Annotated in this window: 54 protein-coding genes (2 of these 54 running past the window's edge); 21 read left to right on the top strand and 33 right to left on the bottom strand. The window is 53.0% G+C overall.

Going from position 1 to position 57671, the window contains the following annotated elements:
- Positions 1-7, bottom strand: the 5' end (the start) of a protein-coding gene (locus tag QRN24_RS18330; RefSeq protein ID WP_032679672.1) for a sensor domain-containing diguanylate cyclase. Its footprint begins 1466 nt before the window's first position; the window shows 7 of its 1473 coding nt (coding positions 1-7); the start codon lies at positions 5-7; its stop codon lies off the left edge, out of view.
- Positions 8-187: 180 nt separating this feature from the next.
- A complete protein-coding gene (gene pdeG, locus QRN24_RS18325) occupies positions 188-1708 on the bottom strand; it encodes a cyclic di-3',5'-guanosine monophosphate phosphodiesterase PdeG (protein WP_193161911.1) in 1521 nt (506 codons plus the stop codon).
- A 237-nt stretch (positions 1709-1945) separates the two neighbouring features.
- On the opposite strand from pdeG, the gene QRN24_RS18320 reads away from it, so the two are divergent.
- Entirely contained in the window at positions 1946-3472 is a 1527-nt protein-coding gene (locus tag QRN24_RS18320) for an EAL domain-containing protein (RefSeq protein WP_193161909.1), read from the top strand.
- Here QRN24_RS18320 and QRN24_RS18315 read toward each other — a convergent pair.
- The 5 genes from QRN24_RS18315 to icd form a co-directional block, all read right to left on the bottom strand.
- The gene (locus QRN24_RS18315; protein WP_284942950.1) at positions 3455-4150 is read right to left on the bottom strand and encodes a hypothetical protein; all 696 of its coding nucleotides are present in this window, start codon (positions 4148-4150) and stop codon (positions 3455-3457) included. The two genes, QRN24_RS18320 and QRN24_RS18315, sit on opposite strands and share 18 nt — an antisense overlap.
- Positions 4151-4393: 243 nt before the next feature.
- Positions 4394-4639: a DUF2543 family protein gene (locus QRN24_RS18310; protein WP_284942949.1), complete on the bottom strand. Its 246-nt coding sequence runs from the start codon at positions 4637-4639 to the stop codon at positions 4394-4396.
- 76 nt (positions 4640-4715) lie between these two features.
- Complete coding sequence (locus QRN24_RS18305; RefSeq protein ID WP_020884453.1) at positions 4716-5066, bottom strand: DUF1304 domain-containing protein; 351 nt, start codon at positions 5064-5066, stop codon at positions 4716-4718.
- Between the two features lie 199 nt (positions 5067-5265).
- Positions 5266-6312, bottom strand: coding sequence for a glycosyl hydrolase (locus QRN24_RS18300; protein ID WP_219372897.1), 1047 nt, complete (start codon positions 6310-6312; stop codon positions 5266-5268).
- A 590-nt stretch (positions 6313-6902) separates the two neighbouring features.
- The gene (gene icd / locus QRN24_RS18295; protein ID WP_014169617.1) at positions 6903-8153 is read right to left on the bottom strand and encodes an NADP-dependent isocitrate dehydrogenase; all 1251 of its coding nucleotides are present in this window, start codon (positions 8151-8153) and stop codon (positions 6903-6905) included.
- A gap of 117 nt (positions 8154-8270) precedes the next feature.
- Between icd and rluE the strand changes: the two genes are divergently transcribed.
- The 10 genes from rluE (at position 8271) to QRN24_RS18245 (ending at position 18405) form a co-directional block, all read left to right on the top strand.
- Positions 8271-8924, top strand: coding sequence for a 23S rRNA pseudouridine(2457) synthase RluE (gene rluE / locus QRN24_RS18290; RefSeq protein WP_047955426.1), 654 nt, complete (start codon positions 8271-8273; stop codon positions 8922-8924).
- Between the two features lie 9 nt (positions 8925-8933).
- A complete protein-coding gene (locus QRN24_RS18285; protein ID WP_020884456.1) occupies positions 8934-9407 on the top strand; it encodes an NUDIX hydrolase in 474 nt (157 codons plus the stop codon).
- 40 nt (positions 9408-9447) lie between these two features.
- A complete protein-coding gene (gene mnmA, locus QRN24_RS18280; RefSeq protein ID WP_032670452.1) occupies positions 9448-10560 on the top strand; it encodes a tRNA 2-thiouridine(34) synthase MnmA in 1113 nt (370 codons plus the stop codon).
- Between the two features lie 27 nt (positions 10561-10587).
- On the top strand, positions 10588-11217 hold the full coding sequence (gene hflD / locus QRN24_RS18275) for a high frequency lysogenization protein HflD (protein ID WP_014169611.1): 630 nt from the start codon (positions 10588-10590) through the stop codon (positions 11215-11217).
- 19 nt (positions 11218-11236) lie between these two features.
- Complete coding sequence (gene purB, locus QRN24_RS18270) at positions 11237-12607, top strand: adenylosuccinate lyase (RefSeq protein ID WP_284942948.1); 1371 nt, start codon at positions 11237-11239, stop codon at positions 12605-12607.
- Between the two features lie 331 nt (positions 12608-12938).
- Entirely contained in the window at positions 12939-13202 is a 264-nt protein-coding gene (locus QRN24_RS18265) for an XRE family transcriptional regulator (protein ID WP_284942947.1), read from the top strand.
- A gap of 28 nt (positions 13203-13230) precedes the next feature.
- Positions 13231-13986 (top strand): glycosyltransferase family 25 protein, encoded by a 756-nt coding sequence (locus QRN24_RS18260; protein ID WP_032681236.1) that lies wholly within the window; start codon positions 13231-13233, stop codon positions 13984-13986.
- A 1070-nt stretch (positions 13987-15056) separates the two neighbouring features.
- Positions 15057-15728 carry a two-component system response regulator PhoP gene (phoP, locus tag QRN24_RS18255; RefSeq protein ID WP_032670531.1) on the top strand — a complete coding sequence of 224 codons (672 nt, stop codon included), beginning with the start codon at positions 15057-15059 and terminating at the stop codon, positions 15726-15728.
- Positions 15729-17192, top strand: coding sequence for a two-component system sensor histidine kinase PhoQ (phoQ, locus tag QRN24_RS18250; protein WP_284942946.1), 1464 nt, complete (start codon positions 15729-15731; stop codon positions 17190-17192).
- A gap of 91 nt (positions 17193-17283) precedes the next feature.
- Positions 17284-18405, top strand: a complete 1122-nt coding sequence (locus QRN24_RS18245) for a ribosomal protein uL16 3-hydroxylase (protein ID WP_032677894.1) — start codon at positions 17284-17286, stop codon at positions 18403-18405.
- Between the two features lie 57 nt (positions 18406-18462).
- On the opposite strand, the gene pepT is transcribed toward QRN24_RS18245, so the two are convergent.
- Positions 18463-19686: a peptidase T gene (pepT, locus tag QRN24_RS18240; protein WP_032681239.1), complete on the bottom strand. Its 1224-nt coding sequence runs from the start codon at positions 19684-19686 to the stop codon at positions 18463-18465.
- Between the two features lie 233 nt (positions 19687-19919).
- Between pepT and potA the strand changes: the two genes are divergently transcribed.
- The 4 genes from potA to potD are packed head-to-tail and all read left to right on the top strand — an operon-like array spanning position 19920 to position 23731.
- Positions 19920-21071: a spermidine/putrescine ABC transporter ATP-binding protein PotA gene (gene potA, locus QRN24_RS18235; protein WP_171032980.1), complete on the top strand. Its 1152-nt coding sequence runs from the start codon at positions 19920-19922 to the stop codon at positions 21069-21071.
- Entirely contained in the window at positions 21055-21912 is an 858-nt protein-coding gene (gene potB, locus QRN24_RS18230; RefSeq protein WP_020884651.1) for a spermidine/putrescine ABC transporter permease PotB, read from the top strand. The genes potA and potB overlap by 17 nt, the downstream gene beginning before the upstream one ends.
- Entirely contained in the window at positions 21909-22700 is a 792-nt protein-coding gene (potC, locus tag QRN24_RS18225) for a spermidine/putrescine ABC transporter permease PotC (RefSeq protein WP_284942945.1), read from the top strand. The genes potB and potC overlap by 4 nt, the downstream gene beginning before the upstream one ends.
- Positions 22697-23731 carry a spermidine/putrescine ABC transporter substrate-binding protein PotD gene (gene potD / locus QRN24_RS18220; protein WP_014169602.1) on the top strand — a complete coding sequence of 345 codons (1035 nt, stop codon included), beginning with the start codon at positions 22697-22699 and terminating at the stop codon, positions 23729-23731. The genes potC and potD overlap by 4 nt, the downstream gene beginning before the upstream one ends.
- 47 nt (positions 23732-23778) lie before the next feature.
- Here the strand turns inward: potD and QRN24_RS18215 are convergent, their stop codons facing one another.
- Complete coding sequence (locus tag QRN24_RS18215; protein ID WP_284942944.1) at positions 23779-25008, bottom strand: EAL and HDOD domain-containing protein; 1230 nt, start codon at positions 25006-25008, stop codon at positions 23779-23781.
- A 237-nt stretch (positions 25009-25245) separates the two neighbouring features.
- On the opposite strand from QRN24_RS18215, the gene QRN24_RS18210 reads away from it, so the two are divergent.
- Positions 25246-27177: a methyl-accepting chemotaxis protein gene (locus tag QRN24_RS18210; protein ID WP_284942943.1), complete on the top strand. Its 1932-nt coding sequence runs from the start codon at positions 25246-25248 to the stop codon at positions 27175-27177.
- Between the two features lie 46 nt (positions 27178-27223).
- Here QRN24_RS18210 and cobB read toward each other — a convergent pair whose 3' ends face one another.
- Genes cobB through lolC form a run of 5 tightly spaced genes read right to left on the bottom strand, consistent with a single transcriptional unit; the run spans position 27224 to position 32163 of the window.
- Complete coding sequence (gene cobB / locus QRN24_RS18205) at positions 27224-28045, bottom strand: Sir2 family NAD+-dependent deacetylase (protein ID WP_014169599.1); 822 nt, start codon at positions 28043-28045, stop codon at positions 27224-27226.
- 14 nt (positions 28046-28059) lie between these two features.
- On the bottom strand, positions 28060-28971 hold the full coding sequence (nagK, locus tag QRN24_RS18200; RefSeq protein WP_284942952.1) for an N-acetylglucosamine kinase: 912 nt from the start codon (positions 28969-28971) through the stop codon (positions 28060-28062).
- A 54-nt stretch (positions 28972-29025) separates the two neighbouring features.
- Positions 29026-30270, bottom strand: a complete 1245-nt coding sequence (gene lolE / locus QRN24_RS18195; protein WP_284942942.1) for a lipoprotein-releasing ABC transporter permease subunit LolE — start codon at positions 30268-30270, stop codon at positions 29026-29028.
- Positions 30270-30971 (bottom strand): lipoprotein-releasing ABC transporter ATP-binding protein LolD, encoded by a 702-nt coding sequence (lolD, locus tag QRN24_RS18190; protein WP_284942941.1) that lies wholly within the window; start codon positions 30969-30971, stop codon positions 30270-30272. Before lolD ends, lolE begins: the two co-directional genes overlap by 1 nt.
- Positions 30964-32163: a lipoprotein-releasing ABC transporter permease subunit LolC gene (gene lolC, locus QRN24_RS18185; RefSeq protein ID WP_025204446.1), complete on the bottom strand. Its 1200-nt coding sequence runs from the start codon at positions 32161-32163 to the stop codon at positions 30964-30966. The genes lolD and lolC overlap by 8 nt, the downstream gene beginning before the upstream one ends.
- A 256-nt stretch (positions 32164-32419) precedes the next feature.
- Between lolC and QRN24_RS18180 the strand changes: the two genes are divergently transcribed.
- The 3 genes from QRN24_RS18180 to ldtC all read left to right on the top strand — a co-directional run bounded on the left by QRN24_RS18180 (position 32420) and on the right by ldtC (position 38203).
- A complete protein-coding gene (locus QRN24_RS18180; protein WP_014169594.1) occupies positions 32420-33493 on the top strand; it encodes an acyltransferase family protein in 1074 nt (357 codons plus the stop codon).
- Positions 33494-33641: 148 nt separating this feature from the next.
- Complete coding sequence (mfd, locus tag QRN24_RS18175) at positions 33642-37088, top strand: transcription-repair coupling factor (RefSeq protein WP_025204447.1); 3447 nt, start codon at positions 33642-33644, stop codon at positions 37086-37088.
- 149 nt (positions 37089-37237) lie between these two features.
- On the top strand, positions 37238-38203 hold the full coding sequence (ldtC, locus tag QRN24_RS18170) for a L,D-transpeptidase LdtC (RefSeq protein ID WP_032681246.1): 966 nt from the start codon (positions 37238-37240) through the stop codon (positions 38201-38203).
- 79 nt (positions 38204-38282) lie between these two features.
- Here ldtC and bhsA read toward each other — a convergent pair whose 3' ends face one another.
- Positions 38283-38540: a multiple stress resistance protein BhsA gene (gene bhsA / locus QRN24_RS18165; RefSeq protein WP_013097102.1), complete on the bottom strand. Its 258-nt coding sequence runs from the start codon at positions 38538-38540 to the stop codon at positions 38283-38285.
- 244 nt (positions 38541-38784) lie between these two features.
- On the opposite strand from bhsA, the gene comR reads away from it, so the two are divergent.
- Positions 38785-39420, top strand: coding sequence for a TetR family copper-responsive transcriptional repressor ComR (comR, locus tag QRN24_RS18160; protein WP_014169591.1), 636 nt, complete (start codon positions 38785-38787; stop codon positions 39418-39420).
- 59 nt (positions 39421-39479) lie between these two features.
- Here the strand turns inward: comR and QRN24_RS18155 are convergent, their stop codons facing one another.
- From QRN24_RS18155 to hinT, 8 genes are all read right to left on the bottom strand, one after another.
- Positions 39480-40019: a glycine zipper 2TM domain-containing protein gene (locus QRN24_RS18155; RefSeq protein ID WP_008500779.1), complete on the bottom strand. Its 540-nt coding sequence runs from the start codon at positions 40017-40019 to the stop codon at positions 39480-39482.
- 192 nt (positions 40020-40211) lie between these two features.
- Entirely contained in the window at positions 40212-41516 is a 1305-nt protein-coding gene (locus QRN24_RS18150; RefSeq protein WP_014169589.1) for an NAD(P)/FAD-dependent oxidoreductase, read from the bottom strand.
- 236 nt (positions 41517-41752) lie between these two features.
- The gene (gene ycfP, locus QRN24_RS18145; RefSeq protein WP_013097106.1) at positions 41753-42295 is read right to left on the bottom strand and encodes an alpha/beta hydrolase YcfP; all 543 of its coding nucleotides are present in this window, start codon (positions 42293-42295) and stop codon (positions 41753-41755) included.
- 34 nt (positions 42296-42329) lie between these two features.
- A complete protein-coding gene (gene nagZ, locus QRN24_RS18140; protein ID WP_020884661.1) occupies positions 42330-43355 on the bottom strand; it encodes a beta-N-acetylhexosaminidase in 1026 nt (341 codons plus the stop codon).
- An 11-nt stretch (positions 43356-43366) separates the two neighbouring features.
- Entirely contained in the window at positions 43367-44191 is an 825-nt protein-coding gene (thiK, locus tag QRN24_RS18135; protein WP_284942940.1) for a thiamine kinase, read from the bottom strand.
- On the bottom strand, positions 44172-44819 hold the full coding sequence (lpoB, locus tag QRN24_RS18130; RefSeq protein WP_014169586.1) for a penicillin-binding protein activator LpoB: 648 nt from the start codon (positions 44817-44819) through the stop codon (positions 44172-44174). Before lpoB ends, thiK begins: the two co-directional genes overlap by 20 nt.
- Before the next feature lie 10 nt (positions 44820-44829).
- Complete coding sequence (locus QRN24_RS18125; protein ID WP_014169585.1) at positions 44830-45204, bottom strand: YcfL family putative periplasmic lipoprotein; 375 nt, start codon at positions 45202-45204, stop codon at positions 44830-44832.
- A gap of 1 nt (position 45205) precedes the next feature.
- The gene (hinT, locus tag QRN24_RS18120; RefSeq protein WP_014169584.1) at positions 45206-45565 is read right to left on the bottom strand and encodes a purine nucleoside phosphoramidase; all 360 of its coding nucleotides are present in this window, start codon (positions 45563-45565) and stop codon (positions 45206-45208) included.
- 350 nt (positions 45566-45915) lie between these two features.
- Here hinT and fhuE point away from each other — a divergent pair, with 350 nt between their 5' ends.
- Positions 45916-48105: a ferric-rhodotorulic acid/ferric-coprogen receptor FhuE gene (fhuE, locus tag QRN24_RS18115; protein ID WP_063925088.1), complete on the top strand. Its 2190-nt coding sequence runs from the start codon at positions 45916-45918 to the stop codon at positions 48103-48105.
- A 57-nt stretch (positions 48106-48162) separates the two neighbouring features.
- On the opposite strand, the gene ptsG is transcribed toward fhuE, so the two are convergent.
- The 10 genes from ptsG to fabD form a co-directional block, all read right to left on the bottom strand.
- Positions 48163-49596 carry a PTS glucose transporter subunit IIBC gene (ptsG, locus tag QRN24_RS18110; RefSeq protein ID WP_014169582.1) on the bottom strand — a complete coding sequence of 478 codons (1434 nt, stop codon included), beginning with the start codon at positions 49594-49596 and terminating at the stop codon, positions 48163-48165.
- Between the two features lie 297 nt (positions 49597-49893).
- Positions 49894-50688 carry a metal-dependent hydrolase gene (locus QRN24_RS18105; protein WP_014169581.1) on the bottom strand — a complete coding sequence of 265 codons (795 nt, stop codon included), beginning with the start codon at positions 50686-50688 and terminating at the stop codon, positions 49894-49896.
- A 10-nt stretch (positions 50689-50698) separates the two neighbouring features.
- Positions 50699-51703 (bottom strand): DNA polymerase III subunit delta', encoded by a 1005-nt coding sequence (gene holB / locus QRN24_RS18100; RefSeq protein WP_047744340.1) that lies wholly within the window; start codon positions 51701-51703, stop codon positions 50699-50701.
- On the bottom strand, positions 51700-52341 hold the full coding sequence (gene tmk, locus QRN24_RS18095; RefSeq protein WP_279256829.1) for a dTMP kinase: 642 nt from the start codon (positions 52339-52341) through the stop codon (positions 51700-51702). The genes holB and tmk overlap by 4 nt, the downstream gene beginning before the upstream one ends.
- A complete protein-coding gene (yceG, locus tag QRN24_RS18090) occupies positions 52331-53353 on the bottom strand; it encodes a cell division protein YceG (RefSeq protein WP_014169578.1) in 1023 nt (340 codons plus the stop codon). Before yceG ends, tmk begins: the two co-directional genes overlap by 11 nt.
- 2 nt (positions 53354-53355) lie before the next feature.
- The gene (gene pabC, locus QRN24_RS18085) at positions 53356-54165 is read right to left on the bottom strand and encodes an aminodeoxychorismate lyase (RefSeq protein WP_032677881.1); all 810 of its coding nucleotides are present in this window, start codon (positions 54163-54165) and stop codon (positions 53356-53358) included.
- 121 nt (positions 54166-54286) lie between these two features.
- Positions 54287-55528: a beta-ketoacyl-ACP synthase II gene (fabF, locus tag QRN24_RS18080; RefSeq protein WP_014169576.1), complete on the bottom strand. Its 1242-nt coding sequence runs from the start codon at positions 55526-55528 to the stop codon at positions 54287-54289.
- Positions 55529-55617: 89 nt separating this feature from the next.
- A complete protein-coding gene (gene acpP / locus QRN24_RS18075) occupies positions 55618-55854 on the bottom strand; it encodes an acyl carrier protein (RefSeq protein ID WP_003857954.1) in 237 nt (78 codons plus the stop codon).
- A 154-nt stretch (positions 55855-56008) separates the two neighbouring features.
- Positions 56009-56743, bottom strand: a complete 735-nt coding sequence (fabG, locus tag QRN24_RS18070) for a 3-oxoacyl-ACP reductase FabG (protein WP_014169575.1) — start codon at positions 56741-56743, stop codon at positions 56009-56011.
- A 12-nt stretch (positions 56744-56755) separates the two neighbouring features.
- A protein-coding gene (fabD, locus tag QRN24_RS18065; RefSeq protein WP_014169574.1) for an ACP S-malonyltransferase crosses the window boundary here: on the bottom strand, positions 56756-57671 show its 3' portion. Its footprint extends 14 nt past the window's final position; 916 of the gene's 930 nt are visible here — the last part of the coding sequence; the start codon falls outside the window, past its right edge; the stop codon is at positions 56756-56758.

Here is a 57671-nt window from a genome sequence, read left to right as displayed (position 1 = left end):
CATGCACGAGCTCTTCCACCTTATCACGCCTGACATCCCTGGCTGACAACTAGAGTCACTGTAACAAAGCTCAGGATAAGAGGAAAATGAATTGCACTTAAGCATACAACAGAAATCTGATGATATTTCGCTTTTCGCAAACGGGCATCAGATATTATTACTGGGCCCCTTTCACAGAAAAAATCTCTTACAGACTGACCTTCTCCAGGGGCTTAGATAAGATGACTTTAATAAATTCTTTATACGAGACCGGTTTACCAAAATAGTATCCCTGCAACAGGGTAATCTGATTACGGTTGAGATAGTCCAGTTGCTCCTTCGTTTCTACCCCTTCAGCCACGATATGCAGTGAGAGTTTTTTCGCCAGGTCAATCACACAGTCCAGCAGGATCGTAGAGTCTTTCGCCTCTGATACCCGGTTCACGAAACTTTTATCGATTTTAATATAATCAATCGCCAGCGCGTGCAGACAGGAGAGTCCGGAATACCCGGTCCCAAAGTCATCAAGCGCAATGACGAAACCGGCGTTATGTAACGCATTGAGATTTTCCACCAGATGAGGATTATCGATCAGCGGTTCACGCTCGGTCACTTCGAGAACCAGTTTGACCTCTTTACCATAAAAGCCTTTTCCAAAGACCCGGCAGTCAGCGATAAAAGAAGGCGCATTGATGTGTCTGGCGCTGATGTTCACCCCGATGTGAAATCCGTCCGGCAACTTAGGCAAAAGCGGCTTAAGCTCGGTCACCACTTTCGCCATTAAATTTTTGGTCAGCGGAATTATCAGACCGCTGCGCTCGGCAATCGGAATAAAAACATCCGGTGGGATAAAGCCTGATTTTGGGTGCTTCCACCTTGCCAGCACTTCCACGCCATACAAACCGCCGGTATCGCCATTCACGATCGGCTGATAGTACGGAACGATCTCGCCGTGGATGATGGCTTTACGCAGATCGTCTTCAAACGAGCTGCTTTTCCCCCTGTAGCGACGGATAAGAATGCCAACAGCTACAGATAACGCAAGGATAAGCAGTATGAGGCTCCATCCCTGATGCAGTAAACGCGTCAGGCTGAAAAAGGCGGGAGGCTGCCAGGCCATGCCAAACGGAAAATGTGCCGATGCTGTTAAGGAACCCGCCCACTTCACGGGGGGCCAACTGATCACATCGCCCGCGCCGGCTATTGCTTTATCGCCAACAACCAGCCTCAGTCCCGTGTTGTTTGCTGCACTCGCAATAACATCCCGCAAATGCGCGTCGCTAACGCTTACGATAACGCGTCCTTTCGCGACGGGCATCTGAAAAAGTAACACCGGAATGCCGTTCACCAGGCGATTACCGGGGAGCAGCATCAATCCTTTGTTGGGCAGCGTCTGCGGGCGAAGAATCAATACGCCGTTTCCGGGAAGGGAGGTACAGACGATCCTACCCTGCTGCTCAATCATAATGGCGCGAAGATGCGGTTTCAGCGCAGCTTCCGAACCCAGTTCACGCTGTCCGGTGTCGGTACACCCTGCAGCGGCGACCCGTTTTGCTGTATCTGCAGCACTGACAGCCTCAGCAAGAATGGCCTCAATTTTACGCGTGCTTGCGGCGGCGGTTTCGGCATAATTTGACCGGGCCATATGCCACAACTGCCAGTTAATGATCAGCATGCCACTCAGAAACACAAATAAGGCACACAGAATGGGGAGCATAACGTTGCGCACGATTTTTTCCTTAAGAGAAAAACGCTCATTTATGACCTGTATAAGGCGATCGCCTGGCAAACTCTGCGCTGCTTAAAGCAATGTGAAAAGTTTAGTTAAGATTTATCTTAAAAAACTGGTACTTCCGCATGAGTTACTCTGACTGAATAAGATAAACCTCCGTTATTATCAGGCTTGTGCCTTGCCCTGGCTGTGTTAAGATTTGTGCAATCAGGGAGCGAACGGGACCACTGGAAAATGAAAAAGATCATTGCCGTTGCTATCATTTCAACGTTGCTGGTCGCCCTCTCTCTCTACGCGGTTAATGCGGTTATCGTGGCCCAGCAAAAGAGCAAACAGCTCGAGGTTTCCCATTCCCTTTTGCAATATTCAGAAGTCCTCTCTCAAAGTGTGGCGCAGGCGCTCAAAAGCATTACTACACAGGGTTGTGATAAAACCAGTCTCGATAGTTACAGGCAGATAAAGTTAGATAGCCTCTATTTCGGGGATATCGGTTTTATTGAAAAGGGGAAAATAGCCTGTACTGCTTTTTGGGGTAAACTCGCCACTCCCGTTGCCCTTCCTGCAGAGCTGCATAAAACGCCACGGGGTTTTCTTCTGGCACAGTTTTCCAGAAAAGATTTTTTTACAGGCAATGCGGCAATTTATAATAACGTGATTATATTCACCTCCCGCTATGCTTACGATAAGTTCACGCCGATTACGGCGAACTATTCACTGAGTACGACGACCAAAGATTTCGGCAGAACATTTTTCTCAGCCTCCCCGGTGATAAAAGAACAGAGCTGGCTGCATTCGAATCTGTTTACCTTAACCCTGACGCAGTGCAGCGCCGTATGGGATTTGTGTGTGATCGTGAAGCATCACAACGCAGGGCTGGCTTCGTTGTCGCTGGTGGTGTTTACCCTTCTCACGGCAATTTCGGCTTTCATCTGGATAGCGATCACGCTGTTTTTCTTCCGCATCTATGAAGATCGGTTCTCACTGGAGCGCACGCTGGTTAACGCGGTAAAAGCCAATACCATCAGCGTTAACTACCAACCCATTATTCGAATCCAGGATAAAAAAATGGTGGGCGTTGAAGTTCTGTCGAGATGGCGCGATAACAATCATGGAGAGGTCTCGCCTGAGCTCTTTATTCCCTTAATTAAGAAAATTGGCCTGTATCAAAAGTATTATATCAATATCATCGAAAAATCCCTGGCAGAAATCGCCTCGCTGGCGATTAAACATCAGCTGGTGATTTCATTAAACATTGGTCGAACCGAGATTGAAGACGGGCAATTCATTAAGATTCTGTGTCGTGAGTGTTTAGTGAATAGCATTCCACTCTCCTTGATAAAAGTCGAACTCTCTGAAAAGGCGGTCTCCACTGCGGATGTTCTCGAAGGGTTTTGTCAGGCGTTAAAATCACTGGGTGTGAGAATATCAATTGACGATTTTGGAGTGCAAAACTCTAACCTCGCCCGCATATCGCTTCTGGAATACGATGAGATCAAAATAGATAAATCGCTGGTAGATGGTATTAATGAGCATTATAAACAGAATATATTCGTCATCTTTAGTGACGCCCTCGCCAGACTGAATAAAACGCTCGTCTTTGAAGGTGTGGAAAGCGAAACGCAATATCGCTTTATTGCTGACCGGTATCCTGATGCCCTGATTCAGGGATGGTATTTCTCTAAATCACTGACCATTGGTGAACTGACGCAGCAACTTAACAACGATAAGCAAAAAACCAGCGCGTTAGCATGTCAACATTGACGACGTGACGGCTCTGCATAGCGACCAGTTATAATTCACGACGTTGAGTTTTAGCTCTCCGCAAACCTCACCGTAACGCTGCATGCGGCGCTCACGGAAAAACGCCCTCAGTGATTCAGGCAGACAGTCTGCCTGGTAGCGCAACAGCGTAGTGTGCCAGAACGGCGCTGGCAAAGGGGTATTGCCATGGCGTAAGCGCAACGCCTCTTGCCAGTCCGTGGTTAAGAGACGTTCACAAAACGCCTGCCGCTGCCTCAAGGCAAGTGTATCGGGTATGCCTGCAAGCAAGAGCTGGTTGGGCAATGCCACCAGCCTGAGTTCCCGAACCGTGATGCCCAGACCGGCAAAAGGGGTCCATGCGTCGATAAGCTGATGCGTCTTCGCCGGTAACGGTGCATTCTCGTCGTAGAGAGGGAGCGTTATGGGTACGAAGGTGAAATGGAAGCCGGATGGCGGCTGGAGGTCTACTAACGAGTCGTGGCGGGTCAACGCCCGCAGTTCCCGAAACAACATGTCGACAGACGCGGCCATTTCCGGCTGGAAACCTGTCGCCAGTGCGAGCTTTTGCGTAGCATAAAACGGCTCCCTTACCGCTCCGATACCGTCCTGCTTTTCCCAGAGTGCCAGCGTCTTCGCGTTGGTGTCGTGGTAATGTTTTTCCAGATCAGACGTTTCCATTTCTTTCCTAAAAACATATAGTCGTCACATTCAGACCGTAGATTACCCTGAAGCACACTCTCATTTGGTTAAAACGTGAAAAATTCTCTGTTGTTTCCGCTGGTACTCTTTTTCCTGATCGTTATTTTCGCCCTGCTCATCGGTAAACCCTCAACACACATCCCGGATAAAAAATGCATGTGGTCCGATAGCGTGATGCTGAGCTGTTTAGCAAAGCATCAGCACAACGGTTTTTGAGGCGGACTATTCATTTCCCCACTGATTGAGGAAGTTCGCAATATCATCAATGCGCGCGCTACGGATGCCGGCTTCACTGGCCATCTCTTGCTGGGCTTCCTCGCTGATCTCTTCATTGTTCGATAAACGGGTGAGCAGCAACTGGAAATAACAGGCAAGAGGATCGCGCTCTGCCTCACTTACCGACTCCGCGGCTTCCGACGCGTATTCATCGACGATGTCATAATATTTAAGTGGAATTTCATTGTGCATAAACAGTCTCTTCTCTGACCTTTAAGGGTAATGCCTGAGTATATCGGACGGCACTCTTAGACCAAAGCCTTGTTAATCAACGCAACCACAGTGCAATCAATGCAGCCAGCGCCGGTAAAGCCTGAACATAGAGTATTTTTCGGCTGGCGGTCATGGCACCGTAAATGCCCGCAATCAACACGCAGGTCAAAAAGAAGAAGACCACAGGAACACCGCTTTCACCAAGCCATAGTCCCCAGAGCAGTCCCGCTGCCAGAAAACCGTTATACAACCCCTGATTTGCGGCCAGCACACGGGTGTCGCGTGCAAAATCAGGGCTGAGATTAAATGCCTTGTGGCCTGTTTTTGTGTTCCACAGGAACATTTCCAGCACAAGTATGTAGAGATGAATTAATGCAACAATAGCGACAAGGATCGTAGCTAACATCTTGCAGTCTCCCGCAGGCAGAGGAAAAAAACGGGGACCTTCAGGCCCCCGTTCACGTTTAACCCAGAATCTGGATGACATATTCGCGATGATCGCGTCGCCAGACTCTGAACATTTTAGCATCTTCTATAGCGTTAACGATCGGGCCAGCGACTTCAACCATTTTATATGGTGCATCAACGTGACACCGGAACGTACATTAACTCAGAACGCTGCCGTTCCATACCTCTCCGAGATTTATTACCCGGTCATTATTGTATGCACCAGAGGCATTCAGGTTTTTCAGCGGGCTCCAGTCATTGTTCCAGGGGATAAACATGGTTGCTTTAGGGTATTTCTGAAGAATAACACTCACTAAATTTGCATAATCAAACTGGCCGTTAATTGTTGATGGCCCCACCTCAGCAAAGGCAAACGGCTTATTCAATGCCACCATTTCATCGTAACCGTTTACAGTGGCAGGATTGTCTGTATACAAGTCCAGGCCAGTAATATCAACATACTCTGCGCCAGGGTAATAAGATGTCTTATAATCCCGGTTTGCATCAGGAGAGAAGACCCAGAGTAAATTGTTTAACCCTTTCGTTTTAACGAAATAATTAAAGATATCCTGATACAGGCGTCGATACAGATCCATACGTACAGTATCGTTTGTATTCTCACCGGTTGCCCCCCACCAGAACCACTCGCCATTCATCTCATGCAAGGGTCGATAAAAGACGGTGACACCTTTCTCATTCAGTTGCTGTAGGCCCTGAGCGACCTTATCAAGCATTGCCAACCAGCGTCCACGCGACGGTGTTCCAGACTGTAAGATTGCAGAAAATTCATCATTACTCACAGGATGCTTGAGAGCCCCCTTTCCATCACCAGGATTATTACCCGCAAAACAAGGGTTTGGTAAATGGTGGCTGATCGCGACCAGTCCGCCTTTTTTCCAGTGGTCGATCAGATCGGCATTACAACCAAAATCGATCAAACTGGCTTCCTCTCCAGGGGTACAGGCATCCCAGCCACGGGCATAGTCAGCGCTATAAATAGCCGGGAATTTCCCGGTCAGGGCCTGCAGGTCTTTTCCTTGTTGCAGGGAAAAAGCATCGACGCCGCCGATATTGCTATAGCCACCAAAAATACCTGAAATGAGCTTTTTACCCTGTCGATCAGACAGACCACTCAACCACTGATAAATCATTTTCGCATTATTATCTGCAGACTGATTTGCGGGTACTACAGCAAAAGTACTCATTTATAGAATATCCTTACGTCTCGATTGGAAAATACATGGCAATGAATAACCATGCGTATTTGCTACGTACACAATAAAACCGATATTGCCCGGCTTTATTTTTTCGTACAGTTTGTCTGGCTTTTCCCACTACCGCGGACAGTGCCAGCACAGCAATACCGTTTGATTAAATAACTTGCTGCGACAGGGATATTTATATCAGCCGCCTGCTTAAAATGATGCTAATTCACGTTGTGCTATCTCCCGTAATACGAGTGATATTCCGCACACCAGAAAGTTATGCTGACAACAGAATTAATGAGGGTTTCACCGTAATCGCGTCGTACCCGATAAGTCAGATCAGGTATTCATGAGCGCGGCACCGGGTGAGGCCGGACACCATAACAATGAATTTAGTGAGACGTGGAATTAAGATACTCAAGAAATTTTGGGGTATACATCGCCGAATCAAACGGCGAAAGCGCATGATGGCCCGGTAAAGCGTGGACGGTAAATGCTATTGAAGGGAGGGGTTTTGATAACCGTAAGAAATCGAATAATAAAAAACGGGAACCCATCGGCTCCCGTTCTTGTTTAACCCAGACTCTGGATTACATGTTCGCGATAATCGCGTCGCCAAACTCTGAACATTTCAGCAGCTTAGCGCCTTCCATCAGACGTTCGAAATCGTACGTTACGGTTTTCGCGTTAATCGCGCCTTCCATACCTTTAACGATCAGGTCTGCGGCTTCGAACCATTCCATATGACGCAGCATCATTTCTGCAGACAGGATGATAGAACCTGGGTTCACTTTATCCTGGCCGGCATATTTTGGTGCCGTACCGTGGGTCGCTTCGAACAGTGCGCACTCGTCACCGATGTTCGCACCAGGGGCGATACCAATACCGCCAACCTGCGCCGCCAGGGCGTCAGAGATGTAGTCACCGTTCAGGTTCATACAGGCGATAACGTCATATTCAGCAGGACGCAGCAGGATCTGCTGCAGGAACGCATCGGCGATCACATCTTTAATGATGATCTCTTTGCCGGTGTTCGGGTTCTTGATCTTCTGCCATGGACCACCGTCAATCAGCTCACCACCGAACTCTTCCATCGCCAGCTGGTAGCCCCAGTCTTTGAATGCGCCTTCGGTGAACTTCATGATGTTGCCTTTGTGAACCAGCGTCACAGAGTCACGGTCGTTGGTGATCGCGTATTCAATAGCCGCACGCACCAGACGTTTAGTCCCTTCTTCGGAGCAAGGCTTGATACCGATACCGCAATGTTCAGGGAAGCGAATTTTCTTCACGCCCATCTCTTCGCGCAGGAATTTAATCACTTTCTCTGCGTCAGCAGAGTCCGCTTTCCACTCGATGCCCGCGTAGATGTCTTCTGAGTTTTCGCGGAAGATAACCATGTCGGTCAGTTCAGGGTGCTTAACCGGGCTTGGGGTGCCCTGATAGTAACGAACCGGACGCAGACACACGTACAGGTCCAGCTCCTGACGCAGCGCAACGTTCAGGGAACGAATACCGCCACCGACTGGAGTTGTCAGAGGGCCTTTAATAGCAACGCGGTAGTCGCGGATCAGGTCCAGCGTTTCAGCTGGCAGCCAAACGTCCTGGCCATAAACTTGAGTAGATTTTTCACCGGTGTAAATTTCCATCCAGGAAATTTTACGCTCGCCTTTGTAGGCTTTCTCAACAGCGGCATCAACCACTTTCAGCATTGCCGGGGTAACGTCTACACCGATACCGTCACCTTCGATGAACGGGATAATCGGATTGTGAGGAACGTTAATCTTGCCGTTTTGCAGGGTGATCTTTTTACCTTCCGCCGGAACAACTACTTTGCTTTCCATTAACCTCTCCTTCGAGCGCTTCTGGTTGTTACTGATCTTATGTTAATAAATTGTAATGAGCCCTTCGATAGTACCTGATTGTCCGACGCCATGAAAGGTCTTCGTTAATAGGCTATAATGCGGCAATTGATAACGTCTGAAAATACCATGAAGAAAACTTCTTTTACAAAACACCGGGTTGAGCGATTCAGCTCACGACAAGCCGCCAGAAGACCACAAGAATCCCAGCCAAAGCGGGTGATTTTGTTCAATAAACCCTACGATGTTTTGCCGCAGTTTACTGACGAAGCCGGACGCAGCACGCTGAAGGATTACATTCCTGTTCAGGGCGTCTACGCCGCCGGCCGGCTGGACCGGGATAGCGAAGGACTTCTGGTCTTAACCAACGATGGTGCCTTACAGGCCAGGCTCACTCAGCCGGGCAAACGCACGGGAAAGATTTACTTCGTCCAGGTTGAAGGTGAACCGGATGAAGAGACGCTGGCGACATTACGCCGCGGCGTGACGTTAAACGATGGTCCTACCTTGCCTGCAGGTATTGAGCTCGTCAGCGAGCCGGAATGGCTGTGGCCACGCACGCCGCCTATCCGCGAGCGCAAATCCATCCCGACGAGCTGGCTCAAGATCACCCTTTATGAAGGCCGTAATCGCCAGGTTCGCCGGATGACCGCACACGTGGGCTTCCCTACCCTGCGACTTATTCGCTACGCCATGGGCAACTTCACCCTGGATTCACTGGCAAACGGTGAATGGCGGGACGTTACCCCTTAAGGAGTCACTATGTTTAAACCGCATGTCACGGTCGCCTGCGTGGTTCACGCGCAGGGTAAGTTTCTGGTCGTAGAAGAGAGTATTAACGGCAAGGCGCTGTGGAACCAGCCTGCCGGGCACCTAGAAGCCAATGAAACCTTACTGCAGGCCGCTAAACGCGAACTGTGGGAAGAGACCGGTATCCACGCGGAGCCGCAGCACTTCATCCGTATGCACCAGTGGATTGCCCCTGATCACACCCCGTTCCTGCGCTTTTTATTTGCCGTCGAGCTTAGCGAAACGTGCGCCACAGAGCCGCAGGACGATGATATCGATCGCTGCCTGTGGGTCACTGCCGAAGAGATCCTAAATGCGCCAAACCTGCGCTCGCCGCTGGTTGCCGAGAGTATCCGCTGCTGGCAGTCTGCTGGTCGCCTGCCGCTTGAGGTGATTGGAGAATTTAACTGGCCGTTTACAGAGGGTGCCAATGGTGGGGGGGCGTGATAGAATACGCCGCCTTGAAGTTCAATGTCGTGAGTATTCCATGTCAGATAACAGCCAGAAAAAAGTGATCGTCGGCATGTCCGGCGGTGTCGATTCCTCCGTTTCCGCCTACCTGTTGCAACAACAGGGCTATAAGGTGGAGGGCCTGTTCATGAAGAACTGGGAGGAAGATGATGGCGAGGAATATTGCACTGCTGCTGCGGATCTCGCCGATGCGCAGGCGGTGTGCGATAAGCTGGGCATTGAACTGCACACCGTTAACTTTGCCGCAGAATACTGGGACAACGTCTTCGAGCTTTTCCTGGAAGAGTACAAAGCCGGTCGTACCCCGAACCCGGACATTCTGTGCAACAAAGAAATCAAATTTAAAGCCTTCCTGGAATTCGCCGCAGAAGATCTGGGCGCAGACTATATTGCGACCGGGCACTACGTGCGTCGTGCCGATGTGAATGGCAAAAGTCAGCTGCTGCGCGGTCTGGATGGCAACAAAGATCAAAGCTACTTCCTTTATACACTCAGCCACGAACAGATTGCGCAAAGCCTGTTCCCGGTAGGCGAGCTTGAAAAGCCGCAGGTGCGTAAAATCGCCGAAGAGCTGGATCTGATCACTGCTAAGAAAAAAGACTCTACCGGTATCTGTTTTATCGGCGAGCGTAAATTCCGCGACTTCCTTGGTCGTTACCTGCCGGCACAGCCGGGCAAAATCGTTACCGTCGACGGTGATGAGATTGGTCAACATCAGGGGCTGATGTACCACACGCTGGGCCAGCGTAAAGGGCTGGGTATTGGCGGCACCAAAGAAGGCAGCGAAGATCCGTGGTACGTCGTAGATAAAGATGTCGAAAACAATATTCTGGTTGTTGCTCAGGGCCACGACCATCCGCGTCTGATGTCCGTCGGCCTCATCGCACAACAGCTGCACTGGGTCGATCGTGAGCCGCTGAAGGGTACGCTGCGCTGCACGGTAAAAACACGCTATCGCCAGACCGATATCCCTTGTACCGTCACCGCGCTGGATGATGAACGCATTGATGTGCGTTTCGACGAGCCGGTTGCGGCGGTCACCCCAGGCCAGTCCGCCGTATTCTACAGCGGCGAAATCTGTCTGGGCGGCGGGATCATTGAACAGCGCCTGCCGCTGCCGGCCGTTTAACACGATTGCACACATAAAGGAGAACGTGTGGCGAAGAACTATTATGACATCACCCTGGCACTGGCTGGAATTTGCCAGTCTGCCCGTCTGGTGCAACAGCTGGCGCATCAGGGTCATTGCGATGCTGACGCGCTGCACGTTTCACTCAACAGCGTTATCGACCTCAACCCCGGTTCGACTCTGGGTGTCTTCGGTGGGAGTGAAACCAATCTTCGTCTCGGTCTTGAAACTTTGCTTGGCGTGCTCAACGCCAGTAGCCGCCAGGGGTTGAACGCGGAGCTGACCCGCTATACGTTAAGCCTGATGGTGCTGGAGCGTAAGCTCAGTGCGGCCAAAGGCGCGCTTGATACGCTCGGTGACCGCATTGCCGGGCTGCAGCGCCAGCTCGACCATTTTGATCTGCAGTCCGAAACGCTGCTCAGTGCCATGGCCGGCATTTATGTTGACGTCATCAGCCCGCTGGGCCCACGTATTCAGGTCACCGGCTCTCCTGCCGTGCTGCAAAGCCCGCAGGTTCAGGCAAAAGTCCGCGCCTCCCTGCTGGCGGGTATTCGTGCCGCCGTGCTGTGGCATCAGGTTGGCGGTGGCCGCCTGCAGTTAATGTTTTCTCGTAATCGCCTGACGACTCAGGCAAAACAAATTCTTGCTCATTGTTAACCTCCCGGAGTTGCGAATTATGGAATTATCCTCACTGACCGCCGTATCCCCTGTAGATGGACGCTACGGCGATAAAGTCAGCGCGCTGCGCGGGATCTTCAGCGAATATGGTTTGCTGAAGTTCCGTGTTCAGGTTGAAGTACGCTGGCTGCAAAAGCTGGCCGCCCAGGCAGCAATCAAGGAAGTTCCTGCTTTTGACGCCCAGGCAAACGATTACCTCGATAAAATCGTTGCTGACTTCAACGAAGAAGATGCTGCGCGCATTAAAACTATTGAGCGCACCACCAACCATGACGTAAAAGCGGTTGAGTATTTCCTGAAAGAGAAAGCGGCAAGCGTGCCTGCGCTGCATGCCGTGTCTGAATTCATTCACTTCGCCTGCACCTCAGAAGACATTAACAACCTGTCTCATGCGCTGATGCTCTCCACCGCGCGCAAAGACGTGGTGCTGCCTTACTGGCGTAAAATCATCGACGCGGTAAAAGCACTGTCTGTCGAATATCGTGATATTCCGCTGCTGTCCCGTACCCACGGTCAGCCGGCCACTCCCTCCACGATGGGTAAAGAGATGGCAAACGTGGCGTACCGTATGGAACGTCAGTATCGTCAGCTGGAGCAGGTCGAAATTCTGGGTAAAATCAACGGTGCGGTAGGTAACTACAACGCCCACATCGCCGCCTACCCGGAAGTGGACTGGCATCAGTTCAGCGAAGCGTTCGTGACCTCTCTGGGTATTCAGTGGAACCCGTACACCACCCAGATTGAGCCGCACGACTATATCGCGGAACTGTTTGACTGCATCGCTCGCTTCAACACCATTCTGATCGATTTCGATCGTGACGTGTGGGGTTACATCGCGCTGAACCACTTCAAACAGAAGACCATTGCCGGTGAAATTGGCTCCTCAACCATGCCGCACAAAGTCAACCCAATCGACTTCGAAAACTCCGAAGGCAACCTGGGTCTGGCGAATGCGGTGCTGCAGCACATGGCGAGCAAACTGCCGGTTTCCCGCTGGCAGCGCGACCTGACTGACTCCACCGTGCTGCGTAACCTGGGCGTGGGTATCGGCTACGCGCTGATCGCGTATCAGTCCACCCTGAAAGGTGTAAGCAAACTGGAAGTGAACCGCGACCGTCTGCTGGACGAGCTGGATCACAACTGGGAAGTGCTGGCAGAGCCCATTCAGACCGTCATGCGTCGTTATGGCATTGAAAAACCGTACGAGAAACTGAAAGAGCTGACGCGCGGCAAACGCGTAGACGCCGAAGGCATGAAACAGTTTATCGACAGTCTGGAACTGCCAGAAGACGAGAAAACCCGCCTGAAAGCGATGACCCCGGCAAACTATATCGGCCGTGCCATCACCATGGTTGACGAGCTGAAGTAACCTCCCTTCCCCCTTTCCGCCTGGAAAGGGGGCTGCTTTTCCCCGGTTTACTTAATGTTTATCCCCACAACAACATAATCAGCGTGACCGTGGAAAAGAGAACACAGAAATAGCAATAGAGCGCTCACCCGCCTCACCATATAGTTATCTAGATTGACAACAAGCCCTAAAGGGGCTATCCTTCATCTTTATGGCCCCGAATCGCTTGCGCGCATCATCCCGTAAGTGAGAACAATGAATGCTATACCTTTTGATGCCAGAGTAGTCATTATATCTGTGTATATTAAATTCTTTTAACAAATAAGCCTCGCGGGGCTCTTACCGGTGCATTATGTCGCTGATCGATAATTACACACCACCTACAACAGAAGACCTTGCGCACCTTAAAGAAGAACTTGGTCTCACAGGCCTCCAAATGGCAAATTTAGCTGGTCTTGCCGGCAGCAATCACTGGAGGAAATATACTGGTGGCGAAACGCCAAGAATTATGGGAATACATATGCTCTTTTTCATGGCCGCACAGTTAGCATTGAATGATAAAGAGTTGAAGAAAGTACTCGAAAAAATGCGTGAGATAGGGGCAAGCATCTCCTGAGGGATTCGCTATTTAACATGGAACTACAATGAAAATTTTTATCGTAAATCTAAAAAAATCAGTTGAACGTCGTAAAAAAATGGAAGCGCAACTGAATGCCTTAGGTCTTTCAGCTGAGTTTATCGAAGCAGTAGATGGCAGACTCATGTCTGAAGAAGAAAGGAAGGGAGTTACTGCCAACGTTAATTATGCATTCCTTCCTGGTGAGATCGGCTGTGCATTAAGTCATCAAAAAATTTATAAAAAAATGATTGATGAGAAGATCGGCGAAGCCCTTATTCTTGAGGATGACGTTGTTTTAAATGATGATTTTAAAAACGTTTTGGAACACATTACTGTCCCAGAGGTTCGTCCTTCTGTCATTTTACTAAGCCGTACAAATAAGTTTTTCCAAAAAAAAATAAAAAATATTTCCACCGGCTATTCTTTGCATAAGACCTTACATGCCACTACCACGCACAGTTATATTATCAACAACAAGGCTGCGTGCTCTTTACTCAAAGGGCTTAATCCTGTTTGGATCGTGGCTGATAAATGGGGACTATTCGAAGATATGTCATTAGTTGAAGTATATTCGGTAGTGCCTCATCCAGTTCATCTCTCTGAAGAAGCCCAAAATTCTACTATCAACATTCCGGAAGACTCACAAACCATCCATTTAAGAAAAAAGGAATTATGGAATCTTCTTATGTCACGTAGAACATTTAAAACGAAAATCAAACACAAATACAGAAGAGCGATTCTTCCACTTTTCAATAAGGTCATAAATCAAGGTAAAGGTTAAAACAGTAAATTCATAAGGAGGCTTGACTGGCCGTTCAATATAGGAGGGTTCTCTAATATCGATACAATTGAGAACCCCTCCGGAATTTTGCCATTCCATAAAACATTCAGTTTTTTAATCTATTGCCAAAGACTACTGAGTCGCATTCAGTAAAGAGTGTGTTTGCTAAACCGCAGTGAAATACATTGTGACTCTTCTTTCTGCTTCTGTGTAATTCACACCATTATACCCGTACTAAATACATATAGTTTTCGTAAAATTTCATAACGGAAAATCATGATCGCGTTTCACTTATCGCGGTATTTGCTGGCACGAGATTCTCCCTGACTGGATTGCAAATAGCAGTTATATCAAAAAAGCTGGAAATCCTGGCATTGTCATCGCAAGTGAAATCCAGTTCGGTCAGTTATTGATCATGGAGATATGCTGAAGTGCAGCAAAGAACTGCCGACCGGCAGGTCTTAAACTCTTCAGTCCCTGACAGGGTCAAAAAGGACCATGCGCCTTCAACAATTAATAAACAAATGGCTGTTTTATAGGAAATGCTGCAGCATGCAAATCGAAGTCGGTTTATATTATACGCTCCTTATGAGGATGTATCGTGGCTTAGGCTATCTAAGGCAGATCCCGATCCACTTTTACTTCATGAGAACCTGGCGCTGATTGCAGCCCTCCCCCGAAAATTGGCGTTGATCATCATAGTACTCCTACACTCGGGAATGAGGCCTGGCAAGATTTGAGCCCTGGCATGGGATGATGTTGATCTGGAAAAACCGAGCCGCAAAATCTACGTTTCGTTTTCCACCAGAGAAAAAATCACGAGCAAATGAGATCTATTTTTCAAAAAATTCGATTTCTTGGGATTGGCGACGAGGTTTATTCCAGGTTGATAGGAGATATGCGCCAGGATCAGGTCAACATGCTGAACAATCAGATGCCGACAGCGATGCCCCCAGGACGCCCCAAACAGTACGGGAGCATGAAAAAAGTCATTTAATTTCATGACGCTGGTTTCAAACTCCATAATCAGCGTTAAACTATTCATACCATTCATATAGGGAGAAAAGATGATGCGCGTACTGGTTGTTGAGGATAACGCATTGCTACGCCATCACCTGAAGGTTCAGCTTCAGGAGATGGGACATCAGGTGGACGATGCCGAAGATGCAAAAGAAGCCGATTATTATCTCAATGAGCACCTGCCGGACATCGCCATCGTCGATCTCGGATTGCCTGATGAAGACGGTTTGTCGTTGATTCGTCGCTGGCGCAGCCATGATGTCTCCCTTCCGGTTCTGGTATTGACCGCACGTGAAGGCTGGCAGGACAAGGTTGAAGTGCTCAGCGCGGGCGCGGATGATTACGTCACCAAGCCTTTTCACATCGAAGAAGTGGCGGCACGCATGCAGGCACTGCTACGCCGCAACAGCGGCCTGGCCTCCCAGGTGATTTCGATTCCCCCTTTCCAGGTTGATCTCTCCCGTCGTGAATTCTCGATCAATAATGAAGTCATTAAGCTGACCGCGTTTGAATACACCATCATGGAAACGTTAATCCGCAACAGCGGCAAAGTGGTGAGCAAAGACTCCTTAATGCTTCAGCTTTATCCGGATGCCGAGCTGCGTGAGAGCCACACGATTGATGTGTTGATGGGACGTCTGCGCAAGAAAATTCAGGCGGAGTACCCGCAGGACGTGATCACAACCGTCCGTGGTCAGGGTTATCTGTTCGAAATACGCTAAATGAAAGGGATCTTGCGTCATATTCTGCCCCTCTCGCTGCGGGTTCGCTTTTTACTGGCAACGGCCGCCGTCGTGCTGGTGTTATCCCTCTCCTACGGCATGGTGGCTCTGGTGGGCTACAGCGTCAGTTTTGATAAAACAACTTTTCGACTGTTGCGTGGTGAAAGCAACCTGTTTTATACCCTGGCGAAATGGGAAAACAACACGATCACCGTCGAAATGCCGGAAACCCTTAACCAGCAAAGCCCGACGCTGGCCCTGATTTATAACGAAAAGGGAAAACTACTTTGGGCACAACGCGATATCCCATGGCTGGTTAAAAGTATTCGTCCGGAATGGCTTAAGACCAATGGTTTCCACGAACTTGAAGCCGATCTGAACACCACCAGCTCGCTACTGCGCGAGGACCGCTCCCTGCAGCAAAAGCTGAATGAGATCCGCGCAGACGATGCCGAAACAGAAATGACGCACTCCGTGGCGATTAACCTCTACCCGGCCACGATGAACATGCCGCAGTTAACCATCGTGGTGGTCGATACCATCCCGGTCGAACTTAAACGTTCTTATATGGTATGGAACTGGTTCGTCTATGTTCTGGCCGCGAATCTGCTGCTGGTAATCCCGCTGCTGTGGCTCGCTGCGTGGTGGAGTTTACGCCCCATCGAATCGCTGGCGAGAGAGGTGCGCGAGCTGGAAGAACATCATCGTGAGAAGCTCAACCCGGAGACTACCCGCGAGCTGACAAGCCTGGTGCGTAACCTCAACCGTCTGCTGAAAAGCGAACGTGAGCGCTATGATAAATACCGCACCACCCTCACTGACCTCACGCATAGCCTGAAAACGCCGCTGGCGGTGATGCAAAGTACCCTGCGTTCGATGCGCAGCTCAAAGCTGAGCGTTGATAACGCCGAGCCGGTGATGCTGGAACAGATCAGCCGTATTTCTCAGCAAATTGGTTACTATCTGCACCGTGCCAGCATGCGTTCCGGCAGCGCGTTATTGAGCCGCGAACTGCATCCTGTGGCACCGCTTCTGGATAATCTCACCTCCGCGCTCAACAAGGTTTACCAGCGCAAAGGGGTCAATATCAGCCTCGATATCTCTCCCGAAATCAGCTTTGTTGGTGAAAAAAATGATTTCATGGAAGTGATGGGCAATCTGCTGGATAACGCCTGTAAATATTGCCTGGAATTCGTGGAAGTTTCCGCGCGTCAGACGGATAACGAATTGCATATTATCGTTGAGGATGATGGCCCGGGGATCCCGCGCAATAAACGTGATGTGGTATTCGACCGCGGTCAGCGTGCGGATACGTTGCGCCCCGGCCAGGGGGTTGGGTTAGCGGTGGCACGCGAAATCGTCGACCAGTACGACGGAAAAATTGAAACCGAAGACAGTTTACTCGGAGGTGCCAGAATGGAGGTCATTTTCGGTCGCCAGCAGCCCACATCGAACGATAGTTAACCCGTTATGTGAAAAATGCGAGGATCTCGCACCCAGGCTCCTGTGCTTCCGTTATAATCCGAGTCAGTAAGAGCCTGCGGAATAAAAAAATATGGATTATCACTTAACACTTAACTGGCCCGAATTTATTGAACGTTACTGGCAGAAACGCCCGGTCGTTCTTAAACGCGGGTTCAGCAATTTTGTCGATCCCCTCTCCCCTGACGAACTGGCCGGCCTGGCCATGGAGAGCGAAGTCGACAGCCGCCTGGTAAGCCACCAGGACGGGAAATGGCAGGTCAGCCACGGTCCTTTCGAAAGCTACGATCACCTCGGTGAAAACAACTGGTCATTACTGGTTCAGGCGGTTAACCACTGGCATGAACCGACTGCGGCGTTAATGCGTCCGTTCCGCGCCCTGCCCGACTGGCGAATGGACGATCTGATGATCTCCTTCTCCGTGCCAGGAGGGGGCGTTGGTCCGCATCTGGACCAGTACGACGTGTTCATCATTCAGGGTACAGGCCGCCGCCGCTGGCGCGTGGGCGACAAAGTGCCGATGAAACAGCACTGCCCGCATCCGGACCTGCTTCAGGTCGATCCGTTTGAAGGGATTATCGATGAAGAGCTGGAGCCGGGTGATATTCTCTATATCCCACCAGGGTTCCCGCACGAAGGGTATTCGCTGGAAAACTCGCTGAACTACTCCGTCGGATTCCGCGCACCAAGCGGTCGCGAAATGATCAGCGGCTTTGCTGACTACGTGCTGCAACGTGAACTGGGCAGCCATCGTTACAGCGATCCGGATGTGCCTGCACGCGAGCACCCGGCTGATATTGTGCCAGCCGAACTGGACAAGCTTCGCGGCATGATGCTGGATTTGATCAATGAACCGGCGCATTTCAGCCAGTGGTTTGGTGAGTTTATCAGCCAGTCACGCCATGAGTTGGATGTGGCACCGCCAGAGCCGCCATACCAGGCCGACGAGATTTATGACGCACTGCAGCAGGGCGACAAACTGGTTCGTCTGGGCGGGTTGCGCGTACTGCGCATCGGTGAAGATGTTTTCGTTAACGGCGAGAAGCTAGACTCCCCTCACCGTCCGGCGCTGGAGGCTATTGCCAGCCACCTGACCTTAACGGCTGATACCTTTGGCGATGCGCTGGAAGATCCCTCTTTCCTCGCGATGCTCGCCGCGCTGGTGAACAGCGGGTACTGGTTCTTTGAGGACTAAACCGTAAAGAAAAGCGTGCCGGGTGGCGGCTTCGCCTGACCCGGCTTTTTTTCGTCATTACCGTGCCGCGGTCAGCTCCGCAATTCGCACAATCACCTTCACCGCTTTTTCCATACCTTCCAGCGTCACGAACTCGTGCTTGCCGTGATAGTTGTAGCCACCGGTAAACAGATTCGGGCAAGGCAGCCCCATAAACGACAGCTGCGAACCGTCTGTGCCGCCACGAATCGGTTTTAACAGCGGTTCAATATCACAGTCACGCATTGCCTGCTGCGCGATATCGAGGATATGCGGATGCGCCATCACTTTCTCGCGCATATTGTAGTAGCTGTCTTCAATAATCAGCTCGATATAGCAATCCGGATGCAGGCCCTTACCGACCTTTTTGGCTATCTCCATCATCTTACGTTTACGCGCTTCAAATGCTTTACGGTCAAAGTCGCGAATGATGTAGTGCATCTGCGCACTGTCTACGGTGCCCTTAATGCTGGTCAGGTGATAAAAACCTTCATAACCGTCGGTCTGTTCCGGGCTCTCTTCTGGCGGAACTTCCGCATGAATACGCGCCGCCAGCGACAACGCGTTCACCATGACCCCTTTGGCGGAGCCAGGATGAACGTTGTTTCCGACGATTTTGATTGTCACGGACGCGGCGTTGAAATTCTCGAACTCCAGTTCCCCTACGCCGCCACCGTCGACGGTATAGGCCCACTTCGCGTTAAAGGCCTCTACGTCGAAGTGTTTTGCCCCCTTGCCGACCTCTTCATCCGGCGTAAAGGCGACACGGATATCCCCGTGCGGGATATTTTTCTCTTTCAGCACCGCCAGCGCCGTCATGATCTCGGCAATCCCCGCTTTGTCATCGGCACCCAGCAGCGTTTTGCCGTCGGTGGTGATGAGCGTTTGACCGAGCAGCTGGTGCAGCACCGGGAACATCACCGGCGACAGTACTTCGTCACCAATCCCCAGCGCAATGTCGCCGCCGCGGTAGTTTTCAACAATCTGCGGGTTCACATGTTTACCGCTAAAATCCGGAGAGGTGTCGACATGGGAGATAAAGCCAATCGCCGGGATATCACCGGAGACATTCGCAGGCAGCGTTCCCATCACAGTGCCTTTCTCGCTTAACGTGACGTTAACCAGCCCCATGGCGTCGAGCTGCTCTTTGAGCAGGTTTAATAACTTCCACTGGCCTTCGGTGCTTGGCACCTGGCGGACACCCGGTTTAGATTGGGTATCCAGCGAAACGTACTGTAAAAAACGCTCAAGTAATTTATCCATGCAGTCACCCTCACTTTTTGTGACAACATTATCAATAAGCATCAAAAGGCAAATATTGCGTCAGGTCACTTTTATCCCGCAAACGAGAATATTTTCCGTTTATATCGTATCCGTTAGTAAATGTAGCTTATGAATCAGTGACAAGGATTGGCGATTACAGTGGTTTGCCGTAGAATGTCCGCCCTCATTACGAGTCACCAAGGTGGTTACACACAAACCCCGCTTCGGTCTGCATCCCGGAGCGTCTATATGGGACAGCGCAAAAATTGAATACACAATCCCGTTCACGTTCACCGCTGGTGCAACTGGAACGAATTCGTAAAAGTTTTGATGGTAAAGATGTTATTTCCGGGCTCAACCTGACCATCAATGACGGTGAGTTCCTCACGCTGCTTGGCCCCTCTGGCTGCGGCAAGACAACCGTACTGCGCCTTATCGCCGGACTGGAAAACGTCGATAGCGGTCACATCCACCTTGAAAACCAGGATATCACCCAGGTCCCCGCCGAAGAGCGGCACGTGAATACCGTCTTTCAGAGCTATGCCTTGTTTCCGCACATGACCGTGTTCGAGAACGTCGCATTTGGCTTGCGGATGCAAAAAACACCGGCCAGCGAGATCCCTGCTCGCGTTACCGACGCGCTGCGCATGGTGCAACTGGAAGAATTTGCCCAGCGTAAGCCACACCAGCTTTCCGGCGGCCAGCAGCAGCGCGTTGCTATCGCCCGCGCTGTGGTCAATAAACCGCGTCTTCTCCTGCTGGATGAGTCACTTTCCGCGCTGGACTACAAACTGCGCAAGCAGATGCAGAACGAGCTTAAAGCCCTGCAGCGCAAGCTCGGCATTACCTTTGTCTTTGTTACCCACGATCAGGAAGAGGCACTCACCATGTCGGACCGTATCGTGGTGATGCGTGACGGCAAAATCGAGCAGGACGGCACGCCACGTGAAATCTACGAAGAGCCGAAAAACCTGTTCGTGGCCAGCTTCATTGGGGAAATCAACATTTTCAACGCCACGGTGATTGAACGCCTGGACGAACAGCGCGTGCGGGCCAACGTAGAAGGCCGCGAGTGCAATATCACCGTGAATTTCGCCGTCGAAAAAGGGCAAAAGCTCAACGTCCTGCTGCGACCGGAGGATCTGCGCGTTGAAGAGATCCACGGCAATACTGATGCCGAGGGCCTGATTGGCTATATCCGGGAGCGCAACTATAAAGGGATGACGCTGGAGTCTGTCGTCGAACTGGAAAACGGTAAGATGGTGATGGTCAGCGAGTTCTTTAATGAGGACGACCCTGATTTCGACCACTCCCTCGACCAGAAAATGGTTATCAACTGGGTAGAAAGCTGGGAGGTTGTACTGGCTGATGAAGAACACAAGTAAATTCCAGAATGTGGTGATTGCTACTATCGTCGGTTGGCTTGTGTTGTTTGTCTTCTTACCCAACCTGATGATCATCGCCACCAGCTTCCTGACCCGCGACGATACTGACTTCGTAAAGCTGGTCTTTACGCTGGACAACTACTCGCGTCTGCTCGATCCGCTCTATTTTGACGTGCTGTTGCACTCGCTTAATATGGCGCTGATCGCCACCGTTGCCTGCCTGGTGCTGGGTTATCCCTTTGCATGGTTTCTGGCGCGTCTGCCGCAAAAAGTGCGTCCACTGCTGCTCTTTTTGCTGATCGTGCCTTTCTGGACCAACTCCCTGATCCGCATCTACGGGCTGAAAATTTTCCTCAGCACCAAAGGCTATCTGAACGAGTTCCTGTTGTGGCTGGGCGTGATTGATACGCCAGTGCGCATCATGTTTACGCCGGGTGCGGTCATTGTGGGTCTGGTCTACATCCTGCTGCCCTTTATGGTGATGCCGCTCTACTCCAGCATTGAGAAGCTGGATAAACCGCTGCTGGAAGCTGCGAGAGACCTGGGCGCCAGCAAACTGCAGACCTTTATCCGGATTATCATTCCGTTGACCATGCCCGGCATCATTGCAGGTTGTCTGCTGGTAATGCTGCCGGCAATGGGCTTGTTCTACGTGTCCGACCTGATGGGCGGCGCGAAAAACCTGCTTATCGGCAACGTGATTAAGAGTCAGTTCCTGAACATTCGCGACTGGCCGTTCGGTTCCGCCACCAGCATTACGCTCACGGTGGTGATGGGCCTGATGCTGTTGATCTACTGGCGTGCTTCACGATTACTGAATAAAAAGGTGGAACTCGAATGATCGGTCGACTGCTTCGCGGCGGTTTTATGACCGCCATCTATGCGTATCTTTATATTCCGATCATTATTTTGATCGTGAACTCGTTTAACAGCTCGCGTTTCGGCATCAACTGGCAAGGTTTCACTACCAACTGGTACAGCCTGCTGATGAACAACGACAGCCTGCTGCAGGCTGCTCAGCACTCCCTGACGATGGCGATTTTCTCCGCCACCTTCGCCACGCTGATTGGTTCGCTTACCGCCGTGGCGCTCTACCGCTATCGCTTCCGGGGTAAACCGTTCGTCAGCGGGATGCTGTTTGTGGTGATGATGTCGCCGGATATCGTCATGGCGATTTCGCTGCTGGTGCTGTTTATGCTGCTGGGCGTCCAGTTGGGCTTCTGGTCACTGCTGTTCTCCCACATCACTTTCTGCCTGCCGTTTGTGGTGGTCACCGTCTTCGCACGCCTGAAAGGGTTTGACGTGCGCATGCTGGAAGCCGCAAAAGATCTGGGAGCCAGTGAGATGACGATCCTGCGCAAAATCATCCTGCCGCTGGCGATGCCCGCCGTTGCTGCCGGATGGCTGCTGAGTTTTACCCTGTCGATGGACGATGTGGTGGTCTCCTCCTTCGTCACCGGCCCGAGTTATGAAATTCTGCCATTGAAGATCTATTCAATGGTGAAAGTCGGCGTCTCGCCCGAGGTGAACGCGCTGGCGACCATACTGTTAGTGTTCTCGCTGGTGCTGGTGATTGCCAGCCAGGTTATTGCTCGTGATAAAACAACATCTCAGGGGACAATGAAATGAAAAAAATGCTTGCCGCTGCGGCACTGGTGCTCGGAATGGGTGCCGCGCACGCTGATGACAGCAAAACGCTCTATTTCTATAACTGGACCGAGTATGTGCCACCTGGCCTGCTGGAGCAGTTCACGAAAGAGACGGGCATCAAGGTTATCTATTCTACCTATGAGTCGAATGAAACCATGTACGCCAAGCTCAAAACTTACAAAGAAGGCGCGTACGATCTGGTCGTCCCGTCGACCTATTTCGTCGATAAAATGCGCAAAGAGGGCATGATTCAGAAGATCGATAAAACGAAGCTCACTCACTTCAACAATCTCGATCCGGAGATGCTCAATAAGCCGTTTGACCCGAATAATGACTACTCCATTCCTTACATCTGGGGCGCAACCGCCATTGGGGTCAACAGCGAGGCTATCGATCCGAAAACCGTTACAAGCTGGGCCGATCTGTGGAAACCGGAATACAAAGGCAGCCTGCTGTTAACCGACGACGCGCGCGAAGTGTTCCAGGTAGCGCTGCGTAAGCTCGGCTACTCAGGCAATACGACGGACCCGAAAGAGATTGAAGCGGCCTATAACGAGCTGAAAAAGCTGATGCCTAACGTGGCGGCATTCAACTCTGATAACCCGGCAAACCCGTATATGGAAGGCGAAGTGAATCTGGGCATGGTGTGGAACGGCTCCGCGTATGTTGCCCGTCAGGCCGGTACGCCGCTGGAGGTAGTGTGGCCGAAAGAAGGCGGGATCTTCTGGATGGATAGCCTCTCTATTCCTGCAAACGCGAAGAACGTTGACGGTGCCCTGAAGCTGATTAACTTCCTGCTGCGCCCGGACGTCGCGAAACAGGTTGCGGAGACCATTGGTTATCCCACTCCGAACCTCGCTGCGCGCAAGCTGCTCAGCCCGGCCGTCGCGAACGACAAATCGCTCTATCCGGATGCGCAAACCATCAGTAAAGGCGAGTGGCAAAACGATGTCGGTGACGCAAGCCGCATCTACGAAGAGTATTACCAGAAATTAAAAGCGGGCCGGTAAGCGGCCAGGCTTTCTTCCTCACTCCGTCTTAACGGAGTGAGGAACGATTAACTGACGGCGTTCTCCCCGGCCCAGATCGTGGCCTTCCTCATCGCCTCTACGATCTCTTCCTCTGCCAGCCCCAGCGCGTGACTTATTCTGCTTGCCTCATCCCACTGCTGTTGCTCGTAGTAATGGCAGAGGCGAACCATATCCGCTAACTGCCCTTCCTGATGGCACAACGCATTACTCACGCTCTGCGGGACAGCAATTTGCGTCATCAGCTCTGCCATCGGCAGCTCAAGCAGGGTATCAAGCAGTGAGAACAGACCGCACATGAACGCATTCTCAGCCAGCATCGGCTCATCCAGTTTCTCGGCAATCAGTTCACAGAATTTCCCGCGCATCATACTCATCGGGTAAAGCTCGGTGACGGTGTCGTTGGCTGCACTTGCCAGCACTACAACAGCCACAAACCTTCTGAGCTGATTTTCCCCGAGATACCTCAGCACTTCACTCAGCGTTAACTTGCTGAAATTACAGGCCCCCATGTGTTTAAAGGCGGTGTGCTTCATATAGCGCATGATTTTATAGGACAGCGTGAGGTCGCTTTTGATTAACGACTCGATGATCCGAAAGTCAGGTTTATTGCGTCCTACTTCCATTTGCAGACGGAAAATTGCAAGCTGGTTTTGCGATAGCCGTTTATATTTAATCACCTCCGGACGACAGAAAAAATATCCCTGGAAAAGAGAAAATCCGGCATTGCTGTATTGTTTGAATTCCTCTTTAGTCTCAATTTTTTCAGCCAGATATTTAATATGCCCGGTCAGGCTTTTACGCTCACTCAGGTAATTTTTAATTTGCGCTAAGGTGTAATTCTGGACATCAAATTTGATGATGGAAATATAGGGCAAAAAAACATCCCATTCCGGTGCGAGAGTGAAATCATCGAGCGCAAAGCAGTACCCGTGCTCATACATTTCTCTCACGGCCTGCAAAAGCGCCTCACCCGGGTCAGCATCTTCAAGGATCTCAATGACCACGTTGTTTTTGTCCAGCGCCTCAGCGCTGCGGTCGATGATCATCCGGGAAGGAAAATTGATAAACGACGTATGTTCCCCGGCGATGCGCTGGGACGGCACGGATAAGAACTGGTCTGATATCATTCTGGACGTGGCATATTCCGCCGATACATCGGGGAAACGGTTGGTCATTCCGTCTCTGAAAAGCAGCTCATAGGCCACGGTATTCATATCGAGGTTAAAAATGGGTTGTCTCGCGATAAATCCATACATATCCCATCCTCCTGAACGTCTTTATATTTATTAGCATCCCCTATCTGCACAACGATAACGAGCATTATCGAACACTAATTTGATTGAATGCACAAAATAAAAGCATCCACACTAATTAACGGGAATTAGCGATCAAAAATTTAAATTAAATATACCCGGTGCTCTACAGAAACATGGCGAAATATCCGATAAGTGATCTGTGCCTGCCCGACATGCACGTCATTACGGGAGTTGAGAATGAAAGACGCCATGGTCCGAAAACAAAAAATAAGAGTCAAGACGTTGATGCTATTGTCCATTTTCCTCACCGTGACGGTGGGCTTTACGGCAACGATCGGTTTTATGATGTGGCAGTGGATGGATCAGCAAGAAGTGCTGGCTAAAAAACACATCCGTCAGATAGCTGAAGTGCAGTCGTTGCAGGTCAGTAAACAGATGGATTCCGCTCTGGCGGCCGCGCGTGACATGGGAAATAGCGCTCAGGCAATGCGCGACGCGGGCATCGTTGATCGACAGGGACTCAACCAGCTGCTAATCCATTATCTCTCAGCGTACCCTCAGTTTCTTTCAATGTCGATGGCCTTTGAACCTGATGCCTTCGATGGCAACGATGCCACCTTTGCCGGTCAGAGCGGTGAAGATCCCGCCGGACGTTACGCCCGCTACGTTGACCGCGACGCCACAGGCAAACAGGCATTACATCTGCTGACGGACATCGAAACGCCCGGCAGCGGCGATTATTATCTGCTGCCGAAGCAACGGCAAAAAGATGTCATCATCGAACCCTATATTTATCCCTACAATGGGGTGGACGTAATGCTCACCTCGATTGCCGCCCCCATCATGCGTGAGGGTCAGTTCCTGGGGTCCGTCACGTCGGATTTCTCACTCGCGACCCTGCAATCGATGATCGGGGCGATTAAACCGTGGAACGGTACAGGCTACGCCCTGCTTCTGTCGGCGGGCAACAGCGTGGTTTCCAGCCCGGATAAACGTGCCGTAGGCAAGCCTTACACCGGAACTGTCACAGGGGATGAGGTGATACGCACAAACGATCCTCAACTGAAGGAAGAGGCATTTATCACCTGGCAGGCGATTACCATCGGCAACAGTCAGACGCCCTGGAAGCTGGCTATCGTCACCCCGGTCAGCGAAGTGATGGCCGAGGCAAGACAATTTTTACTGAAAGCCATCCTCCTGATGGTGTTAAGCATTGTGGTTGTCAGCCTGGTCATGGCGCAAATCTTTACCCGTAAAGTGGACCGCCCGGTGGGGGGCGAACCGTCAGATGCCGCCGGGATCGCGCTGGCCGTGGCCGGAGGCGACCTGAACAACGCTATCCCGGTGCGTCCCGGGGATACCAGCAGTATTTTTTACGCCCTGCACACCATGCAGATGCAGCTCAAGCGCATCGTGGGTAACATCAGCGAAGCCAGCCACTCCGTTCACGGTGGCACCAGTGAAATTTCGGCAGGCAATCTCGATCTGGCCTCACGCACCGAAGAACAGGCAGCGGCGATTGTCGAAACCGCGGCCAGCATGGAAGAGATTTCGGTCACGGTGAAAAATAACGCCGACAATGCGCACAAAGCTACCACCCTTACCGATCGCGCCGCGACCCTTGCCGGACATGGCGAGACGCTGGTCAACGATGTCGTGGTGGTGATCGGGGAAATTGACGAAAGCGCCCGTAAGATTGGAGAGATCAACAGCATTGTGGACGGTATCGCCTTCCAGACCAATATTCTGGCGCTGAATGCCGCCGTAGAAGCGGCGCGCGCGGGCGAACAGGGGCGCGGTTTTGCAGTGGTGGCAGGTGAGGTTCGCAACCTTGCCCAGCGAAGCGCCAACGCGGCAAAAGAGATCTCCCAGCTGATAGCCGAGTCTTCAGGCCGTGTCAGCAAAGGCGTTGAGCTGGTCAATGAAACCGGCGTCATGATGAAGCAGGTCATTGAGGCCGTGTCGCATGTGCATCTGGTGATTAACGATATTGTTCAGGCTCTGGATGAGCAGAATCGGGGAATTAGCCAGGTCAGCATTGCCGTCAATCAGATGGACAGCACGACCCAGCAGAACGCGTCCCTGGTACAGCAGATCTCGGCAGCGGCCCTGTCTCTGGACGAGCAGGCGAAATCGCTGGAGAAAACGCTGGCGTACTTTACGCCATAAACAAAAAAGGCACCCGCAGGACGGGTGCCTTTTCAGGCTATCGCGATTACAGCCCTTTCAGGAGCTTATCGACAAACTCCGGTACGACGGTACTGGCCAGGCCATAGTGCTTCTCTTCGAACTCACTGCCCACCTGGCTCGGCTCAAGATTCAGCTCAACCGTATGCGCGCCGTGCAGCCGCGCTTCGTGAACAAAGCCGGCCGCTGGATAGACATGGCCAGATGTGCCAATGGCGATAAAGACATCCGCCATGGCCAGCGCGCTGTAAATGTCATCCATACCAAGCGGCATTTCACCAAACCAGACCACATGCGGGCGCAGGCGCGACGGAAACTGGCAGCAGTGGCACTTATCTTCAGGCAGCACGTCCTCTTTCCAGTCCAGCACCTGACCGCTCCAGGCGCAGCGAACTTTCAGCAGTTCACCGTGCATATGGATGATGTTTTTGTTACCGGCCCGTTCATGCAGATTGTCGATATTCTGCGTAACCAGCAAAAAACGATCGCCAAGCGCCTCTTCCAGCTTCGCCAGCGCCAGATGCGCCGGATTAGGCACAACCTCTGGCTGCTGCAGCTGACGACGGCGGGCGTTATAAAACGCCTGCACAAGATCCGGATCGCGGGCAAAGCCTTCCGGCGTCGCCACATCCTCAACACGGTGCTCTTCCCATAACCCGTCCGCAGCGCGGAAAGTACGAATACCTGACTCTGCGGAGATCCCCGCCCCGGTCAGCACCACCACTCTGGGTTTATCCATCGCTTCTGGCATCATTCTGTCTCTGAAAAAGATCCGCTGGCGCAAGCGCTCACGTAAGCGGCGTTTATTTTTGCGAAAACGGCTGAGTCGACCTAAGCGACGCGACAGCATAAAAACCTCGTAAACTAATCGGTGAGATGAAGGAATGCGGCTCCGCGCATCCCTCCTGCGTCCCCGTGTCGCGCACGTTCAATACGCGGCACGCGGGCAACCGGCAATAAATGTCGGGGCAAACGCCCGGACAGCTGTTCCGTTAACGCGCTAAAGTTTGAAAGCCCTCCCCCAATCACCAGCAGATCCGGGTCGACGATGGTGAGAATATTACCCAGACACACCGCCAGCAGATCCAGATAGCGCTCAACGTGCTCTCGCGCCTGCGCATCCCCCTGCTCCCACAAGGTAATGATTTGAGGGGCTTCAAGTTTCTGATGATAGAAGTGTTCGTAAAGCCATGCAAACCCACGTCCGGAGAGGTAGTTCTCAATACAGCCGTGCTGACCGCAACCGCAGCAGGTCAGCGGGAAGTCGCGCCCGACGACCGCCAGGGCATCAACCGGCAGGCGGATATGGCCGAACTCTCCCGTAATGTAACTGCGCCCGGTAATCGGCTTACCGTTGATGACGATCCCTCCCCCTACGCCCGTGCCGAGGATCAGCCCCATCACCAGCGGATAGCGCTGAAACTCATCGTCCCAGGCTTCGGAGAGTGCAAAACAGTTGGCATCATTATCTAAACGCACGTCGCGTTCAAGCAGAGCGGAGAGATCGGCGCGCAGCGGTTTACCGCTGGCAGCAGGAACGTTGGCCGCATACAGCGTACCATCGTCAGTTTCGGGCATTCCCGGAATACCAATGCCGACGCTGCCTTTCACGCCAAAACGTGAATCAGCTTGCGCCACCAGCGCGGCAATGGCAGTTAAAAATTCATCATAGCTTTCGCGTGGTGTGGGAACGCGGGTTTCCCACTGCAGTTTGAGGTTTTTATCAAACACGCCCAGCGCAATTTTGGTGCCGCCAATATCAAATCCATAATACATCATGCATTCCTCTTTTTGATTTGGCGGCCTGACGACCGCTAAATCATGACGTAATTACTGGCCACTTAGTACCCTCGCCGGATCAATTCGGCTTGCGCGACGCGCCGGATACCAGCTTGCCAGCAGACTCAGTAAAAGTGCCGTTACCAGCACATAAAAAACGTCCAGCCAGTGCAATTCAGACGGCAGGAAGTCAATAAAATAGATATCACCTGACAGGAACTGGTGGCCAATAAGCGCCTCGATGCCATTGATAATTGGCGTCAGCTGCAGAGAAACCACCACGCCAATCACCACGCCGCAGAGGCTCCCGAACAGCCCAGCCAGCAGACCGTACCAGACAAAGATGGCACGAATAAGACCGTCTTTTGCCCCCAGAGTACGCAGGACGGCGATGTCGCCGCTCTTGTCTTTGACCGCCATCACCAGCGTCGAAACGATATTAAAGCACGCGACCCCAATCACCAGCACCATCGCCAGATACATAATGGCGCGGATCATCTGGATATCACGGTACATATAACCGTAAGTGCCAATCCAGCTTTTGATGTAGACATAGTTATTGGTCACGCTGCCGGCATCACGCACCAGCTTATTGGCGTTGAAGACGTCGTTGACCTTAATGGCAATCCCCGTCACGCTGTCGGCCATGTCGAGATACTGGCGCGCGTCTTCCATCGGCACCATCGCAAAGCTGTGATCGAGCTGGCCGCTTAACTGAAGAATACCGGTGACGTGCAGGCGTACACGTTTAGGCTGCTGCAGCTTGTGGTCGGCCCTGGCGTTCGGGATCATGATAGAGACCCAGTCGCCCTGCTTAACCTTCAGGGCCTCGGCAACGCCTTTGCCCATAATAATTTGCTGTTCACCGGCCTTAAAGTTTGCCCACGCGCCGTTTTGCACATATTTCGGCAACGCGCTGAGGCGCTCTTCCTGCACCGGGTTCACCCCTTTTACCTGAATGGCGCGCAGGTTAACGCCGCTCTCGACCAGCCCGGTAAAGTTAATGTAAGGTGCGGCCGCCACGATGCCTGGCACTTTTTCGATTTTGCTCAGGGCATCGCTCCAGTGCGTCCACGGCTGATTCACCGGTTCGATTTCACCGTGCGGGACCACCGCCAGGATGCGGTTATTCAGTTCACGCTCAAAACCGTTCATGGCGCTAAGGCCCACGATCAGCACCGCCACCCCCAGCGCAATACCGATGGTGGAGATCACCGAGATCAGTGACACCATGCCGCCGCGACGACGTCCGCGGCTAAAACGCAACCCTATGAGTAACGATAACGGTGAAGCCATTACTCCGCCTCCATCAGGGTCAGTTCTGGGTTCAGATGACCGTCGCGCATCTCAAGCTGACGCCCCATCCGTTTTGCCAGCTGGAGATCGTGGGTTACCACCAGAAACGCGGTTCCCTGCGAGGCATTCAACTCACCCAGCAGCTGGAAAATACTGTCCGCGTTGCGGGCGTCCAGGTTACCCGTTGGCTCATCCGCCAGTACCAGGCGCGGATTGTTGACCAGCGCACGCGCAATGGCCACACGCTGGCGTTCACCGCCGGAAAGTTCAGAAGGACGATGGTTACCGCGATGCCCAAGCCCAACCGCTTTCAGCATATCGCTGGCGCGAGTGTTAATTTCTGCAGGTTTCTTTTTACCAATCAGCAGCGGCATCGCCACGTTTTCCAGCGCCGTGAAATCCGGCAGCAGGTGGTGGAACTGGTAGATAAAGCCCAGCTCGCGGTTACGCAGCTCCGCTTTTGCCGCAGATGACATTTTGCTCATTGGCTGGCCGGAGAAAATCACGTCACCGCTGGTGGGTGTATCCAGCCCACCGAGCAGGTGTAATAACGTACTTTTGCCGGAGCCGGAACTGCCCACAATCGCCATCATCTCACCTTCGCCCACGCTGAAGCTCACATTGTGCAGCACGTCAGTCTGCACAGTGCCTTCCTGATAGCGTTTGGACAGGTTGTCGCATTGCAACAGGATCTTATTCATAACGTAAAGCCTCAGCGGGTTGAGTGGCGGCAGCGCGCCAGGAAGGATAAAGCGTAGAAAGCAGCGCAATGGCCATCGCAGCCAGCGCAATTCCAATCACCTGTAACGGTTCGATAGCCACGGGCAGCGCCGCACCATCAAGCAGAGCGCCGATGATCGGCATTAAATTGTTAAGCTGGCTGGCGAGCAGCGCCCCCAGCACCGCACCGAGTAGCGCACCGATAATCCCGGCACTGGCACCCTGCACCATAAATACCGCCATGATCTGGCGCGGCGTTAGCCCCTGAGTCTGCAGAATGGCGACTTCACCCTGCTTTTCCATCACCATCAACCCCAGTGAGGTGATGATGTTGAAGGCCGCGACCGCCACGATCAGGCTCAGCAGCAGCCCCATCATATTTTTTTCCATCCGCACGGCCTGGAACAGCTCGCCTTTGCGTTCACGCCAGTCCTGCCATTTGGTCCCTTCCGGCAACGTTTGCTGGCTGAGGGTATCCACTTTTAGCGGGGCGTCGAGCCACAGGCGCCAGCCGGTGATATTCCCCGCCGGATAGCGCATCAGACGTGACGCGTCCTGAATATTCACCAGCATCTGATAACCATCGACTTCGCTGTTGGCGGCAAACGTGCCAACCACCGTGAACAAGCGCTGGCTTGGCAAACGTCCCATCGGCGTAAACTGACTGGCCGACGGTACCATTACGCGCAGCTGGTCGCCACGGTTGACGCCAAGCTGCCCGGCCAGTTGCTCGCCGAGGATCACGTTATATTTGCCGGCTTCCAGGTCGGTCTGCTTCACGTTCACGAGGAACGGCGTCAGCGGGTCGTTTTGCGCCGGGTCAATGCCCAGCATCACACCGACCGCCACGCTACGGGCGCTTTGCAGCACCACATCGCCCGTGGTTAACGGCGCAACGCGCGTGACACCCTGTAACTTCGCCGCGCTTTCCGGGAGCTGTTGTGGGTTAACGGAACCGTTGGTTGAGGAGAGGATAGCCTGCGGCATCAGCCCCAGGATGTTGTTTTGCAGCTCGCGCTCAAAGCCGTTCATGACGGAAAGAACCGTCACCAGAGCCATTACGCCAAGCGTAATGCCAATAGTCGAAAGCCAGGAGACAAAACGACCGAAACGGTCCGCGGCGCGCCCACGCATGTAACGTAAGCCTATGAAGAGTGCGACAGGTTGGTACATGAAATCCGTCTGTTTGCTGATAGCAGACCCACGAGTATATAAGCGAATCCCTTAAGCGTAAATGACTGAAACCGTAAGCTTTGGTAATCATTTTTCTGAAAAATTCAGATAAATCAGGGTACTACTCTCTGAAACCTCCCTGTACAGCCTCCACCTTTTCCGAAAAACCTCCTGATACAGACTGTTACCCGTTACATCACGGTTTTGTTTAACAACAATTGTTCGTTCGTTTATGGCAAAAAGGTAGTCGCGAACAATGAAGCAAAAAGCATTATGGATTAACCAGATAAAAGGGCTGTGTATTTGCCTGGTGGTTATCTACCATTCAGTCATCACCTTTTATCCCCATCTCAATGGGTTACAACATCCGTTATCCGGTCTTCTCGCCAAATGTTGGGTCTATTTTAATCTCTATCTTGCTCCCTTCCGCATGCCGGTGTTTTTCTTCATTTCCGGCTATCTGATTCGACGTTACATCGATGAGGTGGACTGGCGTACCAGTCTCGATAAACGGATCTGGAGCATTGTCTGGGTACTGGCGCTGTGGGGCGTTCTGCAATGGCAGGCGCTGAGCCACCTCAACGCCTGGCTTGCTCCCGAGCGTGAACTGGCCACCTCCTCCAATGCGGCCTATGCCGATTCCCTTTCCGGGTTTGTGAAGGGAATGCTCACCGCCAGCACCAGTCTCTGGTATCTGTATGCCCTGGTGGTCTATTTCACGCTGTGTAAACTACTGAGCCGCTGGAAGCTGCCGGTACTGGGGCTGCTGGCACTGGCGAGCGTCGCGATAAACTTCCTGCCGCTGCCGTGGTGGGGAATGAACAGCGTGGTGCGCAACATGATCTACTACAGCCTCGGCGCGTGGTATGGCGCTGAGCTGATGGCGTGGATGAAAGGGTTCAATCTGCGTCGCGCCTGGCTGGCGTTAGCCGCCTTCGCTGCCGTCTCTGTGGTGCTGTGGTTTGCTAACGTCCCGCTGCTGCTCTCCCTGCTGTCGATTGTGTTGATCATGAAGCTTTTCTACAGCATTGAGCAACGTTATGCCGTCCATCCTAATAATCTGCTTAACGTGATCGGTTCTAATACCATCGCGATTTATACCACCCATCGCATCCTGATTGAGGCCTTTAGCCTGTTCCTGATTGGTGAGATGAATGCCGCATACTGGCCGGTCTGGGCGGAGCTGACGTTGATTCTGGTCTACCCGTTTGCCAGCCTGTTGCTCTGCACCGTTGCCGGGCTTGGGGTGCGTAAGGTCTCCACCGCACTGTTTGGTGATGTGTTCTTCTCCCCGCCTTCCACGCTTTCTCCGTCATCGGCCAGCCGCTGATGCGCTTTTCGCCCCCTTTTGGGGGCGAATTTCCTCCCTGTGCGGTTCCGGTTTGATTATGTAAAACGATCGAGGATAATAAAGACATTGCGTATCAGTGATATGCCCCAATACTGTTGGTATATCCCCAAGAGACTCTGACATAGCCATGCCTGAACACTATCGATATTCCTTGCCTGTCAAAGCGGGCGATCAGCGCCAGCTGGGCGAACTTACTGGCGCGGCGTGCGCCACGCTGGTGGCAGAAATCGCTGAGCGACACCCGGGTCCGGTGGTACTGGTTGCCCCGGATATGCAAAATGCCCTGCGTCTGCATGATGAAATCCGCCAGTTCACTGACAATCTGGTGTTCAGTCTGGCCGACTGGGAAACGCTGCCGTATGACAGTTTCTCGCCGCACCAGGAGATCATCTCCTCTCGTCTGTCGACCCTGTATCAGTTACCGACGATGCAGCGCGGCGTGCTGATCGTCCCCGTAAACACCCTGATGCAGCGCGTCTGTCCGCACAGCTATCTTCATGGCCATGCGCTGGTGATGAAAAAAGGCCAGCGCCTGTCCCGGGACGCCCTGCGCGCGCAGCTCGACAGCGCCGGTTATCGCCATGTCGATCAGGTGATGGAGCACGGGGAATATGCCACGCGTGGTGCACTGCTCGATCTTTACCCGATGGGCAGCGACCAGCCGTATCGTCTGGATTTCTTCGATGATGAAATCGACAGCCTGCGCGTATTCGACGCCGACACGCAGCGCACGCTGGAAGAAGTGGACTCCATCAATTTACTGCCCGCACATGAGTTCCCGACAGACAAAACCGCAATCGAGCTGTTCCGCAGCCAGTGGCGCGACAGATTCGACGTCAAACGCGATGCCGAACATATCTACCAGCAGGTCAGCAAAGGGACGCTGCCGGCGGGTATTGAATACTGGCAGCCGCTGTTCTTTAACGAGCCTCTGCCCGCGCTGTTCAGCTATTTCCCGGCCAATACGCTGATTGTTAACACCGGTGATATCGACGCCAGCGCCAGCCGTTTTGAGAGCGAAACCCGCGCCCGCTTTGAAAACCGGGGCGTGGACCCGATGCGTCCGCTGTTGCCACCGGAGGTGCTGTGGCTGCGCACTGATGAGCTGAACGCCGAGCTGAAACGCTGGCCGCGTATGCAGCTCAAAACCGATTCGCTCGCCGACAAGGCCGCCAATACCAACCTCGCCTTCCGCACGCTACCGGATTTATCCGTTCAGGCGCAGCAGAAGTCGCCGCTGGATAATCTGCGCAAGTTCCTCGAGTCCTTTACCGGGCCGGTCGTGTTTTCCGTTGAAAGTGAAGGCCGCCGGGAAGCGCTGGGTGAACTGCTGGGGCGGATCAAAATTGCGCCGAAACGTATTTTGCGCCTGAGTGAAGCCACCGGTAATGGCCGTTATCTGATGATTGGCTCCGCCGAGCACGGGTTTGTGGATACCCTCAACAATCTGGCGCTGATTTGCGAAAGCGACCTGCTGGGGGAACGCGTGGCGCGCCGCCGTCAGGACAGCCGTCGCACCATTAATCCGGACACGCTGATCCGTAACCTCGCCGAACTGCACCCCGGCCAGCCGATTGTTCACCTGGAGCACGGGGTGGGCCGTTATCAGGGCATGACGACGCTGGAAGCCGGTGGCATCAAGGGCGAATACCTGATGCTGACCTACGCCAATGACGCCAAACTCTATGTGCCGGTCTCCTCACTGCATCTCATCAGCCGCTATGCCGGCGGTGCAGAAGATCATGCGCCATTACATAAACTGGGCGGCGACGCCTGGGCGCGCGCGCGGCAGAAAGCCGCGGAAAAAGTGCGTGATGTGGCGGCAGAACTGCTGGATATCTACGCCCAACGCGCGGCCAAAGAAGGCTTTGCCTTCAGGCATGATAAACAACAGTACCAGATGTTCTGCGATAGCTTCCCGTTTGAAACCACGCCGGATCAGGCCCAGGCCATTAATGCTGTGCTGAGCGACATGTGCCAGCCGCTGGCGATGGACAGGCTGGTTTGCGGCGATGTCGGCTTCGGCAAAACCGAAGTGGCGATGCGCGCCGCCTTCCTCGCGGTAGAAAACAACAAACAGGTCGCGGTGTTGGTGCCTACCACCCTGCTCGCCCAGCAGCATTTTGACAACTTCCGCGACCGTTTCGCCAACTGGCCGGTTCGTATTGAGATGCTGTCACGTTTTCGCAGTACCAAAGAGCAGACCCAGATTCTGGAACAGGCCAGCGAGGGTAAGATCGATATTCTGATCGGCACCCACAAGCTGCTGCAGAGTGATGTGAAGTGGAAAGATCTGGGGCTGTTGATCGTCGATGAAGAACACCGCTTCGGGGTCCGTCATAAAGAGCGTATTAAAGCGATGCGTGCCGACGTCGATATCCTCACCCTCACCGCCACACCGATCCCGCGAACGCTGAATATGGCGATGAGCGGCATGCGCGACCTGTCGATTATCGCCACGCCGCCGGCACGTCGTCTGGCGGTAAAAACCTTTGTTCGTGAGTACGACAACCTGGTCGTCCGCGAGGCTATTCTGCGTGAAGTACTGCGCGGGGGTCAGGTCTATTATCTCTATAACGACGTGGAAAATATCCAGAAAGCGGCGGACAGGCTGGCCGAACTGGTGCCGGAAGCGCGCATCGCTATCGGTCACGGTCAAATGCGCGAGCGCGAGCTGGAGCGGGTGATGAACGATTTCCACCACCAGCGCTTTAACGTCCTGGTGTGTACCACCATCATTGAAACCGGGATCGATATTCCGACGGCCAATACCATCATTATTGAGCGCGCGGATCACTTTGGACTGGCGCAGCTTCACCAGTTGCGTGGCCGCGTTGGCCGCTCGCACCATCAGGCCTACGCCTGGCTGCTGACCCCGCATCCGAAAGCGATGACCACCGATGCGCAAAAACGTCTGGAGGCTATCGCATCGCTGGAAGATCTGGGCGCGGGCTTCGCGCTGGCGACACACGACCTTGAGATCCGCGGTGCAGGTGAACTTCTGGGCGAAGACCAGAGCGGCTCGATGGAAACCATCGGCTTCTCGCTCTATATGGAGCTGCTGGAAAATGCGGTCGATGCCCTGAAGGCCGGACGTGAGCCATCGCTGGAAGATCTGACCAGCCAGCAAACTGAGGTGGAACTGCGCATGCCTTCCCTGCTACCGGATGATTTTATTCCGGATGTGAACACGCGTCTGTCGTTCTACAAACGTATCGCCAGTGCGAAAAATGAGAACGAACTGGATGAAATTAAGGTAGAGCTGATCGATCGCTTTGGCCTGTTGCCGGATGCCGCGAGAAACCTGCTGGATATTGCGAGGCTGCGCCAGCAGGCACAGAAGCTGGGCATTCGTAAGCTCGAAGGCAATGAAAAAGGTGGCGTGATTGAATTTGCCGAGAAGAATCACGTTAATCCGATGTGGCTAATCGGTCTGCTCCAGAAACAGCCGCAGCATTTCCGTCTGGATGGTCCAACGCGTCTGAAATTTACGCAGGAGCTGACGGATCGTAAAAACCGGATGGAGTGGGTTCGTCACTTTATGCGTCAGCTGGAAGAGAACGCTGTCGCATAATTCCCCTTCCCCCCGTTGGCGCAATGCTTACGGGGGGACAATTTACAAACTCTTTGCACTTCACCTGGATTTCCCGACATACCCATTCGCCATAATTATCGTTAACGCCTTATAAAACAATAACCTTATTATTTATATGGATTATGGTGATGATGACCTCTTCGCGTTTTACCCGCTGGATAACCGTGTTTGCGCTGGCAGCAACGGTCGCTGTTGCGCTTCCTGCACGCGCAAATACCTGGCCTCTTCCCCCTGCTGGCAGCAAGGTCGTGGGCGAAAACCGTTTTCATGTGGTTGAAAATAATGGGGGATCGCTCGAAGCGATTGCCAAAAAATATAACGTAGGCTTTCTGGCTCTGCTGCAGGCTAACCCTGGAGTCGACCCCTATGTGCCACGCGCTGGCAGCGTCCTGACCATCCCGTTGCAGACCATTCTCCCGGATGTAGCGCGCGAAGGGATCGTGATAAACCTTGCCGAGCTGCGTCTTTACTATTACCCGCCGGGTAAAAATGAAGTCACCGTTTATCCAATCGGTATTGGCCAGCTGGGCGGCGACACGCTGACCCCAACAATGGTCACCACCGTATCGGATAAACGTGCCAACCCAACCTGGACGCCAACGGCTAATATTCGTGCTCGCTATAAAGCACAGGGAATTGATTTACCGGCTGTGGTGCCAGCGGGTCCGGAGAATCCGATGGGTCACCACGCGATCCGTCTTGCGGCCTATGGTGGCGTTTACCTTCTGCATGGAACAAATGCGGATTTCGGTATCGGGATGCGCGTCAGTTCCGGCTGTATTCGTCTGCGCGATGATGATATCAAGACGCTCTATAGCGTGATCACCCCTGGTACCCGAGTGAATATTATTAATACGCCCATTAAGGTTTCTGAGGAGCCGGGTGGCGTAAGACTGGTTGAAATTCACCAGCCGTTATCGAAAAACATTGGCGACGATCCGCAGACACTGCCAATAAATCTGAATGCCGCGATGGTGAGCTTTAAAACAAATGCCCGCACGGATGGCATCGTGATGGAGCGTGCGATGGAGGCGCGTTCCGGGATGCCCACCGATGTCACCCGGCATCAGGATGTCACCCAGCAGTCGATGTGATCCCCAATAAAAAAAGCCCTGCTGAGCAGGGCTTTTTTACAGTGGCATCGCAGTGGCATAAATGAGGGTTTAGCCAGGCTTATTTGTAGATAACAGCGGTGCCGTGCAGGGTGTTAGGACCGGTCACTGAGGTGATGCGGAAAGATTTTGCACCCATCTCGTCAGCTTTCTGCGCCAGCTGATCTTCCAGTGAGCCCAGGTTAGTCCCGGCAGAAGCAGAGATAGTCCCGACTTTATGCTGGTCAGCAGGGGTTGATTGCACTTCAACAGCAGCGAAGCTTGCGAAAGAAAGTGAACTCAGAACAGCAGCAGCGATGAGGGTTTTTACGTTTTTCATGATTTTTACCTTTGGGCAGATGATTTGGAGGTCGTTAGCTATTTAGTTAACGATCGATAGGTAAATAATAAATGTGATCCAGCTCACGCGTCAACATCTTTTTATAACGAACATTAATTAAATTTTAAATCCGTTATTTTTCATACCCATATGATTAATTTATTTTTCTCTCATCAGTGCTGGTGGTCACCCGCGATTATTTTTATAATGATTATTCAACAAACCAACAGAGGACCAACGGCAAATGACAACCGACGTGACGAGTTGCGCGAAGAAAAGCCGTGGCCGACCAAAAGTGTTCGACAGGGATGCAGCGCTTGATAAGGCCATGACTCTCTTCTGGCAACATGGGTATGAAGCGACCTCGCTTTCCGATCTGGTGGAAGCTACCGGTGCCAAAGCACCCACGCTGTATGCTGAATTCACCAATAAAGAGGGGCTGTTCAGGGCCGTGCTGGACAGATACATTTCGCGCTTTGCGGCGAAACACGAAGCCCAGCTGTTTTGTGAAGAGAAAAGCGTAGAACAGGCGCTACGGGACTACTTCACCACCGTCGCGACCTGCTTCACCAGTAAAGATACCCCTGCGGGCTGCTTTATGATTAACACCTCTGCCACCCTTGCGGCCTCCTCAAAAGAGATTGCCAACACGGTGAAATCGCGCCATGCCATGCAGGAAGAGACGCTAAGCGCGTTCCTGTCTCAGCGCCAACAACGAGGTGAAATTCCTGCGCATTGCAATCCACAGATGCTGGCGCAATACCTGAACTGTATTTTGCAGGGTATGTCGATAAGCGCCCGTGAAGGGGCTACGCTGGAAAAACTGCAAACCATTACCGCGACCACGCTGAAACTGTGGCCTGAACTGCTTAAAATCTGACGTAAAAAAAAGCTCCTCAGCCTGAGCGCTTGAGGAGCTAAGTTCAGAGAACATCTTTTTTACACTTTGTTATTCAGTACCAGCTGGCCGTTTCCATCCAGCGGAATTTGAGTGCCCGGGTCTTTATCCATGCGAATCTTGCCCTGCTGATCGCCAATTTTGTACGTCACGTCGTAACCCAGCATTTTCTCCGACTTGTCATAGACGGTTTTGCAGCGCTGCTGAGTCGTCGTGTACGTGTCGTTATCCTGCATAGCGCCCTGCACCTGGTTACCGGCATAGCCGCCGCCCAGCGCGCCGACCACGGTCGCCACATCTTTACCACGACCACCACCAAACTGATGGCCAATCACACCACCGGCAACCGCACCCAGTACTGAACCGGCGATACGGTTTTCATCCTGTACCGGACGGCGATGGGTCACGGAGACGTTACGGCACTCCTGACGAGGCGTTTTCACGGTTTCTTTAATGGGGGTAGCAGACACGACCTGTGCGTATTGTGGGCCGCGATCCAGTACGTTGAGACTGGCAACGGCAGCCACACCTAACGCAGCAGCGACGCCAATCCCTATACCCGCCAACATTGATTTATTCACGGGACTTCCTCCTTTGTTGCTATTGGTAACAATTTTGCAATGCAGGTCGCGCTTCGCCAATAAGACAAAGGATCAAAAAGTTGACGTGGAGGAGAGATATATCGTGTTTAGGAGAACTCTTAAGCACTCAATGTACGATGAGCAGCATGATATGCTAAAAATTCCCTCCGGAGGCCCCGGAGGGAGAGAATATTAGTGCAGCTTCAGGCGTGGTCTAATAACGCGGTTGATTCGTCCCACCAGCATCATCAGCCCGGTTTTGAAGTAACCGTGCAGGGCAATCTGGTGCATACGATAGAGCGAGATATAGACAAAGCGTGCAATACGCCCTTCCACCATCATAGAGCCGCGCATCAGGTTACCCATCAGGCTGCCGACGGTAGAGAAGTTCGAGAGCGATACCAGAGAACCATGGTCTTTATAGACATAGGCTTTCATCGGCTTACCTTTGTACTGCGCCAGAATATTGTGCAGTACCAGGCTTGCCATCTGGTGCGCTGCCTGAGCACGCGGAGGCACAAAACCGCCCTCCGGACGCGCGCAGGAAGCACAGTCGCCGATGGCGAAAATGTCCGGATCGCGTGTGGTTTGCAGGGTCGGCTCGGTCACCAGCTGGTTAATACGGTTCGTTTCCAGCCCGCCAATCTCTTTCATAAAATCAGGTGCTTTGATGCCAGCAGCCCAGACCATCAGGTCTGCTTTGATGTACTCGCCATCTTTGGTATGCAGGCCGCCGCCGTCCGCGCTGGTTACCATGGTTTGGGTCAGAACCCGCACGCCCAGCTTGGTCAGTTCATTATGCGCCGCACCGGAAATGCGCGGAGGCAGCGCCGGCAGGATACGTTCACCCGCTTCAACCAGCGTTACGTTCAGCGCGTCATTGGTTAAGCCTTTATAGCCGTAGCTGTGCAGCTGTTTCACCGCGTTGTGCAGCTCAGCAGAAAGCTCGACGCCCGTCGCACCCCCACCAACAATCGCGATATTAACCTTCCCGTTCGCACCCATATTGCTGGTGTACTTCAGGAACAGGTTCAGCATTTCCTGGTGGAAACGACGTGCCTGATGTGGGTTATCGAGGAAGATACAGTGCTCTTTTACACCTGGTGTGTTGAAGTCATTGGAGGTACTGCCCAGCGCCATGACCAGCGTGTCATACGGCAGTTTGCGCTCAGGGACCAGCAGTTCCCCTTTTTCATCGCGCAGCTCTGCCAGGGTAATGGTTTTGCTCTCACGATTGATATCCACCACGGAGCCCAGCTGGAACTGGAAATGGTGATTGCGCGCATGTGCCAGATAGCTCAGCGCGTCCACGCCCTCATCCAGTGAACCGGTCGCCACTTCGTGCAACAGCGGTTTCCACAGATGGCTGTGGTTACGATCCACCAGCGTAATTTTGGCTTTTTTGCCGCGACCGAGCTTCTTGCCTAACTGTGTAGCCAGCTCCAGCCCGCCAGCACCACCGCCGACAATCACTATCTTTTTCAATGGCGTAGTCAACGTGACCCCCTCAAATTATTAACCAATTGTTAATTAAAAGTTATAAAAATAACCCTTAATTAACAACAGGTTACAGCACTGAAACCATTCAGGTGCATTGAGAATACCACGTCAGGCGCATTGGTCATACCAAAATTGATATGCATCAAGTTTTGATGGCTTAAAAGTAGACAATTCTGGACAAAAAGAAAGCCCGGCGCTTTCGCGGCCGGGCCTGGCAGGTCGTACGCAGTAGCTTAGCCCAGGGTTTTGAAGGCTTTGATCCGCTGCAAATGCGGGGAGATGTTCTTGAATTTGTGGGTCTGTTCTTCATCCCAGACAATTTCATAGTAATGATGCAGCAGCTCAGCCGCCCGGTGGCTGTTAAGGGCTTCATCATTACGCGACAAGATCACCAGACAACGGTCGCGGTTTTTCTCCCGAAAATTACTGACGCACTTGGTGGCAATATCGACATACTCTTCAGGGCGGTCAATTTTACCTTCCATGTTCTCATTCGGGAAAAGATTAGGATTGAACACCACCTGGCGGATATCGCACAGGAATCCAATCCGCTCTGCCCAGTAGCCACCTAATCCCACGCCACAAATCAGCGGACGGTCATCGATGTTGAGCTGCAACATCTTGTCCACCTCTTTGAGCAGGTGCTGCATATCATGCTTTGGATGGCGTGTGCTGTAACTGATCAGCCGGACATCCGGATCGATAAACTGCAGCTGCAGGACCTTCTCATGATTACCAGGACTGTTTGAGTCAAAACCGTGTAAATAGATGATCATTGTCTTCTCACCACGCTACGCCTTCCGGGAGGATTTACAGGCTGGCTTTATGTGCCTGCCAGCGTTCATTCAGGGCTTCAAGCTGCGCGTTGACCGTCTTCCAGCGCGCCGAGTCCATCAGCTCCTGACGGCTAAATGAACCTTTATGATACAATTGTGTAACACGCTGTGCATTGATCGGCGACAGGTTATCCAGCACGCTGACGGCACCTTTACGATTATTGCAGACGAGGATCATATCGCAACCTGCGTCCAGCGACGCCTGACCGCGCTCCGCGTAGCTGCCCATAATCGCCGCCCCTTCCATCGACAAATCGTCAGAGAAAATCACGCCATTAAACCCCAGTTCCTGACGCAAAACGGTTTTCAGCCAGTGCGCGGACCCGCTTGCAGGACGCGGGTCGACGTCGCTGTAAATCACGTGCGCTGGCATAATGGCGTCCAGCTTGTTATCGGTGATCAGGGAGCGGAACACCGACATATCTTTGGCACGAATATCAGCTTCCGGACGCGGATCGCGCGGCGTCTCTTTGTGCGAGTCGGCGGTCACCGCACCGTGCCCCGGGAAATGTTTCCCGGTGGTTTTCATTCCCGCGTCGTGCATACCGTCAATGAAACAGCTCGCTATCGCCAGCGCAATACGCGGATCTTCATGGTATGAGCGTTCGCCAATGGCGGCGCTGATATGCCCCACGTCCAGAACCGGCGCAAAACTGATGTCGATATCCATGGCAATCATCTCGCTGGCCATCAGCCAGCCGGCCTCTTGCGCCAGTTTGCCACCCTCTTCCGTGCCCAGTAATGCCGCAAAAGATTGGGCGGCAGGCAGGCGAGTAAAGCCTTCGCGGAAACGCTGTACGCGTCCGCCTTCCTGATCGACGGCCACCACCAGATGATTGCGCGATGCAGCACGGATCTGGCGCACCAGTTCTCGCAGCTGCGCCGGATCGTGATAGTTGCGGGTGAACAGGATCAAGCCTCCCACCAGCGGGTGCGCCAGTATTTCACGCTCCTCCGCATCCAGCTCAAACCCTTCTACATCCAACATGACTGGACCCACACCAACCTCTCTTATCCTTTAGTTTGTAACTGACGCCAGGCATCATCTGCCAGCGCAATAAATTGTTTATCTCGGGATTGCTGAAAGCGCATTTCAAACCAGCCAGCCATCAGCATGATGACCCACGGTCGCCAGCGCCTCACCTGGCGCCCCAGGATACCGACATTCATGTGCGCTATCCTGGCGTAGTCGGTGATGAGCCGCTGCCGCGCAGTATCATCCTCCGACCAGACTGCCGCCAGCTCCAGCGCCACGTCTCCGTCACCGGCATACTCCCAGTCGATAAGCCTCGCCCCGAGGGACGTATGAACAATATTTCCGGGATGAACATCCATATGCAGCGGCGAGAGCCGAAGCGGCTGCGGTTCGCCCGTTTTACGCAGCCGTTTTAGCTGTGCCAGCCAGAATGGGCTTCGCCTGTCGGCTGAAGCCTGCTGCCAGTATTGTTCAAGCAACGGCAGCAGCGTCACCCGCCATCCCAGACGCGGTTGCCGGTGCAGATGACAGAGCATAGCCGCAAGCACTGCCGTTTCCGGTAGCGTGTTGCCGATCTCCCCTGCCAGATACTCCACGGCCATCCAGCCCTGGCGGTAAAAACGGGGCTTTGGCACCAGATCCGCCGGAAGGCGTTTCAGTGCCCGAAACTGACGGCGGAAATGGGATGCAGACGCTGAGGGATCGTGATTCTGCCGCAATACCAGACGTTGCTCGCCCTGCTCTATAATGCAACTCGCGCCGCCAAGCCCGGAAGGGGCCTGCGGCGCGATAAGGCGATACTGTGGAAAATAACGCGTCAGGATCTCTTCACGCGTACTGTCAGAGTTGCGTAACGGCACCTTTACCTGACCAGATAATCTCGCCTGTCTGAACCAGCATCAGCTGCATCTGCAGGGCTGGCGTGTTCACGTTACCGGTGGCACTGGAGTAAAGCACATACTGCGCACCGACGTTACGGGCAATCCCAATCGCCTTGCTGCGTGAACCGAGGCTGTCCTGCGGTGACAGGCCCAACTGCTGCTTGGCTACCGCGAGCTGCTGTGCCGAGACCAGCGTAAACTTACCGTTATTGGCCAAGGCATTGCGCAGGGTTTCTGTCGCTTCGCCCGCGTTCAGCGAACCGTTGGTACGGTTATTCACGCTATCAACCAGCAATACGCTGCCCGCGGTCACACCCTGAGCCTGCAGCATTTTGCCGACCATCGGTTGCATCGCACCGTTCCAGTCATAATGACGAACGCGCGGCGCAGGCTGCGATGTCTGATCCGGATGTTCAATTGGACCTGGCTGCGACGGAATAGACGGCACAGTCGGTACGGTTGGCGGCGGCTGCGTTGGCTGTGTCGGCTGCTCGGTACCCGGTTTGGCCTCTTCCACAGGCGCAGGTTCTTCAGTTCGGGTCACACACCCTGCGAGGAACAGAGCGAAAGCAGTCACGAGCGCATAACGGCTCAAATTTTTAATCAAGGTTCACCCCTTACAAATAAAGATAAAGTCTCACCTTATGTGCACCCAGATAGTTGGCGCTGCCATAGAGCGTTACCGACGATCTTGCCGGAATAGTGACGCTGCGCGGCGCTTCCAGCGGATGCATTTCAAGACCTCGTACGTCATACCAGAAAAAACGGTAGTGCACCGTCACTGGTTCTTGTCTTTCATTAAAGAGCGTAGAGGAAGCAGAAGAGTTGATTTCACTGATCGACAACGCAGGTTGTTGCGCCGTGATGCCCGCAGCAAGTACGGAGGATTCCATCACCAGCGTCTGTTCATCGCTGACGGGGATCGCCGGACGCGTGCTGCACCCTACGATCAACATCGTCATTACCAGCGCTGCAATACGCCCTTTAAGCATGTCAAAGACCTTTATGTGCCAGCATCGGCCCCAGAGGACGTCCACCCAGCAGATGCATGTGAATATGATAAACTTCCTGACCACCGTGGCGATTACAGTTCATGATGAGACGGTAACCGTCATCAGCAATCCCTTCCTGCTCAGCAATTTTTGCGGCCACTGTCAGCATACGACCTAACGCTACTTCATGCTCGGTTTTTACGTCGTTTACGGTCGGAATCAGAATATTAGGAATAATAAGGATATGTGTCGGAGCCTGAGGAGAAATGTCCCGGAAAGCCGTCACCAGCTCATCCTGATAAACGATATCCGAAGGGATTTCGCGGCGGATAATTTTACTAAAAATCGTTTCTTCAGCCATGACCTTTTCCTTTTTTGTTTAATCTGGCGTAGTGCGCCGCCATTAACACATTCTCAGTATTACTGTGTGACACAACACAAGAGTATGAGCGAGATTCTCCTGTCCTTTCAACCTTCTCCACCGATTTCTTTCCTGAATGTCCTCCAGCTGCCTGGAGAGTGAGCGCTGACGCGTCGCGATCGCCTGAAACATTATTTCAGTTCCTTTTGACACATCTGTTTACACCGTTAATCTCAATGCGTATATTTCGCATTTGCATTTTCATGCGCATTTTCAACATAGAAAACGACATCTGCCCGCACACGCGGGACTGATGCAGACCACCTTCACCATTCATTAAGGGTTTGATGATGTCTTTCATTACTCATACCAGGGATGGGCAACGCCAGCCTGTCGCAACACCTTCGTTGCTGGCAGCCTGTATTGCTATGGCATTGATGCCAACCGTCAGTTTTGCCGCCTCCACGACCGAAGATACGGTAGTTGTGGAGGGTGGCTTTGATAACGCACAGGATCCCTCCAGCGGACAGGATCAGGACTACAGCGTAAAAACCACCACCACCGGGACCAAACTGTTACTTGTTCCCCGCGATATCCCCCAGTCCGTCAGCGTGATTAGCCAGCAGCGCATGGCAGATCAGAACCTGCAGTCAGTCGGCCAGGTGTTAACCAACACCACCGGCGTAACGGCCCAGGTGCAGGACAGCGACCGCACCGTATTTTACTCGCGCGGATTCTTCGTCAGTAACTATGCGTTCGATGACCTGCCGACCTCCATCAGCGAAGTATGGAACTTTGGCGACACCGCCGCCGACACCGCCATTTATGACCGTATAGAGGTGGTTCGCGGTGCTACCGGGCTGATGTCCGGCACCGGTAACCCATCCGCCTACGTCAATATGGTGCGCAAGCACGCAGACAGTAACGTATTCAAAGGGAACGTCTCCGCCAGCTACGGTAGCTGGGACAAGCAGCGCTATGTGCTGGATTTACAGGCCCCGCTGGTAGAATCCGGCAAGGTGCGCGGTCGTCTGATCACCGGTTACCAGGACAACGACAGCGCTGTGGATAACTACCACTACCGTAAAAAATTCCTCTATGGCGTGGTGGATGCCGACGTCACCGACAGCACGACCCTCTCCGTAGGCTATGAATACCAGGAAAGTCACACCGCCGATCCCACCTGGGGCGGGCTGCCAACCTGGTATAGCGATGGAAGCAAAACCCATTACAACCGCAGCCAGACCGTTGCGCCTGACTGGGCTTACTCGGATAAAGACAACACCCGTATCTTTGCCAACCTGACCCAACGTTTTGACAACGGCTGGGAAGCGCACATCAACGGCATGCATGCGGAAACCCATTTCGACAGCAAACTGATGTATATGTCAGGCTATCCGGATAAAGAGACCGGGGCGGGCATGGTCGGCTACGGCGGCTGGAACCGCGGAGAACGTAAGCAGGATGCCATCGACGCCTTCCTGCGTGGCGATTTCAGCCTTTTTGGTCGTCAGCATGAGATGATGTTTGGCGGGAGCTTCAGCCGCCAGCGTAACCATTACGATAACAGCATGCCGGATGCGTTATACGGTATGGTGGATGTGGGTAATTTTAAAAACTGGAATGGCACTATCGCCGACCCGCAGTGGACACCGTGGAAGCTCTATAGCCAGGACGACATTCGCCAGTCATCGGCGTATACCTCGGCCCGATTCTCGCTGGCCGACCCGCTGCACCTGATCCTTGGCGCGCGTTACACCAACTATAACATTCGTTACAACCCGGCAGGCTCCCCGGATACCCGTCTGGAAAGTTCCAAAGATGACGTAACGCCTTATGCAGGACTGGTTTATGACATCAATGAAGACTGGTCGACCTATGTCAGCTACACCTCTATTTTCCAGCCACAGGACAAGCGTGACGCGAGCGGCCGTTACCTCGACCCTACGACCGGGAAAAGCTACGAAGCGGGGGTGAAAGCGGACTGGTTCAACACCCGCCTGACCACCTCACTGGCCGTTTTCCGTATTGAACAGGATAACGTGGCAAGCAATACCTACACCTATATGCCGAGCGGTGAATCTATTTATGAATCACTGGATGGCGTGGTCAGCAAAGGGATTGAATTTGAGCTAAACGGTGCACTGACCGACAACTGGCAGTTAACCTTCGGGGCGACACGGTTTATTGCAGAAGATAAGCGCGGGAATGCCGTCAGTTCCGATCAGCCACGCACGACCATGAAGCTGTTTACCCGTTATCAATTGCCTATGCTGCCGGAACTGGCGGTGGGCGGCGGGGTGAACTGGCAGAATAAAGTGTGGACGGATGTAGAGGGTGGCCCGGCAGGCCAGTCCCGTGCAGAACAAGGCAGCTATGCGCTGGTGAATCTCTTCAGCCGTTATCAGGTCACCAGGGACCTGGCCTTGCAGGCCAACGTTAACAACCTGTTTGATAAAAAATACTACGACTACGTCGGGTCATACGTTGTCTATGGCGCGCCGCTGAACGTCTCCGTCAGCGCGAATTACTCTTTTTAAGTTTCTACCCATAAAAAAGGCAGCCATTCGGCTGCCTTAGTCTCCCCAGGTCACAGCTTAGCTGTTGCGGATGTACTCATCCATTTCGGTTTTCAGGTTATCGGATTTAGTCCCGAAGATTGCCTGAACGCCCGAACCAGCAACAACAACCCCTGCTGCACCCAGTTTTTTCAGACCCGGCTGGTCTACTTTCGCGACGTCGGCAACGCTAACACGCAGACGAGTGATGCACGCGTCCAGGTTAGTGATGTTTTCTTTCCCGCCGAATGCGGCAACCAGAGCCGGAGCCATTTCGCTTGTCGCGGTGGCTTTGCTGTCTTCTGACGCATCTTCACGACCTGGTGTTTTCAGGTCCAGTGCTTTGATCAGCACGCGGAAGATGGTGTAGTAAACAACGGCATAGCACGCACCAACGATTGGGAACAGCCACAGTTTGCTGCTGTTACCGGACAGAACGATGAAGTCGATCAGGCCGTGAGAGAAGGACGTACCGTCACGCATACCCAGCAGGATACAGATTGGGAACGCCAGACCCGCCAGAACCGCGTGAATGATGTACAGGATCGGCGCAACGAACATGAAGGAGAACTCGATCGGCTCGGTGATACCGGTCAGGAACGAGGTCAACGCTGCGGAGATCATAATACCGCCCACTTTTGCACGGTTCTCTGGTTTAGCAGAGTGCCAGATAGCAATTGCCGCTGCCGGCAGACCGTACATTTTGAACAGGAATCCACCAGACAGTTTACCTGCAGTTGGGTCACCCGCCATGTAACGTGGGATATCACCGTGGAATACCTGACCTGCTGCGTTGGTGAATTCACCAATCTGCATCTGGAATGGAACGTTCCAGATGTGGTGCAGACCAAATGGTACCAGGCAACGCTCGATGAAGCCGTAGATACCAAACGCCACAACCGGGTTCTGATAAGCAGCCCACTGAGAGAAGGTCTGGATAGCGGAACCGATTGGTGGCCAGATGAAGGACAGGATCACGCCAGTGAAAATCGCTGCCAGACCAGAAATAATCGGAACAAAACGCTTGCCCGCGAAGAAGCCCAGATACTCAGGCAGCTTGATGCGATAGAAGCGGTTGAACATGTACGCTGCAATCGCACCGGAGATGATACCGCCCAGAACACCGGTGTCTGCCAGGTGTTTCGCAGCGATCTCTTCTGCCGGTAAATGCAGAACCAGTGGCGCAACCACTGCCATGGTTTTCACCATGATGCCGTAGGCAACAACTGCAGCCAGCGCAGAAACGCCGTCGTTATTGGTGAAGCCCAGCGCCACACCGATAGCGAAGATCAGAGGCATGTTAGCAAAGACGGAACCGCCTGCTTCGGCCATCACGTGGGAAACTACGGCTGGCAGCCAGCTGAAGTTAGCAGAACCGACACCCAGCAGGATACCTGCGATAGGCAGTACGGATACTGGCAGCATCAGCGATTTACCGACCTTTTGCAGGTTAGCAAATGCATTCTTAAACATAATTGAGAGTGCTCCTGAGTATTTGTGCTTTTTTTACGCTTTCACGCATTGGCCCGGGGGGAGTACCGTGCCGTGGACAGGACATCTAAGCGCCCTTTATTTATTACACAGAGTAAAATAATTCCCTCTGAGTTTGTTTGACGGCTATCACGTTTCAGCTTAAGACGGTCGAAAAACTTTCAGTTATTTACAAAAAGCATTTCTGGATGTGTCTAAATACACCTTCACCGCCCCAAATGAGGCGGTGAACTTTACTCGTTTTATGTATTAATTACGAGCCTAAAAAAAACAGGCGTATCAAACAGATTGCAGGCGGGCGGGGTCGATATGGAACAGCGTAGAGAAGTTGTCCGTCGTGACGCGGGCCAGCTCTTCAATGCTGACGCCTTTAAGCACGGCCATGTACTCGGCTACGTCTCTCGTCATGGCTGGCTGATTTTCTTTACCGCGATGCGGCACCGGTGCCAGATACGGAGAGTCTGTTTCCACGAGGATGCGATCGAGCGGAACATAGCGTGCAGCCTCGCGGAGTTGCTCAGCGTTACGGAACGTCACGATCCCCGAAAACGAGATATAAAACCCTAAATCAAGCAGTTTACCCGCTGTTTCTCTGTCTTCTGTGAAACAGTGTAGTACGCCACCGCAATCCGTCACCTTTTCTTCCTTCAGGATCGCCAGCGTATCGGCGCGCGCATCACGGGTATGGACAATCACCGGCTTGTTGAGCTCGCGACCAATGCGAATATGATGGCGGAAGGATGCTTGCTGGCGCGGTTTCGTTTCCGGCGTGTAGTAGTAATCCAGCCCGGTTTCCCCCATCGCCACGACGCCCTCTTCTGCGGCCAGCCGGCGCAGTTCCTCAACGTCATACTCTTCATCCTGATTGAGCGGATGCACGCCACAGGAGAAAACAACGTTCTCGCGCTCGCCCACCAGCTCACGCATGGCGCGATACCCCGGTAGCGTTGTCGCCACGGCAAGGCAAAACTTCACATCACGGGCAGCGGCTTTGGCCAGCACGTCGTCCACGTTTTTATGCAGGGATTGATAATCCAGGCCATCAAGATGGCAGTGTGAGTCGACTAAAAACATAATGTCTCTCTCAGAGATGGGAAACAGGCGGTGTCACGCCTGGTTGCAGGTAATGTTCGATACGCAGCAACTGGTCGGTCAGTAAAAGCTCGCGATTAAGACCGGTCACTGTTAAAAGTTGTTCACGACTCTGACAGATATCGTGAAGGATAGCGTGTAATGATGCGCCTGACAGGCTGTTCGCCAGCGTGTTAACCAGCGGCCAGACGTCCGGGTTGGTCAGTAGCGTTGCCCCTTGCTGGAGTTTGAGCGCATCCAGAAGTAAGGAAGCCAGCCAGTGCAGACGTTCCGCGGCCTGCTCGCCGTTAAGCACAGGCAATAAACTTAGCCAGTCGCGGCTGGTGATGGAAGACTCAACGGCCCGGCAGAGCGCGTCTCGCTGTGACCAGACCTCTGGCTGCAGTAATGCCAGCGCCGCCGCGGGTGCACCGCTGCTCAGGCGCAACGCAGAGAGCGCCCCTTCCTGTGACGTTGTCACCTCTCGCTCAAGCCAGCTCAGCGCCCATGATTCCTGAGGCACCGCGAGGTGATGAAGACGACAACGGCTGCGCAGCGTTGCCAGCAAACGCCCCGGGTCACGACAGGAGAGAAGGAACCACGTTTTCTCCGGCGGTTCTTCCAGCGTTTTAAGCAGCGCATTCGCCGCCGCCTCGGTAAGCTGTGCTGCGTCTTTGAGCCAGACGACTTTTGCGCCGCTGAGCCGCGCATGTTCGTACAATTTTTCACTGACTTCACGCACGGCATCAATACCGAGCGCGCTTTTGCCCTTCTCAGGCTCGAGCGTATAATAGTCAGGGTGCGTGCCCGCCTGCATTAACTGGCAGCCACGGCATTTACCACAGCTTTTATGGCCTTCCGGCTGCTGACACATCAGGAAGCGGGTGATGGCGTAAATCAATGCATCATCCCCCATTCCCGGCAGTGCCTGAATCAGTAACGCATGATGCCCCCGACCAGCCTGATAGCTTTCGATCAGCTTTTCAAAATGCGGGCGCAACCATGGGTACCATTTCATGCCTGTTGCTCCTGTAGCCACTGCGTAACCGTCTTCTGAATAGCGCGGGTGACCTCTTCCAGGGATTGCGTCGCATCAATGGTGCGAATACTGCCATCCTGATCCGCCAGTTCCAGATAGCGCGTGCGGGTACGGTTAAAGAAATCAAGCGACTCCTGCTCAATGCGGTCCAGCTCACCGCGAGCACGGGCGCGCTTGAGACCCACTTCCGGCGTCACATCCAGATAGAGCGTCAGGTCAGGGCCAAAATCACCCAGCACCGCATCGCGCAGCGTGGCCAGCATCGTCTGGTCAATACCACGTCCACCGCCCTGATAAGCCTGGGTCGACAGGTCATGACGATCGCCAATTACCCACTTGCCATTAGCCAGGGCCGGTTTAATGACCGTCTCCACCAGTTGCACGCGCGCCGCGTAGAACATCAATACTTCGGCTTTATCTGTGATAACCTCGTCACCTACGGATTTGATATCCAGCACCAGGCTTCGCAGCTTTTCGGCCAGTTGCGTACCGCCGGGCTCGCGGGTAAATACCATGTCCGCAACGCCAAGCGATTTGAGCGTATCCACCACCACGTTGCGGGCCGTGGTTTTACCCGCCCCTTCGAGTCCCTCAATGACAATATATTTACTGCGCATTTTTTTCCTTAAGTGCCTTCAGATAGTCCTGAACGGAGCGATTATGGCTGGCAAGGTTGGTGTTAAAGGTATGCCCCCCTTTTCCATCAGCCACAAAATAGAGATACGGTGTTTTAGCAGGATGTGCAGCCGCACGCAGGGAAGCCTCGCTCGGCGTGGCAATCGGGCCCGGCGGCAGACCGCTAATCACGTAGGTATTATACGCCGTTGGCGTCTCCAGATCTTTTCTTGAAATCTTACCGGTATAACTCTCGCCCATTCCGTAGATGACGGTGGGGTCCGTTTGCAGACGCATGCCGATACGCAGACGGTTAATGAAGACCGATGCCACCTGATCGCGTTCGGCGGCGACGGCCGTCTCTTTCTCAATAATTGAGGCCATCGTGACAAACTGGTTTTGATCTTTGTATGGCAGACCGTCCATGCGCCCTTCCCAGGCGGAATCGACGGCTGCAACCATCTTTTTATGCGCCCGCTTAAGGATAGCTACATCGGTCGTGCCTGCGGTGTACATCCATGTGTCTGGCCAGAACCAGCCTTCCACCCACTCAGGGTGTTCAAATTTCAGTACCTCGGCCACCGTCTGATAGCGGTCATCTTTCAGGGTATGCTTAATGTACGGAGCATCGCGCAGCTGTTCGAGATAATCGCTCAGGCGCATCCCCTCAACAAAACGCAGCGGGAACTGCGCTTCTTTACCGCTTTCCAGCAGCTGAAGCATCTCTTTGACGGTCATCCCCGGCGTAAAGCGATAGGTACCGGCTTTGAAATGAGACAGTTCAGGCTCGATACGTAACAGCCACTGAAACACGCGCGGACGGTTAATGATCTTGTCGCCATAAAGCTGTTCGCCAAGCGCCAGGCGGCCCGTCCCCGCTTTCAGGGTAAAAATCGTCTCGTCTTTAATCAGGATCTTACTGTTCGCCAGCTGACGAACTTTCCACACTCCCGCTCCGCCGGCAACACCCAGCGCAACGATAAGGAGGAGGACAAAGCGCAACATTTTCTTCATGACTATCGGGTTTGCTCACATATCGGGGCTAAAAACTGAAACAGCTCGCGCGAGGACAAGCTGTATTGACCATACGCGCGGACGGGTACAACCGGCATCAGCGCATTACAGATGATAATTTCATCAGCCTGGTGCAGCGCCTCTTCTCTCGCGCTCACTTCGACAACGCGAAAGCCAGAGTGTGCCAGCTGCTGCAAACAAAACTGACGCATAATCCCGTTGACGCCGGCCTGCTCGAGCGACGGCGTATAAACATCGCTCCCCTGCCGCCAGAGTAAATTAGCCGCACAGCATTCCGTAATAAACCCTTCGCTGTCAAGAACCAGCGCCTCATCAGCGTCCGTCTGTTCAAGATGAGTGCGAATCAGTACCTGTTCAAGGCGGTTGAGGTGTTTTATACCGGCAAGCATGGGGTTTCGCCCCAGACGTACCGGGCTGAGCGTCAGCGTAACGCCCTCTTCACGCCAGCGCGGATAATGAGCAGGACAGGCAGACACCGAAAGGATCCGCGTTGGGTGCTGGCAAGCTGAACCGCTGTATCCCCGGCCACCGCTGCCGCGGCTGATAATCACCTTCAGAACACCGCTTTGCTTCCCGGCCGCCAGATGGCACATCTCCTGACGCAATGTGTCCCAGTGCGTGAAGGGGATCATCAAGGCTTCACAACCCTGCTGAAGACGACGAAGGTGCGCCTCGAGCAGGCAGACATTGCCGTCAAGAATGCGCGCTGTCGTAAAGCAGCCATCACCAAACTGAGTTGCCCTGTCACCAGCAGGCAGCGTGTTTTGCTCAAGGCCATTGATTAAAAACATGGTGGCTCCTTATGCGTGGGCATTTAGTCTGGCAGGATGCCATGCAGCCGACAAGAAGATTAGGCTTAATAAAAAAGGCCCGACAAGCGGACCTTTTTTAATCGCCATGATGCAGTCAGGCTCAGATCTTTTTGAAGATCAGTGAACCGTTAGTACCACCAAAGCCGAAGGAGTTACACAGGGTGTACTCCATACCACTTACCTGACGCGCTTCGTGAGGAACGAAGTCCAGGTCACAACCTTCATCCGGATTATCCAGGTTGATGGTTGGCGGAACAGCCTGATCGCGCAGCGCAAGGATAGAGTAGATAGACTCTACTGCACCCGCCGCACCCAACAGGTGACCGGTCATGGATTTCGTGGAGCTCACCAGCACGCGGCTGGCGTATTCGCCGAAGATAGACTTAACAGCCTGAGCTTCTGCTTTATCGCCTGCAGGCGTAGAAGTACCGTGCGCATTAACGTAACCGATGTGCTCCGGGGTAAGACCCGCGTCGCGAATCGCGTTGGCCATTGCCTGCGCGGCGCCCGCACCATTTTCTGGTGGTGACGTCATGTGGTATGCATCGCTGCTCATCCCGAAGCCGACAACTTCAGCATAAATCTTCGCGCCACGTTTTTTAGCATGTTCGTACTCTTCAAGTACGATCATACCCGCACCGTCACCCAGCACGAAACCGTCACGGTCTTTGTCCCACGGACGGCTTGCCGCCTGCGGGTTATCGTTGCGGGTAGACAGCGCACGCGCTGCACCAAAGCCACCCACTCCCAGCGGAGTACTGGCTTTTTCCGCACCGCCCGCAACCATAGCATCTGCATCGCCGTACGCAATCATGCGCGCGGCCTGGCCGATGTTATGCACGCCAGAGGTACATGCGGTAGCGATAGAAATGCTTGGCCCACGCAGGCCGAACATGATGGTCAGATGACCTGCCACCATATTAACAATCGTGGACGGAACGAAGAACGGGCTGATTTTTCGCGGGCCGCCATTCATCAGAGATGTATGGTTTTCCTCGATCAGACCCAGACCGCCAATCCCGGAACCGATAGCGGCACCGATACGGGTTGCGTTCTCTTCCGTTATTTCAAGGCCAGAATCCTGCATGGCCTGAACGCCAGCGACAATTCCATATTGAATGAAGGCATCCATCTTGCGCTGTTCTTTGCGCGAGATGATCTCTTCACAGTTAAAATCCTTTACTAAGCCAGCAAATTTCGTTGCATAGGCGCTAGTATCGAAATGGTCGATTAGGCTGATGCCGCTCTGACCGGCAAGGAGAGCTTTCCAGGTGGACTCTACGGTATTGCCGACAGGAGACAACATGCCAAGTCCGGTCACAACTACACGACGCTTAGACACGTTTGTCCTCCAGGGAGGGATAAAAAAGGGATTCGTGGGACAAAAAAGATAAAACTCAGGCGGTCGAATGACCGCCTGGAGATGTTCACTTACGCCTGGTGACCGTTGATGTAATCAATGGCAGCCTGAACGGTGGTGATCTTCTCAGCTTCTTCGTCCGGAATCTCAGTATCAAACTCTTCTTCCAGAGCCATTACCAGCTCAACGGTGTCAAGAGAATCTGCGCCCAGGTCTTCAACGAAGGAAGCGGAGTTCACAACTTCTTCCTGCTTAACGCCCAGCTGTTCGCCGATAATTTTCTTAACGCGTTCTTCGATAGTGCTCATACTCTTAAATTTCCTATCAAAACTCGCTTTCGCGATGGTTTTCGTAGTGTATAAAATGTTGAAAAATTTGCAACTAAATCCCGGCAGTTCTTACCACGATTTTACGTTATTTTGAGGCCATTCGCCCTAATAACGCAAATATTTTTCATCGTGATTAAACCATGTACATCCCGCCGTTGACGTGGAGGGTCTCACCAGTGATGTAACCCGCTTCGTCAGAGGCTAAAAATGCAACCGCGCTGGCAATTTCTTTAGGGTCGCCTAAGCGGCCCGCTGGAACAGCTGCCAGCGTACCCGCACGCTGCTCATCAGTTAGCGCACGCGTCATGTCCGTTTCAATAAAGCCCGGAGCAACAACGTTTACAGTAATACCGCGGGACGCAACTTCACGTGCCAGCGACTTACTGAAACCGATCAGACCTGCTTTCGCCGCAGCGTAGTTAGCCTGACCAGCATTTCCCATGGTACCAACCACAGAACCGACAGTGATAATACGACCATGACGCTTTTTCATCATAGCGCGCATTACCGCTTTTGACAGACGGAATACAGATGACAGGTTGGTTTCGATGATATCGTTCCACTCGTCGTCTTTCATTCGCATTAACAGGTTATCACGAGTGATCCCGGCATTATTTACCAGAATATCCACTTCGCCAAATTCTGCGCGAATATTTTCCAGAACAGATTCGATAGATGCAGGTTCGGTCACATTCAGAACCAGACCTTTACCGTTCGCACCCAGATACTCGCTGATGGCCTTAGCGCCATTCTCGCTGGTTGCTGTACCAATCACTTTCGCGCCGCGCGCAACCAGTGTTTCAGCAATTGCACGCCCGATACCGCGGCTTGCGCCAGTGACCAGGGCAATTTTTCCTTCAAAACTCATGGTATTCCTCTTTTATTGCGAGAGTGCCGCTGACATCGCGTCCGGCTCGTTAATTGCCGAAGCAGTCAGGGTGTCAACAATACGTTTTGTCAGACCGGTGAGGACTTTACCTGGGCCGACTTCATACAGATGCTCAACGCCCTGAGAGGCCATAAACTCAACGGTTTTGGTCCACTGCACCGGGCTGTAGAGCTGGCGAACCAGCGCATCACGGATAGCGTCCGGCGAGGTTTCGCATTTCACATCGACGTTGTTCACAACGGAGATTGTCGGTGTGTTAAAAGTAATTTTTTCAAGCTCAACGGCCAGTTTATCGGCAGCAGGTTTCATCAGTGCGCAGTGGGACGGTACGCTAACGGGCAGCGGCAGAGCGCGTTTCGCGCCTGCAGCTTTACAGGCTGCACCAGCACGTTCAACCGCGTCTTTATGACCGGCGATAACCACCTGGCCTGGCGAGTTGAAGTTAACGGGAGACACCACCTGACCTTCAGCGGATTCTTCACACGCTTTTGCAATCGCAGCATCATCGAGGCCGATGATAGCAGACATGCCACCGGTGCCTTCAGGTACTGCTTCCTGCATGAACTTACCGCGCAGTTCAACCAGACGCACCGCGTCAGCAAACGCGATAACACCGGCACACACCAGCGCAGAGTATTCACCCAGGCTATGGCCCGCGAGCAGCGCTGGCGCTTTACCGCCCTGCTGCTGCCAGACACGCCACAGCGCAACGGACGCCGTCAACAGCGCAGGCTGAGTCTGCCAGGTTTTGTTCAGCTCTTCGGCTGGTCCCTGTTGGGTCAGCGCCCACAAATCATAACCCAGCGCAGCGGAAGCTTCACGGAAAGTCTCTTCGATAACCGGATACTTTGCTGCCATTTCAGACAACATCCCAACGGCCTGAGAACCCTGGCCCGGGAACACAAAA

Source organism: Enterobacter sp. MEB024, assembly GCF_030209635.1.
GTDB lineage: Bacteria > Pseudomonadota > Gammaproteobacteria > Enterobacterales > Enterobacteriaceae > Enterobacter > Enterobacter ludwigii.
Note: the sequence above shows the minus strand (reverse complement) of the source record. Positions and strands in the feature narration are given on the sequence as shown.

Excerpts from the sequence above, each read along its gene's own strand:
- hinT (WP_014169584.1), bottom strand. The coding sequence starts at position 45,565 with ATGGCTGAAGAAACGATTTTTAGTAAAATTATCCGCCGCGAAATCCCT.
- QRN24_RS18300 (WP_219372897.1), bottom strand. The coding sequence starts at position 6,312 with ATGAGTACTTTTGCTGTAGTACCCGCAAATCAGTCTGCAGATAATAAT.
- potC (WP_284942945.1), top strand. The coding sequence starts at position 21,909 with ATGATCGGTCGACTGCTTCGCGGCGGTTTTATGACCGCCATCTATGCG.
- ldtC (WP_032681246.1), top strand. The coding sequence starts at position 37,238 with ATGATGACCTCTTCGCGTTTTACCCGCTGGATAACCGTGTTTGCGCTG.
- phoP (WP_032670531.1), top strand. The coding sequence starts at position 15,057 with ATGCGCGTACTGGTTGTTGAGGATAACGCATTGCTACGCCATCACCTG.
- QRN24_RS18320 (WP_193161909.1), top strand. The coding sequence starts at position 1,946 with ATGAAAAAGATCATTGCCGTTGCTATCATTTCAACGTTGCTGGTCGCC.
- QRN24_RS18310 (WP_284942949.1), bottom strand. The coding sequence starts at position 4,639 with ATGCACAATGAAATTCCACTTAAATATTATGACATCGTCGATGAATAC.
- bhsA (WP_013097102.1), bottom strand. The coding sequence starts at position 38,540 with ATGAAAAACGTAAAAACCCTCATCGCTGCTGCTGTTCTGAGTTCACTT.
- nagK (WP_284942952.1), bottom strand. The coding sequence starts at position 28,971 with ATGTATTATGGATTTGATATTGGCGGCACCAAAATTGCGCTGGGCGTG.
- lolD (WP_284942941.1), bottom strand. The coding sequence starts at position 30,971 with ATGAATAAGATCCTGTTGCAATGCGACAACCTGTCCAAACGCTATCAG.
- comR (WP_014169591.1), top strand. The coding sequence starts at position 38,785 with ATGACAACCGACGTGACGAGTTGCGCGAAGAAAAGCCGTGGCCGACCA.
- cobB (WP_014169599.1), bottom strand. The coding sequence starts at position 28,045 with ATGCTGTCGCGTCGCTTAGGTCGACTCAGCCGTTTTCGCAAAAATAAA.
- QRN24_RS18180 (WP_014169594.1), top strand. The coding sequence starts at position 32,420 with ATGAAGCAAAAAGCATTATGGATTAACCAGATAAAAGGGCTGTGTATT.
- QRN24_RS18285 (WP_020884456.1), top strand. The coding sequence starts at position 8,934 with ATGTTTAAACCGCATGTCACGGTCGCCTGCGTGGTTCACGCGCAGGGT.
- potD (WP_014169602.1), top strand. The coding sequence starts at position 22,697 with ATGAAAAAAATGCTTGCCGCTGCGGCACTGGTGCTCGGAATGGGTGCC.
- tmk (WP_279256829.1), bottom strand. The coding sequence starts at position 52,341 with ATGCGCAGTAAATATATTGTCATTGAGGGACTCGAAGGGGCGGGTAAA.
- QRN24_RS18315 (WP_284942950.1), bottom strand. The coding sequence starts at position 4,150 with ATGGAAACGTCTGATCTGGAAAAACATTACCACGACACCAACGCGAAG.
- pabC (WP_032677881.1), bottom strand. The coding sequence starts at position 54,165 with ATGTTTTTAATCAATGGCCTTGAGCAAAACACGCTGCCTGCTGGTGAC.
- mfd (WP_025204447.1), top strand. The coding sequence starts at position 33,642 with ATGCCTGAACACTATCGATATTCCTTGCCTGTCAAAGCGGGCGATCAG.
- lolC (WP_025204446.1), bottom strand. The coding sequence starts at position 32,163 with ATGTACCAACCTGTCGCACTCTTCATAGGCTTACGTTACATGCGTGGG.
- ycfP (WP_013097106.1), bottom strand. The coding sequence starts at position 42,295 with ATGATCATCTATTTACACGGTTTTGACTCAAACAGTCCTGGTAATCAT.
- QRN24_RS18215 (WP_284942944.1), bottom strand. The coding sequence starts at position 25,008 with ATGTATGGATTTATCGCGAGACAACCCATTTTTAACCTCGATATGAAT.
- fabG (WP_014169575.1), bottom strand. The coding sequence starts at position 56,743 with ATGAGTTTTGAAGGAAAAATTGCCCTGGTCACTGGCGCAAGCCGCGGT.
- QRN24_RS18265 (WP_284942947.1), top strand. The coding sequence starts at position 12,939 with ATGTCGCTGATCGATAATTACACACCACCTACAACAGAAGACCTTGCG.
- fhuE (WP_063925088.1), top strand. The coding sequence starts at position 45,916 with ATGTCTTTCATTACTCATACCAGGGATGGGCAACGCCAGCCTGTCGCA.
- potB (WP_020884651.1), top strand. The coding sequence starts at position 21,055 with ATGAAGAACACAAGTAAATTCCAGAATGTGGTGATTGCTACTATCGTC.
- pepT (WP_032681239.1), bottom strand. The coding sequence starts at position 19,686 with ATGGATAAATTACTTGAGCGTTTTTTACAGTACGTTTCGCTGGATACC.
- rluE (WP_047955426.1), top strand. The coding sequence starts at position 8,271 with ATGCGGCAATTGATAACGTCTGAAAATACCATGAAGAAAACTTCTTTT.
- lolE (WP_284942942.1), bottom strand. The coding sequence starts at position 30,270 with ATGGCTTCACCGTTATCGTTACTCATAGGGTTGCGTTTTAGCCGCGGA.
- mnmA (WP_032670452.1), top strand. The coding sequence starts at position 9,448 with ATGTCAGATAACAGCCAGAAAAAAGTGATCGTCGGCATGTCCGGCGGT.
- holB (WP_047744340.1), bottom strand. The coding sequence starts at position 51,703 with ATGAAATGGTACCCATGGTTGCGCCCGCATTTTGAAAAGCTGATCGAA.
- QRN24_RS18210 (WP_284942943.1), top strand. The coding sequence starts at position 25,246 with ATGAAAGACGCCATGGTCCGAAAACAAAAAATAAGAGTCAAGACGTTG.
- QRN24_RS18260 (WP_032681236.1), top strand. The coding sequence starts at position 13,231 with ATGAAAATTTTTATCGTAAATCTAAAAAAATCAGTTGAACGTCGTAAA.
- ptsG (WP_014169582.1), bottom strand. The coding sequence starts at position 49,596 with ATGTTTAAGAATGCATTTGCTAACCTGCAAAAGGTCGGTAAATCGCTG.
- QRN24_RS18245 (WP_032677894.1), top strand. The coding sequence starts at position 17,284 with ATGGATTATCACTTAACACTTAACTGGCCCGAATTTATTGAACGTTAC.
- QRN24_RS18305 (WP_020884453.1), bottom strand. The coding sequence starts at position 5,066 with ATGTTAGCTACGATCCTTGTCGCTATTGTTGCATTAATTCATCTCTAC.
- purB (WP_284942948.1), top strand. The coding sequence starts at position 11,237 with ATGGAATTATCCTCACTGACCGCCGTATCCCCTGTAGATGGACGCTAC.
- phoQ (WP_284942946.1), top strand. The coding sequence starts at position 15,729 with ATGAAAGGGATCTTGCGTCATATTCTGCCCCTCTCGCTGCGGGTTCGC.
- acpP (WP_003857954.1), bottom strand. The coding sequence starts at position 55,854 with ATGAGCACTATCGAAGAACGCGTTAAGAAAATTATCGGCGAACAGCTG.
- yceG (WP_014169578.1), bottom strand. The coding sequence starts at position 53,353 with ATGAAGAAAATGTTGCGCTTTGTCCTCCTCCTTATCGTTGCGCTGGGT.
- icd (WP_014169617.1), bottom strand. The coding sequence starts at position 8,153 with ATGGAAAGCAAAGTAGTTGTTCCGGCGGAAGGTAAAAAGATCACCCTG.
- QRN24_RS18125 (WP_014169585.1), bottom strand. The coding sequence starts at position 45,204 with ATGCTTAAAGGGCGTATTGCAGCGCTGGTAATGACGATGTTGATCGTA.
- QRN24_RS18105 (WP_014169581.1), bottom strand. The coding sequence starts at position 50,688 with ATGTTTTTAGTCGACTCACACTGCCATCTTGATGGCCTGGATTATCAA.